Origin of the sequence: Amphibacillus sediminis NBRC 103570, assembly GCF_001552275.1 — a bacterium.
In the GTDB taxonomy this organism is placed as follows: domain Bacteria; phylum Bacillota; class Bacilli; order Bacillales; family Amphibacillaceae; genus Amphibacillus_B; species Amphibacillus_B sediminis.
The window spans coordinates 173,015-230,685 of the sequence record NZ_BCQW01000002.1; the positions used below are offsets into that span (position 1 = coordinate 173,015).

The window sequence follows — 57,671 nt, forward strand, 5'->3', positions numbered from 1 at the left end:
AGCAGCTTGATTACTTTGAGGAATATTGGAAATAAACATAACTTGAAAAGCATCAGGATCATGATTTCCTTCAGCCCTCTCTGCATTGCAACCACTAATGGCTAAAATAGAAAAAAATAGCCATAACCCTAAAATACGTCTCATCTGTTCCCACCTTACCATTACAGAAACGTTTTCAAAATGTCACCAAATCTGAAGCAAGCAGATTCAAACGACAACGTTTCTATCCACTCATTATTCAAATGCACCTAAGCGTATGTGTGCCCAGATTTCATCGAGCGAAGCTCGGTAACCTTCCCCTGAAAAGCTGGCATCCGCCTGAGACTTTAACTTGATTCATTCGGGGGTTGAACCCGACAAAATGGTAGACAACTATACATTCATCTCACTACTTATAGAGGAGGGAAATTTTTGCTGAATGAAGTTAGACCTTTAAACGAGTATATGCATAATATACTACTTTTAAAGCGATTACATATTTAAGAAACTAAAGTATTTCTTTGAAATTCTAAATAAGATTTAATGTAATAAAGTATATTACGATTTTCAGCCATATACTAGTAAATCTGGGCTAATTCTATACTTTTTGCACTAAAACCTATAATTCGTACCCTTTAATTTAAGCGCTTTCTTTTGTACGATTAAAAGAAGAAAACAAGACTAGAGTGGAGGGATTATTATTATCATTAAATCTGATATGTATAAGGAAAGGCAACGTAAGCAAAATTGGAAATATTGCATCGGTACAGGACGCTTAGGACTGGCGTTACAGGAAGAGTATGTCAAGCATTTAAGACAGCTTCAGGAAGAGATTGGCTTTCGTTATATTCGTGGACATGGACTTTTTCATGATGATATTGGAATTTATCAGGAGTTGGAAATGGATGGTGTCGTTAAACCTTTTTACAATTTTACCTATATTGACCGTATTTTTGATACCTTTCTTGACTTAGATTTAAAGCCTTTTGTCGAGTTTGGCTTTATGCCAAGGAAATTAGCATCTGGTCAGCAAACGATCTTTTATTGGCAAGGAAATGTGACACCACCTGCTGACTATCAAAAATGGGCTGAGCTTATTCAAAAAACGGTCGAACATTTTATTGAGCGTTATGGACTGGATGAAGTATTGACTTGGCCATTCGAAGTATGGAATGAGCCAAATCTAACAAATTTTTGGGAAAATGCTGATCAACAAGCCTATTTTAAGTTATACGAAGTGACAGCTAAAACAGTTAAAGCCATACATCCTGATCTCCAAGTAGGCGGTCCAGCTATTTGTGGCGGTACTGATTACTGGGTCAAAGATTTTCTTGATTTTTGCCGTGACCGTCACGTGCCGGTTGATTTTTTTAGCCGTCACGCCTATACATCACAGAAACCAGAGGTCACACCAGATTACTATTATCAAGAGCTTGAACCACCAGAAAATATGTTAGAGCAATTTTTATCGGTAAAGGAAATGATAAAGGCATCTGACTTTGCGGATCTACCCTTTCATATTACTGAATTCAATACATCATACAGTCCAATAAATCCGATTCATGATACGTTAATTAATGCAACCTATTTAGCCAAGATTTTAGCGGTAGCTGGTGATATTGTCGATTCTTTCTCCTATTGGACCTTCAGTGATGTGTTTGAGGAGTCTGGCATTCCAAAAAGTCAATTTCATGGTGGCTTTGGTTTAATCGCACTAAACCAAATTCCTAAACCAACCTACCACTTATTCTCCTTTTTTAATCAACTAGGTGAAACAGAGCTTTATCGAGATGATCAGCTTTTACTAACAAAAAAAGCTGACGGAACAATTATTGCACTCGCCTGGAATCTAGTCATGGAAAAAGGAACTGGATTTGAAAAAACGATTCGTTTTACCCTACCGATTGAAAGTGATCAGATATGGTTTAAACAGCGTAAACGCTTAACTGAAAGACATGGCAATCCATGGGGAGTCTGGAAGCAGCTTGGCCGACCACGTTTTCCAACTCAGACCCAGATTAAACTGCTTCAAGCCTCCTCACAGCCATTAATTGAAACAGAACAGCTTGAATCGGGGCAGGTTATTGAGCAGATTCAATTAGAAAAAAACGAACTTACATTATTAACCTATTTACCTATTAAAGATGAAACACCAACCTATCCCGGTCTAGACGATGGAAAATTAGTCTCATATTAACTGAATAAGGGAGGTCACTCATGAAACAAGGTGCTTATTTTACTGGTCATTACCGCAATTTGTTTACAGAAAAAATAGGAATTGACCCAAATACGGTAGAAGAAAAAGTTCAAGAGACGTGGAAACGCTTATTTACTAATGAAGACCCAGAATCACAAATTTATTTTGAAACAGACGATGGTATGGGCTACATAGTCGATACGGGAAATAATGATGTCCGAACAGAGGGGCAATCCTATGGGATGATGATGGCGGTTCAAATGGATCAACAGGAAGTTTTTGATCGTATTTGGCAATGGTCAAAAACCTATATGTATATGAGTGAAGGTGTGCATAAAGGCTATTTTGCTTGGTCATGCCAATTAGATGGAACCAAAAATGCACAAGGCCCTGCACCTGATGGCGAAGAGTATTTTGCTTTGGCTTTATACTTTGCAGGAAATCGCTGGGGCGATCGTGAAGCCCCATTTAACTACACTGAACAAGCTACAACACTTTTGAAGCACTGTATTCATAAAGGGGAGATCGATGATGGTTATCCAATGTGGAATCACGACCATAAATTAATCAAATTTGTACCAGAAGTAGATTTTACTGATCCATCGTATCATCTGCCACACTTTTATCAGTTATTTGCTGAATGGGCTGATCAAGATGACCGGGAATTTTGGCAACAAGCAACCAAAGCAAGTCGGGCATACATACGACTGGCCGCCCATGATCAAACAGGTCTTTCACCAGAATATGCCTTTTATGATGGTCGCCCTAACCATGTTAGGGGCTATGGACATTTTTTTAGTGATTCGTATCGTGTCGTTTGCAATATTGGTCTTGATTACGAGTGGTTCCGTAATCCTGAGACTCCATTCGAAGTTAATCAAAAGGTTCAGGACTTCTTTAAGGATATCCCAGTTGAAGACTACCGACGCTATAAAACAGATGGAAAAGCTTTTAAAGAGAAAGCACTTCACCCTACTGGTCTATTAGCTTCACTTGCAATGGCCTCGTTGGCCACAACTGGCACACTAAGCGATCACTATATCTTAACATTTTGGCAAACACCGTTACGCACAGGGAAACGACGTTACTACGACAATTGTTTATACTTTTTTGCATTACTTTCCCTTGCTGGGAAATTTAAAATTTGGAAATAAGACATGGAGGTTATCCAGATGAAAATTCAAAATCCTATTTTAACAGGTTTCAATCCAGATCCAAGCATTTGCCGTGCAGGTGAGGATTATTATATTGCAACATCCACCTTTGAATGGTTTCCAGGTGTAAGTATTTACCACTCTAAAGATATGAAAAATTGGCGGCTAGTTTCCCGTCCCTTAAATCGGATTTCAATGCTTGATATGAAAGGGAACCCAAACTCTGGTGGCGTTTGGGCGCCACAGTTATCCTATTACGAAGGGAAATTCTGGCTCATTTACTCTGACATTAAAGTAACAGATGGACGCTGGAAAGATAGTCACAATTATTTAACAACTTGCGACACCATAGACGGAGACTGGTCAGAGCCAATTTATATGAATAGTTCTGGTTTCGACCCATCTTTATTTCACAATCCTAATGACGGGAAGAAGTATTTTGTCAATATGATGTGGGATCACCGTGAAGGACATCATAACTTTTATGGTATTGTACTGCAGGAATATGATCACAATCAACAAAAGTTAGTTGGTGACAAAAAGGTTATTTTTAAGGGAACAGATGTCAAATTAACGGAAGCACCACACCTGTACTATATTGATGGTTATTATTATTTATTAACAGCAGAAGGTGGAACTAAATTTGACCATCAGTCAACGATAGCTCGATCCAAATCAATTGAAGGACCATACGAGGTTCATCCTGAAAACCCATTAATTTCATCTTGGGCCCATCCAAGAATTTATTTACAAAAGGCCGGGCATGGTTCAATTGTTCAAACACATACTGGTGAATGGTTCTTTGTCCATTTGACAGGACGTGTGTTGCCAAAGTTAGCTGATCCGCTGCTTGATCCACGTGGTTATTGTCCATTAGGTCGTGAGACTGCGATTCAGCGCTTAGAATGGCGAGATCATTGGCCTTATATCGTTGGCGGGAACTACCCACAGGATGAAATTGAAGGCCCTAATATCACAGAACATCCATTTGATCCAATACCTATAAAAGAGGATTTCCATGCTAAGCAATTACCGCTCGATTTCCAAACCTTACGTATTCCGTTAGGAGAAGATATTGTTTCACTTAAAGCACGCCCTGGACATCTACGAATTTCTGGACGAGAATCTTTGACATCACTATTTACTCAAGCACTAGTAGCACGTCGTTGGCAACATTTTAAATTCAAAGCTGAAACAAAAGTAGAATTCGAGCCGAATAATTTTCAGCAGGCGGCTGGGATGGTTAACTATTACAATACCGAAAACTGGACCTATCTAAATGTTACACACCACGAGGAAAAAGGGCGTATTCTAGATCTTATGGTTCATGACAATACCGTATTCTCTCAGCCTATCAAAGGAAAAGAAGTCATTTTACCACAGGACAACAGCCCGGTTTATTTGCGTGTCGAGGTTGATTATAATGACTACCAGTATGCTTATAGTCTGGATGGTACTAACTGGGATAAAATTGGACCAGTCTTCTCATCCTATAAACTATCTGATGATTATATTCGAGGAGGTGGCTTCTTTACCGGTGCATTTGTAGGGATGGCTGTACAAGATACATCAGGAGAACGATTACATGCAGACTTTGACTATTTTATTTACGATCCAAGCTAAATCAGCATCTGACCTTAGATTTTCTGTACATTTATCACGATAATAGTTAGAAATTAAAGATATAATTTTCCGATCTTAATATGAAAGGTGTTGCTGAACAGCAACACCTTTTTTAACTTTATTCAGCAACAGTCTCCCCTACTATTAGTGGTGAGATAAATGCCCATTTGTCTTTCATTCAGTGGGGTTCAAGCCCCAGCTGAATCAATTTAAAGCCTCCGACGGATGCTCAGTGGAATCTATCGAGCTTCACTTGATAAGATGAAACTTCGTTCAGTGGGGTTTTCGATACATAGGATGTGCTAATGCAGACGTTGTCACATGACGTGTTCCCTTATTTCTTAAAGTGGAAGTCTTACAAAAGCCCTTCGATGGGGCGAGTAATCACAGCCCCAGCCAGTTACACTGCGATAAAATCTGGGCGCAAATACGCCAAGGCGTATTTGATTTTGCTTCGAGTGAACACTGATATCAATCGAAATGCTACAGCTTTTTCATCTTACATTTTACTGCTTAATCATTGATAGCCTTGACTCGCTACCCTTTATCCGATCATATTTTTAACATGAGGGCAATCCGTACCCATTACTTTACTAATTGATTATTCGTTGGCGATATTTAGAGGGTGTACTCCCTTCCATCTTTTCAAATTGAGTAACAAAATAATCAGAGCTCCCAAAACCAACCTCTTCAGCAACCTCATAAATACGCAGATCTGTTTGGCGGAGAATTTGTTTAGCCTTTTCAATTCTTACCTGTAATAAATAATCTTTAAAGTAAACACCATATGTTTTTTTAAACAGCTGTCCCAAATAAACCGGATTCATATAAAATTGATTAGCAATTTTTTTTAATGTGAGATTCTCACTGTAGTGTTGATGAATGTAGCGTTTAACTTTATAGATATCACCATTGTATCTCTCTTTATTAAGTTTACAAAGTAAGCTCCCACCTGCTAAGGCATAGGACTGTAAATCCTGGCGAAATTCATTAAGTGTTTTTTTACAATTAAATGCTGCCATTAATGAACCTAGTTCATCTTTTAGTTCATTATGTCCAGCAATGCGACGCATGGTAGATTCTAATTCTTTTTCTAATTGGAAAACAAACATTTTAATTTCATCAAATGGCGCAGCAATGGCTTGAACTTCTTCAACCCATTGATTGATTAGTTTTCTGATCTCTTTGGGATTGTTTTCTTCTATTTTTTCGAGAAAACGTGTAATAAATGTATGATTTAGTGGCGTGTTTGTAGCATGTAATTGCGCGAGTCTTTCCTGATACATTAGCGGTTGATCATGCTCTTGAATATATCGACGCTCACTAGCAATCATTGCCGCTTGATATGACTGTCTTAATCCCGCCAATCCATTTTTAATCTGACCAGCAAATAAAAAGATCTTTTTATCTATTTCTTTTTCCAGGTGACTTTTTAAACGTGACAAAAACCATGGCACTTCATTTAAATTTTGCGGAAGATGCTTTTCTTGTAAAATCACGCCAAAACCTTCTTGTTCATGGGGATGAATAAATACATTTGGGTCACCAATAAACTCAGAGATCGCTCGATTAATTTGTTCACCTACAATTGCCGTCCTTACCTGATCACGAATATCTATCATCAGATAGCATAATTTTTTATTAATATCTCCTGCAAGCTGTGCCAACTCTTGTGGTCTCGCTGAATCATGATTGACAATAACACGCTGAAAAAGTCCAAAGTTAATAAACCGTTGGTTAGCCTGTTCTTCTAAACGTTCCTTTTCAATAATAGGTGTTAGTTCAGTAAAAGTCTGCTCAAGTTCTCTTCTATCTATTGGCTTTAAAATAAAATCTGTTACGCCAAGCCGGACAGCGCGTTGTGCATATTCAAAATCGCTATAGCCAGTAATAATAATGAATTTGGGGACTTTTGAAGCTTCTTCTTTAACACGTTGAATTAATTTCAACCCGTCATAGACAGGCATCCTTATATCTGTTAACACAACATCTGGCTCTTGTTCAAGAATGGTTTGTAAGGCATCTTCTGCATTACTCGCTTCACCTACAACTTGGTACCTTATTGCTTGCCAATCCATTAATGCGATAATTCCTTTTCTGACAAATTGTTCATCATCAACCAAAACGACTCGATTCATGATATAGCCTCCCATTAAAGTGTAAGCGCTAACATCCAAGGTATAAATAAAACTCCAGTTTGCGTTTGTGAGCATGAACAAGAGTTTGTTATTTATTCGTATTTGTCTACACTTAATTTAACCATTAAACAAAGACTGTGTCAAGTAGCTTTTAACAATTGTAACCAATTGCTGATAGGATAGTTCACTCAATTAGCTATCACAGCTACTCGTCGTTTACTCAAAATTGATTCCCCTATAATTTTGTTTGAAAGATACCGAATCAAATCAAGCAGATCGAGGGGCGATGGGATGAGCAACAGAACGTATGCCTTTAGATACCTGAGTAGCACAGAACCGAGCCAACAATGAGATGGGATATATATTGAAATTTAGACAACACATGACAAAGAACTCATACTTTACAATCTAGCATTTTAATTTTATAATGAAAATATATTCATTCATTAAAAAAGGAGAACAATGTATGCAATTAAAAAATGATAAATTTACAATAGTCAAAGCTAATAAAACAGAACTAAATGTTAGAAAACAAATGGCTGAAATTTTCGCGGACGGCTTCACACAATGGCTTGGCTATTTTTCTAAAGATAAAAACACTATTGCTAAGGCTTTTGCTCATATGTTCATTTTAGATCAATTTTATGTAGCTATCGCAAACGGTGAAATTGCTGGAGTGGTGGCTTGTACAGATCGAAAAAGCCATTCGGTAAGACTAAATATAAAAGAGTTGAGAAAGCACTTAGGTTTCTTCAAGGGAAGCATGGCAGGAGTCTTTTTAAAAAAGGAGTTTGAAGCTCCTTATGAAAGTTCCCCTTCAAATACTGGGTCAATTGAGTTTGTTGGAACAGCTCAAAAATTCCGAGGACAAGGTGTCGCTTCTCAAACTATCCAACATATCATTGAAAACACACCGTACGATGATTATGTCATTGACGAGGTGGCGGATACGAATATACCTGCCATACGATTGTATGAGAAATTGGGTTTTGAAGAATACAAAAGAAAACCTATACCGGAAAGGATAGCCAAGAAAAATGGAATTAATAATCTTTTATCCTTGAAATATATGAAAAAATAAGGACATTTCTTTGCTATATATCGGAAAGGGTAAAAGGAGAGAGAAATATTGCCTAGAACAGAAGAACAATATGAAGCAATGAGAATTGCAACTAGAAATAAAATTCATTCAGCTGCCATTAAGCTATTTGCAAAGAAAGGATTTGTTGCAACAAGTGTGAAGGATATTGCCGAAGGGGCGGGAATCAGTATTGGGCTAATGTATCGTCACTACAAAACGAAAGAAGATTTATTTAATGAGTTAGTTGCCTATGCTGCAGAGGGGTTAGAAAGGATTGTGAAATTGTTTCAAAGTGATGATTCTCCTGTGGAGTTAATTAATCAATTTACACTGGAAATATTAAATGACCTTGATAAGGATGATGAATATGCACATTTTTACATGCTTATGAATCAATCCTTAACGATAGAAGACCCTTCTCCTCAAATAAAAAATCTTAATAAGCAGAGTGAAGCAATAATACATCAAACTGCCCGATTAATCGAAAAGGGTCAGAAACTTGGTCAATTTAAACAGGGGAATGTTATGGAGATGACACTTTTCTATTTTGCTACCATACAAGGATTAACGATGTTAAAAACTACTAAGAATCAAGAGTTCAAAACTCCAAGTCTGGAAATCGTAACCTCTTTTTTGATTGAATAATGTATTTCTCAATAATTTTTTTGGATTCGACATATCCCATTCCCTATTGAAACTAAGTTGGTTTCTAGTTCGGTAGAGGATGGAGATCAGTAGGGATTTTATATATTGCGAAATATTACACTTAAACTTTAGGGGGGCGTAAGTTGATGAACAAACAACACTATTGTTATAGTAATGAGGGCATTTGTGTGCAAAAAAGGATAGATGAATAAAGGTATTTTAATCCTGTTCATCTATCCTATCTTTTGGCTTATAAAATGTGTGACATTTTATTTAGTTACTTAATTATCAATGATTTTAAATATTTTCTTGACTATTTATTAACCTCACCTAATCCTTTAATACCCTCTACAATTTGCTTAATCCGACCGCACCACTAAACCAAGCAACCTTGAAAAAGCTCGGGCCTGCTCTTCATTAACAATACACCCCTTCAAATCATCAATGCCTATGGTAATATTGTCAAAAGATGAGCGACTTATATCAATGCCTGCTAATTTTGTTTGTGCTAGATTAGCACCGGTAAGATCACATTGATTAAGAACAACATTTTTCCATTGATTCAGATAAAAATCAGCCTGTCGAAGTAAACACTCTTGATAATGGACATTTTTCTGCTGACTATATCCCATCCCGACTAATTGCATATTGCAATTCGAAAACCAAACATGATTTAATCGACTATCTGGCATAAGGACACCTGTAAGCTGACAATTAATAAACTCAACCCGATCCATTGTAATCTCTTCTAGCTGGGCATTAGTCAGGAAGCATTTTTCAAAACGGACATTTCTTAAATAAAGTTTTTCACAAGAGAACCCGTCGAGGTTGACTCGACGTAAAATTGCATCTCTGATTTCCAGACCTTTTTCAACTTCCTTGCCTATCGAGCAATCTTCGATAATAACATCTTCTATAATTGGGTTCTCAACACAATAAACAGACTCAAAATCTGATATGCGTTCAATCGTTGATAGGTTCGGTTTAAGAATTTTCGACAAGTTATTCACCTCAAATGTAATCTAAAATGTAAGAAAGTGTTCAAAAATTATTGTAATAGGATGCTCTACTTGCTGTAAATAGCTTCTATTATCAAGCCCATTAACCTATCCGCTCTATAGTAATCAATTATATAATAAAGCGTAGCAATAAGGGGAGTTCATCTCATCTTTATCACCATTTTTCCCAACTACCTCTCCTGCTAGTTTTCGGGCAAAGGCATAAGCCCAAATCGATAAGCAGTCACGCCAGCAATCGTGGTAATCATCTCCATGGTCCATATCTTAACAATTAGCGCTTCAGGTTAGGGAGTAAATAGTCAGCTTCTTTAATTATCAAAGAAAATGCTAAAGAATAAAGCTGTTTCTAGATTCAACGTTTATAGTATGATAGCAACAGAAAAGGAGGGGACGCCGTGAAAATTTATACAAAAGATATTATTCATTCTCTTATCCAGCCTATCGAACCTATCGAAAGGACTGTTGATACTCTGAAATTCGGTAGCATGGAACAGTCTATTACTGGTGTAACAGTTACCTTTATGCCCACCATTGAAGCAATTGAAAAAACAATCAAGCTTGGTGCTAATATGATGATCACACATGAAGGTATCTTCTACTCACATTGGGATCGGACTAATTTTGCCGATACTTGGCTTTATCAAAAAAAGAAATCACTCATTGAACGCAATCAACTGCAAATTTTCCGACTACATGACTATATTCATCAATACCAGCCTGATCTGATAACTGTTGGGCTTGTGCATGCCTTAAACTGGCAGAACTATGTCCTTAAACACGAAACAGTAGCAGTGATTATCGAGTTACCAGCTCAAACACTTGACCAGATCATTAATGAAGTAAAGGCAAAGCTTGAACTAAAGCAGATTAAATATGCAGGAGATAAGACAATGACTTGTAAGAGAATTGGTCTGTTTGTTGGCTATCGTGGAGGCAGTGAAAGAACGATTCCATTAATTAATAAGTACAAGCTTGACCTTGTCATCTATGGGGAAGGACCAGAATGGGAGACACCTGAATATTTACGTGATGCTCATTATCTTAATCAAAAAACGGGTTTAATTGTTTTAGGTCATCAGGAAAGCGAGTCACCGGGGATGCAAATGTTGGCCGACCAATTACAACAAAAGTTCCCCAAGCTCAAAATCGATTACCTATCCAATCCATCATGGCTAAAATATAGCTAAGTAGTTTTTCAAAAAAATCTAAATAATACAACCAGCTTACCGTTGCTTACGTCGCTAAGCCCAGACCCTACTTTAACTTTAGGCTTGGCTAAAGCGTATCCTTGAATAGATGAAGAACCCTATCACGGCAAAGGCAAAGAGGCTTGCTCTAAATTATTAATTCAATGAGGCAAGCCGCTCAGCTTTAGAAACTAACCTTCCTCCTAGTGATGCTCGACTAATGCTTTCGGAGTTTCACCTATTAACAAACATAATTATTGTCGGGAGATGAGCGGCAGGAGAAAGAGTCTTTGAGTGTTTGAAGCTAACATCATTTGTTTATGTCTTTATGAGTATATTGAAGTGCGTGCTCTTTCTGTGCTTAAGTCTGAAAGTTCATAGAAGGCATTAGAGTTAGCACCGATTGCCTGCAATATTGCACCAAGTGTGGATAAGCGTTGGCCAGTTCGCTCATCCCCTTTTAGAATTAGCGTACCCCCTATCCCCCTTAGCTTAGCACCCAGTGCTTGGGCTGCGTTACCAAATGTAATCCGTTCATCTCCCGCTTCCCATGACGTAATTGTACACATCGTATCCCCAGTTGCCTGAAGTGTATCACCAAGTATATTAAGTCTTAGTGCTTCTTCTTCTGTTAACTGATCAAGCATTGCCAAGTAACTAGCGGCTGATGCTGCTCCTGCACCGACACCCGTAATCCAGTTACCAGCAAAACATAGTTCTTCGTCAGAGGTAATGATGCCACCTAAAAATCCACTTAGTGCCTGCAACGCATCACCGATTATCGACAACAGGACGTTTTGACCATCAATGCCCATTAAACTTCTAACCTCACCAATTGCTGCAATAATCGTCCCAACCGCATTGGAATATGAAGCTATTTCAATAATCTGCTCTTCATTCACCTACGTCCCTCCAATATCGATATTTATATTATTTTATTGCATGATTTAAAATTGGTTAGAGGCAAATGTCAAGCAACCAGGCATTATACGAAGTTTCACTTAAATAAATGACTAGGACATGCCTGACAATTTTTGATTACTTGTTTCTGCTCGTTGGCTTCGATTAAAGATTAAATATAATAACCCTGTAAACGTTCCTAGGCATGTTATTAATCCAACCATGACAAACATAGAGGAAACACTATATCGAGTAACCCAATAGGTTGCAAACATAACGCCAAATGGATTAGCGATGTGGGTCATAAGAAAGCGGACGATAAATACTTGTCCTCTGATCCGACTCGGAACAAGACGTTGATATAGTAGATTACTATAAATATTCCAAACTGGCATTATCAATCCTGCTGACATTTCGATGACTAGCGCCCAAACCAGTTTAGTGGTTAGTCCTAATCCAATATGGGTTAAACCACCACAGAATAGAACTGTCAGCATCAGACGATAGATAATAGATGGTCTAGGTTCCTTTAGCTTTCCCAGCACAAATGAGCCTATGACATAACCAAAGGGAAAGGCTGCAGCGAACAAACCATATCCCGAAGCATCACTCCCTAATACCCTACGGACATAAGGAATATACATTGATTGTGTAGCAATGACACCAAAACTAACTAATGCAACAAAAAAACTTAGAAAGATTAGTATTTTTTTCTGTTGATAAATAATCAAACCAGCTTTAAACTGTTTTAACCAACTATTACTCTTCTGAACCTGGTCTATTGGCCTTTCTTTTATCGCTAAAACAAGCAAAATAGAGAAAAGCCATATCATGTTAACCATAAGTAAAGCTGCTGGTGCAGAAATCGTTTCAACAATAATCCCCGCGATCGGTAATGTCACCATTCGAATAAATTGAGCTGTCCCTGTCAATCGAGCATTGGCTTTTACTAATTGCTCTTTCGTTATGATAGCGGGTAGCAAAGCATTTGCTGCCGGCTCAAACACAACTACTGATGCAAAGAATGAAGCAAGATAGAGATAACTTACTTCCAGTCTTCCCATGGTGATCACAACCAATAAAGAACCATAAGCGATGAAGCGGACTAGTTCTGAGATAGCCATCACAATTCTTCGTTGAAAACGATCGATATAAGGACTGAGCAAAAGCTGGACAATCAGCTTTGTCATTATAGAAATGAACCATAATCCCCCCATCGCAAGCTCCGAACCGGTAAGATCATATACAAGCCACGAAATTAGAAAGGTTCCAAATGTTTGACCAATCGTTGACAAAGATGAACTACTAAAAAGTAACATGTAATTTCGCCCTAAAGCTTTGCTCATTCCCCTACTCCTTTGTTATTTTCTAAATAATAAAGGAGTTGCTCAGATTCTATCCCTATTAAATCTTTATTAATCACATAACGACGATCGACTAAACGGATAATACGTGCTGACCTTAATAAAGCTAAGTGATGATGAATGGTAGTCTTTCCAAGATTCACTAAATCGGTTAATTCCTTTAATGTTCGACTATTTTCATAAATAAGTTTAACGAGCCTTAATCGATTTTCGTCTGCTAGCGCTTTATACCGTTGAACCATACTGAATGCAGGCTGATAACGATCGTAATGATCTAATAAATGTTGATCTGAAACGGGATAATAGAATATTTGCATACCTTCTTGCTCTGTCTGAATCACCCAAGGTCGATAAATAACTTGTGGGATAAAACATACTTTAGTAACTGAGGAATCAGGACTATAATTCGAACCAGCTAAAATCCATTTGATGAATTGTTGATCCGTCAGCTGCACTAACATTTGTTCCTTCTCAGCACGATCTTGCTGTAAAATCTGCTCAAGGTTCGTTGCATTCACTTTAATAACTTCATCAAACCAAGAGCGTAAAAGCCGGTCAATATGATTTAACAGATTAGCCTGACTTTGTTCACAAGTAAAGGCCATTAATTTTGGAAAAAAAGGGTGATTGCCACACTGTTCGGTCAATTCAGCTATGGCCTGCTTATCACCTTGTACTGCCTTTTGTTTGATAGCCTCTAGCCTTGGACCTAGGTAGGGGAGTGCATAATATTTCAGTTCCTCCTCTGTTAAATCAGTTAAATAACTAAGAAATTGATCTAAACTCTTAAAATCATCTCGATGTAATAAATCAAGAATCAACTTCCACGTATTATGTTGCTCAGCAAAGTCCAGCTCTACTTGTAAGCCTTTAGAGAAAGGACGAGCTTGCTCCCAATAAAGATGCTCCTTGTCAAGTGTTTGATGTATATCTGGGTAAGTAACAGCCGCGATCCCTAAAGCGGCCTCATGAAGTAATGAGACTTGAAAGCCAATCTCATATCCCTGATTTTTTAAAGTTGTATCAAAAAATTTCATACGATCATTCCCCCTTGATAGTATCTTATAATAATAGAACGATATGTTCAATAAAAATAGAATTATTTTTCAAAAAAAATGACCCTATTGGTAAAAGGTCATATGTTTCTTATCCGTTTTATAATAGTTCATCCGATCTGCTCTTGTACCGGTATGAAGCTCAAGCTTATGTCCGTCTGGATCAGTAAAATAAATCGATTGTTTATCACGTTTATCTCTTTTACGTCCTGGTAATATGTTTACATTGTGCTGTTTAAAGTGTTCCAAAAAGGATTCAAAATCTTGTTGATCAATAGAAAAAGCAATATGGGTATAGGACTGGTTAATCTCTTGTCGCGGAATATGTTTTTCTTCATTTAAGGCAAGCCAGATGCCATTCAAATCAAAATAAGCTGTCGTATTCCCTTCAACAAGTAACTTAGCACCTAAAACGGTTTGATAAAAATGAATCGAAGCTTTTAAATCTGAAACAGAGAACAATAAATGATTAATCCCTTGTATTTTCACATATTCCTCTCCTCGCTAAAATAGTTGATAATAAGTCAAATTAGTTGAGCCGCTGCGGACATAAGCTAACAAGTGGACACGTCGGACAAATTGGTTTAGATTTACAATGTTGCTTAGCATGTTGAACAATTAAAGCGTGATACTCATTATAAAGCAAAACATCACTAGGTAGCTTCTCTTCAAAAAATTGTTGAATAAGTTGATAAGACTTAGGCAAATCAACACCTAAACGATAGTAAATCCGTTTTATATAGGCATCAACAACAAACACCGGTCGCTGACAGGCATAAAGTAGAATGGAGTCTGCTGTTTCTGGGCCAATTCCTTTAATATTTAGCATCTGGTTACGTAACGATTCCGTCCCTATTTCAGCTAATTGCTCAAGTTGATAATTATATTTCTTGTACCAAGCCAAAAAGGCCCGAATTCGCTGTGTCTTGATTCGAAAAAAGCCACTCGGTTTAATTAATAATTGAAGTTGTTGATCTGATAAAGTCTCTAGTTGAGTCGCGGTAAGATAAGGCTGTAATTTAGACATAGCTTTTTCAACATTAGTCCAAGCTGTGTTTTGGACTAAAATTGCTCCAATCATCATCTCAAAGCTCGTTCGAGCCGGCCACCAATTCTGAGGTCCATAATATTGATATAAACGTTGAAAAACATTAGTTATAAGCTTATCCATCGACATCATCCTTATCTATTTGAACACTTGAAATTAGTTCAGCTTGAAAAATAAAGGCTATCTAATTCTACGTTAATCATCGTTAGATGCTAAGGTGTTATACCATAGCTTCAACACTTCCTTTGTTTTCAAAATCTTGAACAACCTCGTCGTCAATTCTAATGTCTTGAATCATTTGTTTAGATAGCTTTTATAGAACGACCAAGTGTTAGATCAATCCGTCTACCATTGTATCAAGCCCAGCTTTTCCAGAAGTAAAGTATGATCTCGTTGCCTCACCTCGCAATGGCCTGACTTATTATATAAGTATAATAGATCTCTGTTCGATCAGCAAAAACAACAGCAAATAAGCGCAAATGTACAGCTGGGCTTATTTGCGCCTAGATTTTTCAAGCTTCGCTCGAAAATCCCCCTCTGGAAATTTGGCGGCATCCACCAAAGGCTTTAACTTTATTCAGTACGGGGTTGGACCCGAATATGGTTTGAATATATCAATAAATAATCAAGTAAGCTTTTTGCCAGATAACATTTCTATTGCTAAGTACAACAATTAAGCGTAAACTAATTCTATTAAAAATAGAAAAGTGGGATGCACATGAATGAAAGTCAAGTTAAACTTGGTAGTTTATCTGCTGCCATTGCTTATTTAATTTGGGGTATATTACCAGTCTATTGGAAGGCAGTCGGAAGTATAACAGCTGGTGCACTACTTGCCCACCGAATCGTTTGGTCCTTCGTCTTTATGTTTTTTTTACTTATCATATCAAATCATTTCACAGCATTTTTAAAAGAATGCAAGGTGATCTTTCGAAACCGAAAGAAAGTCTTCGGTCTTATTCTTGCTTCAACGATCATTAGCTGTAATTGGCTTATTTTTATTTGGGCTGTTAATAGTAACTACGTGATTCAAGCAAGCCTTGGCTATTATATCAATCCATTAATTAGTATATTACTTGGTGTCATTATCTTAAAAGAAGCTTTGTCTCAAGCCGAATTTTTCTCTGTTATTCTAGCTGGTTTAGGAGTAACTTTTTTGACATTTTCTTATGGTGTTTTTCCATGGGTATCTTTTCTGCTAGCTATTACCTTTGCGCTCTATGCACTTATTAAAAAGACCTTGGATATCTCACCAATGAGTGGACTTACTCTCGAAACCTTAATGGTATTCCCCTTTGCTTTAACCTATTTATTTATAGAACAAACATCATTACAAGCAATGGGTACCTCGCTATCGCTAGCTGGATTACTAGTTGGAGCGGGTATTGTAACAGCTATTCCTTTATTATTGTTTGCAGTAGGTGCAAAGAAAATCCCGCTATCAATGATAGGCTTTCTTCAATACATTTCACCTACTTTAATGCTATTAATTGGTGTTTTCATCTATAACGAAACATTTACTTTTGCTCATTTGATCGCTTTTCTAGCAATTTGGATTGCACTAGGCATTTATACAAGCTCTCGTTTCTTAAAGCTATATCAATCCAAGCAAGCCATGAAAAAGGTCAGTTAGTTATTGATCAGCTCGATCATATTAAGGCTCCAGTCTGTACATCGGATAAAGTGAAACTTTGTTCAGTGGGGGGCGACGCATAGGATGTGCTCGTGCAGATGTAGCGAACTTAGTCAGCTTCCTCTCTCCCCCACTGAACGTTAGTTGAACCAGATAAATGGCTTTCTCTTAGATACTTTAATAGCTAACCCATGATAATGAAAAGGGGACAGCCGATTTACCGGATATCCCCTTTTCATTAATAATCACTCGTTCCTTGTTCACCTTTGATAATCGCAATACCTGCGCTTGCACCAATACGGGTCGCACCTGCGTCAACAACTGCTTGTGCAGTTGCGTGATCACGTACTCCACCTGATGCTTTAACGCCAATATTTGGACCCACTGTTTGACGCATTAAACGAATATCCTCTACCGTAGCACCGCCAGTGGAGAAGCCTGTTGATGTCTTAACATAATCTGCCCCTGCCGCTACGGCAAGCTCGCATGCTTTAACCTTCTCCTGCTCTGTCAATAGGCTTGTTTCAATAATTACCTTCACTAAAGCTTTTCCCTTAGCTGCACCGACCACTGCTTCAATATCCGCTTGGACGAGCTGATATTCCTGGCCCTTCAGTGCACCAATATTAATAACCATATCGACTTCAGTTGCACCTTTTTCAATTGCGTCCTTTGTCTCAAATGCCTTAGTAGCAGAGGTTGAAGCACCTAAAGGAAAACCGATAACGGTACAAACTTTTACATCTGAACCTTCGAGCTCCCTTGCCGCCAATTCAACCCAAGCAGGGTTAATGCATACCGAATAAAAACCATGCGCTTTCGCTTCGGCACATACCTTTTCCACTTGTTCCTTGCTAGTTTCAGCCTTTAACACGGTATGATCAATCATTTTCGCCAATTCTTTCCCCATTCTTTAATCCTCCTCTTTTTAGCGTTCTTCTTTCAAATCATTTGATAGAAATGCGCCAGGTAGTAATGCTGAAACTGTTGTTTCAAGTTGGTCGCCATTTAAATTTGTTAGTATAACTGGCATATCGGGCTCACACAATTCACTAATGACTTGACGGCAAGCTCCGCATGGCGACACGGGGCGATCCGTATCAGCAACTACAACTAGTAAATCAAACGCTGTATCACCTTTAGCATAGGCACTAAAGAGTGCGGTTCTCTCTGCACAATTACACATTGAATAGGCAGCGTTTTCGATATTACAGCCATGATAAATCTGTCCTGACTTTGTACGTAAAGCTGCCCCTACTTTAAACTTAGAATACGGAGTATAGGCTTTAGAGCGTGCCGTAAGTGCCTCATTAATCATCTCTTGTATTGACATTCAAATACCTCCCATTTGTTCAAAAATGCTGAATCAGAAGCAAGCAGGTCTAGAGATCAAATACCCATTGGCGTATTTACACCCAGATTTTATCAAGCGAAGCTCGATAAATTCCCGCTGAAAATCTGTGGCATCCGCCAGAGGTTTTACCTTGATTCAGCCGGGTTTTTCATCCACACTGAATGGAAAAAACGATGCATTCATCACACCACTTATGTAAGTGGGAGACCTCTGATAATGTGAAACTTCGTTCAGTGGGGGTTTCGACGCATAAGATGTGCTCGTGCAGATTGCGACACGACGTTGCGAACTTAGTCAGCTTCCTCTGTCCCCACTGAACGGAACGCTAGTTGAACCAATCGGGCTGTTACTGGCTGTTGGATCTCCCACTTAGAAATGATATGTTCCCTTATTTCTTGAACTGGGAGTCTTACAAAAGCCCTTCGATGGGGCGAGTAATCACAGCCCCATCCAGTTACACTGCGATAAATCAAGTTAAGCTAACTTAGCTAAAATCGCCTTAACAAAATCTAAAAAAGCCCCTCTTACTTTTTCAGTTGTCTCGATTACTTCCTCGTGATTGAGCGGCTGATCAAGTATCCCAGCTGCCATATTTGATATACATGAAATACCAAGCACCTCGATTCCGACATGCCGAGCTACAATAACTTCAGGAACAGTTGACATTCCGACCGCATCTCCTCCAATAGCTTGTAACATTCTAATTTCAGCAGGTGTCTCATAAGTAGGTCCTGTATTCCAAACATATACGCCCTCTTTAAGATCAAGCTGTATCGATTGAGCGACATCACGAGCAAGCTGCTGTAATTTGCGATCATAAGCAGTTGACATATCAGGAAAACGAACACCTTGTTCAGGATCATTCGGGCCAATTAAGGGATTTTGCCCCGTATTATTCAAGTGATCCGTAATCAACATTAAGTCTCCTGGCTTAAACGCGTGATTCACGCCACCAGCAGCATTGGTTACAATCAGCTTCTCAACACCAAGCGCCTTCATTACACGTACTGGAAAGGTAACCGCATCAAGTCCGTAGCCTTCATAATAATGAAAGCGTCCCTGCATGGCTATCACTGCTGATCCATTTAGTTTTCCACAAACCAATTGTCCAGCATGACCTTCAACAGTTGAAATCGGAAACCCTGGTATTTCCTGGTATTTTATTTTGACTGGTTGCTCAATCTCGTCTGCAAGCATACCTAATCCCGATCCTAAAATTAAACCTATTTTAGGCCTTTCTTGAAGCTTTTCGGCAATAAAAGTGGTTGCTTCCTGAAGCTGTTTCAATTTCATTTGCTCTCCCCCTAATTAGTTAATCAATGTTAAAAAGCTCTCCCCATGCTTTGGTAGCTGAACTGCAAAGTTCTCAGCTACAGTTGCTCCAATATCAGCAAAGGTTTGGCGGACCGGTAATTCTTGTCCCGCTATAATACCTTTATGATAAACGATTAAGGGGACATATTCGCGAGTATGATCAGTGCCATGATGAATAGGATCATTACCGTGATCCGCAGTTATCATTAATAGATCGTCCTCGTTCAATTTTTCTAATACTTCAGGTAATCGTCTGTCAAAGGCTTCTAGTGCTTCCCCATATCCTTGAGGATCTCGTCGGTGACCATATTTGGCATCAAAATCAACTAAGTTAAGAAAGTTCAAGCCCTTAAAATCATCATCCATCGATTGAATAAGCTTTTCCATCCCATCATCATTATCGCGTGTCCTAATTGCTTTCGTAATGCCTTCACCATCATAAATATCAGAAATTTTCCCAAGTGCAATAACATCTAACCCCTGATCTTTCAGCTCATTCATAACCGTTCGTCCAAATGGCTTTAAAGCATAATCATGACGATTAGCAGTTCGTTCAAACGCTCCAGGCTCTCCAATAAATGGTCGCGCAATGATCCGACCAACCATGTATTGGTCATTCATTGTTAAGCTACGAGCTATTTCACAAATTCGATAAAGTTCTTCAAGGGGAACAACCTCTTCATGTGCAGCAATTTGTAAAACTGAATCAGCTGACGTATATACAATAAGTGCCCCTGTCTTAATATGCTCTTCTCCTAGCTCATCCAAAATCTCAGTACCTGATGCTGGCTTATTGCCTATTATATCACGACCGGTTTCACTTCTGATCTGTTCTAGCAAATCATTAGGAAAACCATCGGGAAAGGTTTGAAATGGTTGATCAATGCGCAAACCCATTATCTCCCAATGACCTGTCATCGTATCCTTTCCGTTTGAAGCCTCTTGCATTTTAGTATAGTGCGCAAGTGGTTGTTGAGCTTTTTCAATTCCTTTAATCTCTCGAATATTACTTAAACCGAGTCGTCCCATTGCCGGCATAGAGAGCCCCCCCATATGCTCAGCAATATGTCCTAATGTATCAGCCCCTACATCATTAAAATCGGCTGCATCTGGTGCTTCTCCAATACCTACCGAATCCATTACGACTAAAAAGATGCGTTTAAATCGATCCATCATCAGTTTCATCCTCCTATACACGAATTATCATTAAGCCCATATTGGCTAGAATGCCATGAGCATTTGAAATGATTCTCCCCTCAAAGCATTCCTTAATTAGTTAGCTGAATAAAGCCTTAATGTAATCAGCAATAATCCCACCAAAGTAAACACCAAATACCCCGACTATTGCTGAAAACACCGGCGGTGCCGGTAGTGGTAACTTCAAAAACCTAAACAATATCCCCACAATGATTCCTGCAAGTAAAGCTAATAAGATCTCTTTCATATCTGTCTCTCCTAATATGGTTAACGTTATTTAGTTTAACTAATCACATCATAAACTAACGGATGTAACTCTGGTTTGTCCTTCTCGATACTGTATGCTGCTTGAATTTTTGCTTCGACCTCATTAATACCCGTATGATTACTATGGATAATGGCCAAGATATCGCCCGCTTGAACACGATCCCCAATCTTTTTCTGTAGTATAACCCCAACAGCCAGGTCAATTTCTGACTCCTTGGTCATCCGCCCAGCGCCCAGCATACTAGCCGCAACTCCCACTTCTTCTGCAGCAATATCGGTTACATAACCATCTTGATCGGCCTTCACTTCAAAAGTGTATCGTGATGTTGGAAGTTTGTTAGGTTGGTCAACAACAGAAGCATCGCCACCTTGGGCAGCAATAAAAGTTTTAAATTTTTCAATAGCTTGACCATTATCGATAACTTGCTTTAATTTTTCACGCGCCTCCTCAATAGAATGAGCTTTTTTCGCTAAATAAACCATATGGCTTCCTAGCGTTAAGCATAATTCAGTTAAATCAGCAGGCCCGTGACCTTTTAATGTATCAATGGCTTCTTTTACTTCTAGGGCATTACCTATTGCAAATCCTAGTGGTTGGCTCATATCTGAAATAACAGCGATCGTATCACGTCCTGCTCCATTACCTATACTAACCATAGCTTGTGCCAATTCTCTTGCTGCTGCTAAGTCCTTCATAAATGCACCTGAGCCTGTTTTGACATCAAGCACAATCGCATCAGCACCTGACGCAATTTTTTTACTCATAATTGAGCTGGCAATTAGTGGAACCGAGTTAACTGTTGCGGTTACATCACGCAAAGCATATAGCTTTTTATCAGCTGGGGTTAGATTGCCACTTTGCCCGACTACTGCCACTTTGTTTTTGTTGACGAGCTGATTAAAGGCTTGACTATCGAGCTCGACTTGAAAGCCGGAGATAGATTCTAATTTATCAATGGTTCCCCCAGTATGACCTAAGCCCCGTCCAGACATCTTGGCAACTGGAACGTCTAATGCTGCCACTAATGGAGCCAAAATTAGTGTTGTGGTATCGCCTACTCCTCCCGTGCTATGCTTATCTACCTTTATTCCTTCTATTCCAGATAAATCAATTTGATCACCTGATTCGACCATGGCCATCGTTAAGTTGACACGTTCATCCGTTGTCATGTCTTGAAAATACAGGGCCATTGCTAATGCAGACATTTGGTAATCAGGAATTTCACCCTCGGTATAACCTTTGATAATAAAATCTATTTCTTCTTTTGATAACGTTTTGCCATCACGCTTCTTGGCAATAAGGTCGACCATCCTCATCTGATATCATCCTTTCATCCATTTTTATTCGACAACTTGTTTACTAACTTTATATCCTTAATAAATTACCTTAGTCTAATCATTTAATGCGCCTTGGTCTATTGGCACCAAATTTAAAAAAGCGAGCTCGATAAAATCCCATTGAAAGTCTGTAGCATCCGCTAAAGGTCTTAACTTTATCAGCTGGGGTTTGAACCCCCTGAAGAGATACTATAGGCATTGACCTCGTCACTTATAAAAGTGGGAAACTTTTGCTGAATGAAATTAAAATTCATCTTCAAGATAGGACGTCCAACAACTAAATGGTTTAAAGTCCTATACATGGGAACAACTCCAGTATAATGATAAGACATCCTACAAGTCAATCATTACTAGAAAAAAAATACAGTTTATTTACCCCAATTTCATTATATCAACACTTTTTTAAAGGAACGTTCAAAAATGCCGAATGAGCAACAAACAGATCGAGACGGCGATACGTTGAGCAACGGAACGTATGCTTTACGTGGTAGCACAAACGCGAGCCAACAATGAGATGTGACGTGTATCATTGGGTCGTTTTTGAACAATCCTTTAAAAGACCCGTTTACGAAAAACATTAAAACTAACCTGATCAGAACGGAAAAAATTAAGCGAATATAAAACCGGTTTATCATTTAGATCATAATGAGTCTGCTTTAGTATCAGTAAAGGCGTATCCCGATCACATCTTAAAATCTGTGAGATTTCATCGTGATAACCGATTGTTTTAATATCAGCTTGGGCATAGCTTATTGTAATCCCTGCGTCCTGCTGAAGGGACATAAGCATCGATTCGCTTTTCAATTGATAGTGATCACCAACTAAATCGGCTGGGATTTTATCGATACAATACACAAGCGGAATGCCGTCAGCTTTGCGCACGCGCTTTACTAAAAAGACACGATCTTGCTGATTAAGATTAAGCTCAGCCCGATCATCACTATGAGCGGCAGCATAGCCGGTAAATAACCATTCAGTTGCCGGTTCCTTACCTTCTCGTTTAATCATATCTGTTATACTAAATAGTTCTTCAAGCCCACCTGAGAAGACCGGCTTCTTATTGACAAACGTACCAACACCATGTCTTCTTAAAATGATGTTCTCTTCCTCTAAAATGCGGAGAGCTTCTCTCAATGTATTTCTGGACACCCGCAGTTGCTTAGCCAAATCCATTTCAGATGGAAGCCGTTCACCGGGCTCAAGTTCGCCCGTTTTTATTTTTTCTTTGATTTGTTCAATAACAAGAAGATAGCGTGGTGTTTGAAAATTATATTCCATCTTATAGCCCCCTTCAGTTAGGTCGCTTGTGTCCGCTTCCAATTTCCAATATTATTCAACACCTCACATTATAGCATGAAAAATAATCTAATAACATATGTCTAATCAATTTTGTATTCTACCTTCAAAAATTGTTCAAAAACAGCCAAATTATAAGTGGTGCATCTCTTGTTGGCTTATGTCTACAGTACTTGCGGATCAAGAAGCACGTCCTCTTGTTGCTCAAGCTGTCTCAGCCTCGATTTGTCTGCTTCTTATTTGGCATTTTGAACAGCCCCTTTTAATTTCCGTCCCACTGGTAGTAGACAAAATAGACTTGTTCACCGTTCATCTCGAAAAAGCACTGATCAGCACTTAGATAGGTAAAATGATTTTTTTCCATTACTTTCTGTGAAGCGATATTGTTCGATGTTGTTTTCGCTTTAATACAGTTAATGCCCAATTGTTTAGCCTCTTTTATTAACAATGAAACCGCCTGACTAGCGATACCTTTCCCTACATGATCTTGTCCGATCCGATAACCTAAGTGTCCGATACGTTCTTCTTGGTTTATATCCACTAAATTTATACGGCCAACAATGGAATCTGTTAGATCCCTTATCAAAAAGAAATAGGATAATCCATTTTCCTGTTCATTTAATAGGCTCTGGTGGATCTTTTTAAAATGCTGATAGTTATAATACTCTCCATCTCTTGGTGGAACCATTAATTCAAAAAATGTTTGGTTGGTTTTCTCGAATTCAAATAATGCATGTGCATCAGTATATTTTATTTTATTGATTATTATCTTTTCCATCATTTCCCCTGCCTTAAAGCTTCCTATAGTATCTTGCAGTCTGATACGACTCATTCACGTTATTACCGTACCCACTTTGCAGATGACTAAATACGAAGCCTTTTGCTTCATAAAAAGGAATACCTTTTTGATTATCCTTTTGAACGGAAACCCATTGCGTTGTAGCACCGTTTGTCTTTTGTTGATCAGTAATCGCCCTTATTAATAACGTGCCAATCCCTTGATTACGACGAGCTGGATCGACGTAGAGAACGAAAATTTCACCTGTTTGCTTAGCTATCATTCCTCCTCCACCTGCTCCAACAACCTGATTGTTGTCTAATGCAACGAAGTAACCTCCCCATTCCCAATTGGTCTTGGTTACTTCCTGTAAAACGCGTTCATAATTATAAAATTCGGCAATGATTCTTCTTATATAATCATGGTCATGTGTCTCACTATTGTATCCCAATAACCGGCTTGACACACATTGATAATCCCTTCAACATGATCAGGGATGGCTGGAATAACGGTAATCATCCAATAATCCTCCTTAACGCTCTAGAAATCGTTTCAATGAAAATAGCGATAAATCAGTAGCGCTTTTTCCATCGGCCATGAGTTCTGCTAGACCCTGACCAACTCCGCTCGCAAATTTAAAACCATGGCCAGAGAAACCGGCTGCTAACCAAACTTGTTTATATTGAGGATGTTGATCGACAATGAAATCTTCATCATCCGTCATGGTATACAAGCAAGTCTTACCTTTGATTAGCGCACCAGCGGCATTTGGCATCCACTTCTCAAGGAACTGACGCAAGACAGCTTCATCCTGAGGATAACGAGAGAAATCTCTCTCAAAATCATTTGGATTAACCGGCTCTCCATAGTCATGACGGCCAACCTTAACTCCACTGCCGTCGATGCTAGGGAATCCATAAAATAATCCATCTTCTGTTTCAGCAGTAAAGCCTGGGAATACACTTAAATCGAATAAAGCAGGGTCTGCCTCAAACCAACCGATCACCTGTCTTTTTACTGTTAATGGCGTATCAAGCTGAAGTTTTTTAAACCATTCCACTTGCCAGGCACCTGCAGCTATTAACACTTGATCGCAAATAAAAGTTTGAGCTGCTGTCGTGACCTTAGCTTGTTGGTTACGAAGTTCAAGATCGATAACAGCAGTATTAACAATTAGCTCCGTCCCTTCTTTTAGTGCGAGTTCTCGATATGTTGTTAGACACTGATCAACATATAAAACCCCTGATTCCGGCTCTAAACAGCCCTCTAGCTTCGGTTTATCCATTAAAGTTAAACCAGGGTAACGTAAAGTAATGGCATCATGGTCAAGGTTCTCAACTGTTAACCGATATAATTCAGCGCTCTTTTTTATTTCTTCCATAAAATCTGACTTTTCTGGCCCAATGTTTAAAACACCTGTCTGTTTAAAGATTTCTCGATGTGTTTGTATCTGAAGCTGGTTCCAAAGCATTTGGGATTTTAATGCTAATGGTGTATAGGATCGTCCTTCCCCATAGGCATGACGGATAAGCCTTGTATCACCACCATGACTGCCCTTGTCATGTGGCGGATCATTAGCATCGATCATAAGGACATTAACTCCCATTTTAGCTAAATAATAGCCTGTAGCCATGCCGATCGACCCTGCACCAACAATTACAATGTCGTACGACTTCATCCCATTTCCCCCTATCTATTTCTTCATTTAAGTATAATGCTTTAGGATAAACAAAAACAAGCAGCTGATTTGAGTAGTCTGACAGATTGATTGAATGGACGAAACAGATTAAAATAATACTATGAGAGATTGTTGAAAACAGTCAAATGATAAGCGCATTTGTTGTTGGCTCGTATTATTGCTCTTATGTAGCATAGTAGGAGATTTTTAACTGATCGTGCTTGTTATTTATCATTCGCTTTTTGGACAGTCACGATAAGCAAAATTTTATTGAAGGTGGTACAACATGGAAAAAATAATATGGATCGTAGCAGCTAGTCTCTTATTATTGTTAGGATGTCAAGAAACTGATCCACAAACAGCATCTGATCATGGGCAAAATGACTCCACAGGGCTTGAGGGAAAGCCGGAGATAGATTCTGACGAGAAGTTGATTGATACCCCTGAACAAGATCAATCAGAGAATAATGAGGGCGATAACACCGAACAGGACGAGATTGAAGGTCAGGATAATGATTCTGCTTCTGAGCAAAATGGGGTATACAGCTCTGACCAAGCCATTGTATTTGTGCAGGAATATTTAGGGACAAATGTGGGTCCAGAAATGAATTTCAACTATGATGGTGATGACGAAAATGGTCACTACCGTATTCAAGTATTTGAAGTTATTGATCATGGTGGTGAAGCCAGCCATACCGCTACATACGGTTGGTACCTTGTTGACCCTAAGACTGGAGAAGTTACCGATATGTTAGAATAGGGTGTAGCACTGCTACACCCCCTTTTCATCTAATCTTGGATAATTATTACCTCTGTAAAAGCATCCGATGTGCTCGTTAGAAGATAGTTCGTCCCTTATTCCTGACTCCGTCTGTCAGTGAAATACTGCTCTGAAAAATCAACAGCCTCTGACAACAGGAATAGACGTGACTTAGCTTGACCAATTTTCCCTTTCTTAACTTGATGACTTGCTTCAAAGCGTTGCCCTATCTCATTAAAGATATCTACCTCAAAGACAATTTCCTGATATTCCTTCCAAACACGTTTGCCTGCTTCAATAATAGGAGCTCCCTTTTTTTCAATCTTATAATGAGGAGCACGGTATTCTCCAAGATGAAAACAGGTATTCGTTTGATAGTCCGTACCAATAAAAAGCACGGAAGCATTTCTTTCATACAACCTAGCCAAAGGTGACTGCTCACCTAGACCAAAGTCTAATTGGTGATTCGATAAAATGGCTGCCTTATTCTTTCCCCAAGCAGCGAAAGATACAGCAGGATGATCACTCCTAATTACACCGGGGTATGTCCGAAAAACTTCAACAATCTTCCCCATTCCACTAGTTGGAGTTGTTTGCGGGTGATAAACTGGCATCGTATCTCGAATTGAAGACCACCAGCCTTCCGGTACGGCCGGGGATTCCCACTCAGACGGATCGCTCCAATCTGAGCTTTGAGCTGGCATAACAATGGTTCCTTCCGCTGTTACAACATCCATTAAAGCTTCGGCCACTGCTACACCTCCACCATTAACCCAACCCATAGAAGAAAGTGAGGAATGAACCAACAACGTCATTCCTGGGCCTACGCCTAAATTAAGTAAATCCTTTTTTAACGTATCGATTGTATTTAAATTATCAGTCTGTTCAACAATTTTTTTCATGATTAGAACACCTTTCCAAGTATACTTAGCCTAATCCTATACGATCTTTTGCTCATTGTCAGCATTCTTACACTGCTCTATCTAACCTTTTTAACTTATCTCCTTACATGAACGTCTATTTGAGCAGCTGTTTAATTAATTGACGATTCCTACTCTGAAATAAATCGTTATGGGAAGAGACCATACCTCCTGCTGCTGCCTCCGGAGATAGATATAGCTTAGCTTGATTAACGGCGTTAGCTGCATCCTGAAAAGCCCCAGCAATGAGATTGAGCTTTCCTTCGTATTTAAGAATATCACCAGCTGCAAAGAGCCCGGGTACTGAGGTTTGACTTAAGGCATTACCAGAGATGAAGTAATGATCAATTAATTCGACATTAATCTCACTATTATCCAGTAACTCTGTCTCCCTTTCAAAGCCATGGCTAATCATGACCTCATCCACATTAAGATAATGAATATCTCCATTAGCATGGTTGGTTAACTCAACTTGGGTGATTACATCTTGTGCTTCATTTGCTAAAAGCTTAGTAATTGTTGTGTTAAAATGACATATGGTTGAACTCTGTAAGACTTGAGTCGTCTGAGCTTCATGGCTATTTAATGCTTCTTTACGATAAATTAAATGGACCTGCTTGGCGATTGGCTCTAGCTCATTCGCCCAATCGACCGCTGAATTCCCACCTCCTGAAATCAAAACCGTTTTCCCTTTGAATTTTTCAAGTGACTTAATCGTATAATTTAAATTAGTGAGTTCAAATCGCTCTGCACCATTTATTTCTATTTTTTGTGGTTTTAAAATCCCACCGCCAACCGCGACAATTACAGTTTTGGAATAATGAACATTTCCAGAGCTGGTCCGAAGGATAAAGGTACCATCCTGTTCACGGCTAATTGAGCTTATTTTCTCATTAAGAACAACCTCCGGATCAAATGTTAATCCTTGTTGAACAAGCTGATTAATTAATTGTTCACCCAAAACTGGTGTTAATCCACCAACATCCCAAATCATTTTCTCTGGATAAAAATGAATCTTGCCGCCTAACACGGGCTGATATTCAATGATCTTTGTCCTCATTTCGCGCAAACCACTATAAAATGCTGAAAAAAGTCCAGCTGGTCCCCCGCCTATAATGGTCACTTCAAATACTTCTTTATTCATTTATGTCACTCCTTGTATCAAATTGTTCGTTGAAATTGATAATCAATATCAATTATAGTAAAGATACGTATAACAGTAAACTAATTTTTAAATTTTCAAAAAATAACTAGCGATGATTGGGTCACAAAACTATTAGACAACCATTTATATTTCCAATCTGATCCATTAGAAAGACTTGGCTTATCGTCAAGTTGTAACTGCTAAACTAAAGTACAGATTCTGCTCGATAGAATTGGACACTTTCTGCCAAAATAACTCTCAGTCAGTTAATATTTAATTAGATAAAAAACTGGTTGTGGGGATATAGAAGGTGATTAAATTAGAACGGATTGTGCAAGTACATTAATTAAAAAAAGATTTCAAAGCGGCGTAAATTGTAAGGAAATGTAATTTATCTAGAACTACTGTACTTTATTATTTGAAAAAAGACTTATATAGGTGTGTGGATGAATTGAGGACAAGAAAGAAAAAACCGGATCCTTATAAAGGCCAAATTTTAGCATAGTTAAAGGAACATCCGAATTTATCAGCTTCACAAGTTTCAGATTGGTTAGAAGAACGTTGATCTTATACAGAGTTGGTGATCGTACGGTCCGGAGTTATGTACACGAGTTAAGAGAGCTAGTACCACATACCAAAGACACTCACCTTTAGAAGCTATGAAGCAATAGAAGATCTTCCGAAAGGGAAACAAGTGCAAGTGGACTTAGGAGTAAAAACAATCGAAAATAAACAAAAAAAAAGCATGCTAAAAATTTGAAGATTGTAGAAAAATAATTAACTAACTAGATTTTTTTCAATTAAAAAGTAGTGAGGCTAACTATATAAAGTGAATAGTTAGCCTCTTAGATCGCTTAATCTGTCATTGCCTTTAACCTTTCTAACTTTATTAACTGATTGATCGCACTATTAATTAGAGGATGATTAGGTTCTAATTCCGCAACTAATTGAAAGGCCTTTGCCATCCCATTCTCGGTTATCGACCATTGTAATTCTTTCGCTTCTTGATCCTGTTCGTAATCATAGCTTAATGCCGCAGCAATAGCCTTAGCAAGAAACACAGGTTCTTGACCAATCTTTTCAAAATATAATAATGCTGGACGAACCAAACGATCTTGCTTACCTAACTTACGCAAAGGACCTCTAGCCACACGTGTCACTTGATCAGAAATATGTGGGTTCTGAAAACGAGAAATAATTTTATCAATATAACTTTGGTGGGCTTCAGCGTCAAATTGATATTGTTTAATTAATACACTACCTGTCTCTGATAAAGCCCCTTTAACTAAAGGTAAGACATGCTCTGAATCCATGACGTCTTTGATCGTATCAAAGCCTAAATAGTAACCTAAATAAGCCGCAACAGCATGCCCTGTATTCACTGTGAATAGTTTTCGTTCAATAAACGGAGTCAGATCACTTACATAAGTGATGCCTTCAATAACAGGTCGATCTCCCTTTAACCCTTGTTCATCTACGACCCATTCATAATAAGGCTCAACAGATACTGTCAGCAATTGATCATGCGTTTGATTTGGCACAATCCGATCAACTGCAGCATTAGGAAAACCATATTGTTGTTTTGCCTTTTCTTGGTCTTCAGCTTTAATGAATTCAAATACCTTTTCTTTAAGCAAATCGCTTCCACCAATCATATTTTCACAAGCTATAATATTGAGCGGTTGACTATTTATCGTTAGTCTTTTGGTTAACCCTTGGGCAATTAATTCCGCAATAAGGGGCAGTATGTTGGCACCTACAGCGGTTGTCACGATATCTGCTTCAGTAATGGCATCGATTACAGCTTGAGGGTTCTCAAGGCTATTAATACCCGAAATTTGACTTATTTGCTCTGACCGTTGTTGATCGTCTGCTAAAATCACCTGATAGCTTTGCTCTTTATTAATCGCTTCAATAACCTGATTATTGACATCAACAAAGGTCGTATGATATCCAGCTCGATAAAGCAGCATTCCAATAAAGCCCCTGCCAATATTACCTGCACCAAAATGGACAGCTTTCATTTTAGTTCACCCCACTAAATAAATCGATAATCTCTTGTTCTGAAGACGCTTCAATTAATGTCTTGATATTGGCTTCTTCAGAGCAAACAATCGCAATTTTTGATAAAATATCTAAATGCTCGTTTCCCTTTCCAGCAATTCCAATAAGAATATTCACCGTATTACCATTAAAGTCTACACCCTCTTTTGTAATAACAACTGATAACCCCGTCTCTTTAACTGCTTCCTTGGCATCCTCAGTTCCGTGAGGAATCGCAACATGATTGCCAATATAAGTCGTCGCTACGTGTTCTCTCTCGACCATTTTATCGACATAAGATGCATCTACATATCCGTTATCCACTAAAATTTTCCCTGTATAGCGAATAGCTTCCTCTTTATTATTTAACTTAGTACCTATAATAATATTCTCTTTAGGTAGAATTTCCTTCGCCATGTTCAAACACTCCATTCATATGTTTTCATTAATAAATGTATTTAATTGCTGGGATAGGTATTGTTTTATTTGGCTTTGATTCCCTGATTCAAACAATTCAATCGTTCGTTCACTTTGAATAATCAAACCACTAATAAAGCTAAATATTTCTAACTGTTCACTTGTTGATTCTTCTGGTGAAAACATAAAAAGTAACGTATCACTTTCCATTTCCCTACCATCCATCCCCTTCAAATTAAGATGATAGGCAAGACGGTATATCACGAATACTGGTTTTTTAATTTGCCTATGTCTTGTATGGAAGAGCGTCAGCTTTGTATTTGGAATACCTAAACCACCTAATTGTTCGCGCCGAAGAAGCGCATGATAAATCGGTGTATGCTGAGGCATATGCTGTTGCTTAGTTAATTGTTCACAAGCCTGTTTTAATAGCTCGTTTTTTGATAGCGTATCTTGAATATGATAAACATTGAAGCTTGTTAATATCTCTAGAGTCGCCTGAGCAAATGATTGCATACGTTCAAGTCGAGTAAGAATCACCTGTTGATCAATTTCATCATTGACTTGTGACTGCTTTTCCTCTTGAACATCTCTAAGTAGTAAAGACCTTTGCTTAATAATGGACTTTAACTTTGCTATTTCATGCGTTGTTAATATCGGCGACACTAATACATAATCTTCTATTTGATTTTTTAAGGGGATGGTTGAGATCACAATATGATAATTCTCCAACCTAATATTACCCAATTCAAACAAAGAACAGTTATCAATCTTATCGATTTCAGCAATTTCCTGTTTAATTCTTGAAGCAAGCATCTTTGATGTGCCTATTCCACTTGAACAAATGACAAGTGCCGAAAGTTTATTTGTTTTTTGATCATGTTGTATGGTTGCTGCCGCAAAATGAAGAACTAAATAAGCAATCTCAGCATCTGGAAACGCAATACCCTTAAATACTTCTCGACAGGCCTTTTTAATAATGATAAATAGTTCTTGATAGTCACGGTATATTTCATCTTGTAAAGGATTATTAATATTCATATCCTTTTGCAGGCGATATACCGTTGGCTTTAGATGTGCAACCAAGTCCTTAAATAAGCTTTTATGATCAGACAAGTTTGTCGCAAGTTCTTTTTCAACATAATCAATTAAAGCTTTAGTATAATAGACAATGTTTATCGTGGAATCCTCAAGTAAATACTCATGGTCTGATCTAAGTTTTGCACCGAGCAGATGCATTGTGATATAGCCAATTTCATCACTTGGTATCGTCATATTGAAAGCCGTTTGTAAATCCTTGATGATATGTTCTGCGATCGCATACTCATTTGTACCTTTAAGCTCACTTAAATAGCCTGAATCAAAATAAATCCGATCACCTTGCTGCAGTCGTTCAATTGCTAGGGCAAGATGAACCACTAAGCCAATGTAAGAGCTATCTGCGAGTTGATAAGGCAATTCGTTTCTAATATGCTCGATACTTTTTTCAATGGCTACAATCTTCTGTTGATCGACAAGTCCTAGCAGTCTTTCAGAAATCGAATCAAGCTGCTTACGATTTTTCTTCTCAATGTTTTCTTTAATAAAGAGCATAAAATCGAGCTCATCAACGTATTTGGCTATTAAGTGGCTGAGCGCCGATCGCTTACTTGATTCTGCTCCTTCAACTTTAACTCCATAACCACGTCGTCTAATTAAGTTTAATTTGTATTCCTTAAGGATGTCTTCAATTTTATCCAAATCATGACTTACCGTAGCAACGGTCACATTCAATTCATTAGCAAGGGTGAATAGTTTAATCGGCTCATGCGTTTCCAACAATGTGGATAAAATAATCGCATGTCTCTCCTCAGGTGTGTAATCTGTATATTTAACTTGAGTTAATGATAAGGCTAATTTCGTCTTATTCTTCTTACTCCCTTCAAGACTAACTCCTACACCTGATTTTTTATTAAGAGATAATTGATACGTTTCCAATATAAGTTCGACTTCCTTTAAATCTCGGTGAATCGTTCTACCACTTACATCTAAAGCCTGAGCAAGTTTTTCAATCGTTACACCTTTATCATGTGTTAGTAACTCCTCAATAATTTTCCGTTCACGACCTGAGATATACATATTCACCACCCTTTACTGTCATTAAAAACTCGAACTTGTTGACAAATTCATTTTGATGTAGCTTTCACTTTCATACTATACCCAAGAACGCTATCTTTCAAATCAATCATCAACTAATTTCGTCTACACGATTGATGACATTTTTTAATAAGTTCAAACCCTTGTAGAAAAACTAAGATCCACACGTTCTTCGGATATGTCAAGAATCGAGTGCTAGCTAGGACAGAAGCTCTATGGAACCCCCAGTATAGCCAGAGGTTTTCAAAGACCATAAAAAACCTTATCTCTAACTTTTAGAGATAAGGTTTGCTTAACATTATTCACTTAATTGTGTGACGAGTTCATCATATTTTGGGCTATTTAAGAAATTCTCTACAGATATATGGTGTGCATCTGCTTTTTTAGCTTTGGCACGGTCTGTTAAATCCTTATGGGTAATGATAATATCGGCATCATTTGGAATATCATTGATCGCCTTATTAATCACTTCGATCTCAATGTTAGCCTTTTTAAATTTATCACGCAATAATGAAGCTCCCATTGCACTTGAGCCCATTCCTGCATCACAAGCAAAAACAACTTTGTTGACTGCTGTCAAGTTTTGAGATGAGGCTTCGTCTTGAGTAAAAGAACTAGCCACTGCGCTTTTCTTACCTTTCAATTCTTCCATCTTTCCTGCTGCTGTAGCAATATCTTCATCTTCTTCTGATTGCTTACTTGACCTTAAAATGACAGATGCAACAATGAAGGAGACTACTGCTGCAACTACAACACCTGCGATAACACCGACATAGTTACCTCTTGGTGTCATCGTTAAGAGCGCAATAATACTACCTGGGGATGGTGATGCAGACAGACCTGCGTTAAATAAAGAGAAGGTTAAGACACCACTCGCTCCACCAGCAATCGCTGCTAAAATAAGCATAGGTTTCATCAGTACGTATGGGAAATAGATCTCATGAATCCCACCGAAAAAATGAATAATGGCTGCACCTGATGCTGAGCTTTTTGATGCACCTTTGCCAAACAGCATAAAAGCCAATAAAATACCTAGCCCTGGACCAGGGTTTGTTTCAATTAAGAATAAAATGGACTTACCAGCTTCTAATGCTTGTTCTGTACCTAATGGAGTAAAGACACCATGATTAATCACATTATTTAAGAATAAAATTTTGGCTGGCTCTACCAACAAACTAGTCAATGGTAAAACTCCAGCGTTGACAATCGCTTCAACTCCTGATCCTAAAGCACGGTTCAAGCCACTAACAATCGGCCCCATTGCTAGGACACCGAAGCTCGAAATAATCAAACCTAAAATCCCGGCAGAGAAGTTATTATAAAGCATTTCAAAGCCTGAACGAATTTTAGGTAGGATTGGCTTATCAATTAATTTCATTAAGAATGCAGCTAAAGGTCCCATAATCATAGCACCTAAGAACATTGGTGTTCCAGCTGCCCCGACAATGACACCCATTGTAGCAATCGCACCGACTACTCCACCTCGAGCATCATAGACCATTTTTCCACCTGTATAACCGATCAGTAATGGCAATAGATAATTAATCATTGGACCAACTAATTGTTCTAATGTTTCATTTGGTACCCAGCCATCAGGAATAAATAAAGCAGTGATAAGACCCCAAGCTATAAACGCTGCAATGTTTGGCATAACCATTCCACTAAGGTAACTACCAAACTGCTGAACCTTAGCTCGAACCCCTTGTTTCGACATAAACATTCCCCTTTCAATATTTAAAATGAATAATAATTCCTACACCTTTATAATAAAGCGGTTACAGATCAATGTTCAATGTTTTCTAAAATTAGATTTGTCATAAAGCATGTTGACACAATTAAATTATGCGCATTCTAAACGACTTATTATTCTAGTATAATCAAAGGTCAAAAACTGATTTCACAAGGAAAAGTAGTCACACTCCAAAAACGTATCGTTATCCTTTAAAGTCTACTTCTCCAACGAACTTTTTGTTGAATAAAGAGCCGTTTCGTTTATACTAGAAGCTAAATGGAATACTGATCTTTAAAAAGTGAGGGCATACGATGATTGCAAAGACCGAAGAGGATTTTAATGGATTAAAAGAAATAGGTAAAATTTGCGGTGCAATTCGAGATAAATTAGTCGATTGTACCAAACCTGGAGTGACTACAAAAGAACTCGATCAAATGGCAGGAGAGATGTTTGAAAAAGCAGGAGCTCAATCTGCACCAAAAGGCGTATACGACTTCCCTGGATACACGTGTATCAGCATTAACGAAGAAGTAGCGCACGGGATTCCGGGGGATCGAGCTATTCAAGAAGGGGACCTCGTAAATATTGATGTTTCAGGTTCGAAAAACGGTTATTTTGCAGATACCGGAATTTCCTTTGTCGTTGGAAAAGGAGAAATTATTTTACAGAAAGTATGTGACATTGCTAAAGAAGCATTCTACGCTGGACTTGAGAAGGCAAAACCAGGTTCGAAAAAAAGTGCGCTCGGAAAAGCTGCACACCATGTAGCAAAACAGCATGGCCTAACAGTGATTAAAAATCTTACTGGACACGGTATTGGGCGCTCAATTCATGAAGCACCCGATCATATTTTCAGTTATTTCTCTCGCTGGGATGACGAAATTTTAAAAGATGGTATGGTCATTGCCTTTGAGCCTTTTATCTCTACATTTGAAGAGGAAGTTTTCCAATCCGAAGATGGATGGACCTTCCTAATCGATGAAAGCATTGTGGCTCAATACGAACATACGATTATTCTAACAAAGGAAGGGCCGATTATTACTACATTGTAGCAGCACTAATACTATTATGGTAGGGTACGACTGTTGAGCAATACGAGTTGAAAAGAATTAAATTTTCAAGACGCATAGAAAAAAGCGACCATATTAAAAGCCCATTAAACTCGTTTTATTTCAAACAAAGCCACCGAGAATTTGTTCATTGGTGGCTTTGTTATATTACCTAAAAATTCAATCAATAGGTTCTATTAAGATATTAACATTTTTCATTGCTTTGATAACGTAGTAGAACATTTCCTGATGAAAAACGTTTGGTCTCGATTAAGCTAAGTGATAAGGATTGAGCCATGGTCGGAAAGGTGGAACGCCCTTCACCTAATATAATTGGTGTAACCATTAACTGATATTCATCGATTAAACGATGCTTAGTTAGTTCTTGAATAAGCATGCCGCTACCTAATATCACGAGATGGCCGTCCATTTGCTCTTTTAAATGGTTAACCACCTCCACAGCATCTCTTCTTTCAATCAATGTGTTGGGCCATTTTGAATCAGTTAATGTTCTTGAAAAGACCATTTTCTTTAAGGCATTAATGGGTTTAGCTATGGCTGCTGATTCCTGATAAGCCTGGGCACTTGGCCAATAGGCTTCCATTAATTGATAAGTGACACGACCAAACAGAATCATCTCTGCTTTTTGTAATAAGCTAGCAGCATAGTTATTGTAATCATTATCAATATGATGCCAACTAATCGTACTATTCGCCCCCTCAAAATAGCCATCAACTGAAATGACAGTTTGAGCAATTAATTTAGCCATGTTGATCGCCCCTTTGATAGCATAACCAAACAATCCCTCCAGCAAAGGACCTCTGATTAACTAACTTTAACTGCTTTGGTTCATTCATTGAAGAAAAAAGACGTTTACCTGAACCCAATATAATTGGATGAATATAAAGATGATATTGATCAATTAGGTCAAGTTCCATAAATGACTTAGCAAGCCCAGCTCCGCCAAGTAGTAGGTCTCCGCCAGGCTTATTTTTTAACTGATTAATCGTCTCTTTAATTTGATCACGAACCAAAATACTATTCCATTCAACCTGAGTTAAGGTACTTGAAAAAACCAGTTTATTAATCTCCTTCCACTTACGTGAAAAGGCTATTTCAAAATCTGAGGCATCTGACGCTTGCTCTCGATCCGGCCAATAGGATTCCATATTTTGATAAGTCACTCGTCCATAAAGGTGTGTATCCACAAGTTGCTCACGTTCATTAATAAATGAGAATAACTGATCACTAGGAACACTCCACTCCAGTTCACCATTCGGCCCTTCAATAAATCCATCTAATGAGGTCATCTGGGAATAAATTACCTTTCGCACTGTCTCATCCTCCATGTTTTCATGCTAACTCTAGCATAACATGCTAGAATTAGGAGTAATTCTTTTATCTTGCTCCATAAATGATAACTACCATGGAACGATAATAAAACGATGGTTATCTATCAAAAGGTTATGACTAAAATATCACTAAACTAAGAATAGTGTGGATCCGATCTTCCTCTTGGCCCATATCGTTCAGTTAAACATAAGCTATAAGTTCTGTTGCTCAAGCCATCGCTACCCGATCGACTTGCTATTAACTTGTCACCTTTAGAACATGCGTGATAAACAAGGTATCAATAACATTCGACAACGGGTATAATAGAACCTGTATTTAAGCGAAGGTGAGGGGATGGCGTGGAAAAGATAATTAAAGAAATCCAAGCAATGAGTGCTAATGAAAAAAAGACATTAGAGCAAATGGTTTTAAAGCTATCTGAAGAGGTTGGCGAGACATCACAGGCCGTTCTATCCTATTTAAATGCTAGTGGCAATGCATACAAACAACTTGGTTTAGAAGATGTTAAAGAAGAATGCGTTGATGTGATGTTGATTGCCTTGGCCTTGTTCTTCAGGCTAGCGGAATCAGAAAATGAGCTTGAACCACTGATGAGAAAAAAACTAGCAAAATGGAAAGAAAAAGTTAACTAAGTGACTGGTAGAATCAAACCACCAGTGTGAACTTGTGGTGTGCTCTGCGACTGAAAGCTATTGTAACCGGTCTCAGATAAAGTGTAACTTCGTTCAGTCGGGGTTTCGACGGATAGGATGTACTCGTGCAGACGTTGCGACACAACGTCGCGAACTTAGTCAGCTACCTCCCTCCCCACTGAACGTTAGTTGAACCAATCGGGCCGTTACTGGCTGTTGGATTCCCCACTTAGACATGACATGTTCTCTTATTTCTTGAAGTGGGAATCTTACAAAAGCCCTTCGATGGGGCGAGTAATCGCAGCCCCAGCTAGTTACACTGCGATGAAAGATTATAGAAAGTGAAGAAGAAAGCCTACGACAACATGCTAAAATTTCGAACTGAACAACGGTTTTGATTTTCTTTAAGAAGATCAAAACCGTTGTGTTGTTATCATTATTTTACCACCTATAGAAGGGGAAGACTTTTACTAATGTAGTTAAACAATTAAATATGCCGTTTTATTTTTTTATCCAAGAGATAAAAACAGACTTAGCTTTTACATTAGTACATTTTTGCCATACCCACTGAACGTGGTGAGGTATAATTAAAGCCAAATTTTTTATAAAGTTGGTCAGCCGGTGTATCGGCCATTAGGCTTACATATGAACCAGTATAGGTATGATGATCAAGATAATTCATAAGCTCTGCCATAACTCTTTTTGCTAATCCTTGCCCTTGATAGCTTGGTTTAACAACAATATCTACAATTTGAAAAAAAGTTGCCCCATCACCAATAATCCGTCCCATTCCTACCAATGTATCTCCATCATATAAGCAAACGCAAAACAAAGAGTGCTTTAAACCAATAGTTGCTGCCTCTATCGCTTTACCACTCATACCACCTTCACGTCTTAACTGAATATATGCCTCTGGGTCAGGTGGTTGCTTTACCATGTTAATTCGATCCATAACCTCATCTCCTAATGTAATCTTTAATAGCTATTTTACCCTACTTCTTAATAGGCAGTAAATATTTCAACATGCCAACAAACGTATAAGAAAATGACAGTTTATTCATCCTAAATAGTATAAATGACGTTTCAAACGATTATAACTATTTGAATAAAGCGGGGTTGTGAAAGAGGGTAACTATGAAGAAAATCAAATGGGGTTTAGTCTTAGTAAGCTTATGTTTCGCGTTAACAGGCGGTCAACGATTTGATCAAGAGAGTCAACAAAACATCACTTCAAGCAGGACTCATCATCCTAAAGAAGAGTTGGAGGTAACCGAGGAAATAACACTAGCAGAAGAGCATTTTAATACGATTGAGACGATAAATGGTCAAAATGTAATCTTAAATCCAGACAATATTATGGTCTTCGTCAATCCCGACTATTCATTACCTGACGCTTATCAGCCAGATGATCTTGTCATACCAAATGTTCGTTTTTCGTTTGATGAGGATGTAGATAAACGTTATTTACGCAAAGAAGCAGCCATAGCACTCGAACAACTTTTTATCGAAGCTGAGAACAATGGCTATAAACTATATGCTGTTTCAGGCTACCGTTCTTTTCAACGTCAAATAGAGCTTTATCAAAATGCCATTAACAACTATGGACCTGACCAATCCGTATCAGCAAGCCCTGGACAAAGCGAACACCAGACAGGCTTAGCAATGGATATTTCTAGTGCTAATAATGGCTTTGCATTAAATGAAGACTTTGGCTTAACTGAGGAAGGAAAATGGGTGGCAGAAAACGCTCACCGATTTGGCTTTATTATTCGTTATCCAGAAGGGAAAGAGACCATAACAGGATTTTCATATGAGCCTTGGCATTTACGTTATGTAGGTAGTGAAGTCGCCGAAATCTTATACAAGAATCATTGGACCTTAGAAGAATATTTTGATCAAGTCAGACCTGTCTAAAGTGAAACATCGTTCAGTGGGGGTTCCATCCCCACTGAACGTTAGTTGAACCAATCGGGCCGTTACTGGCTGCTGGATCTCCCACTTAGAAATGACATGTCCCCTTAGGATCAGTCTCACTAATGTGCTCCGCTATTTCTATACCAACTTCGATCATTCGCATTGGCTAATAATTGGTCCAGTAACACGGTCTTGATATTAGTCATTTGCAATCTATCCTTAAATTTAATCAAACTATAATCAAAATTTTAAGCTGGTTCAGCTTTACGTTTTGCCCTTGAGCCAACAATTTTTCTTGTTATATATTTTTCGATTTCAATCACTATAAACCCTAGCAATCCAATCAAAAATGGATAAAGCCAGTATCTTGCTTCAATTGGATAGAGACCGATTACACTGCTTAAAAATGGATTATACGTAATAAAGATTTGCAAAACGATTAATAATCCAGCCAAAAAGAACGCCATTTTGTTGGAAAAGAAATCTTCATTAAAGGCAAATTCTCGCTCATTACGAACATTAAAGACGTGGAATAACTGTGCTATAACAAGAGCGTGCAAGGCGATTGTATTAACATGCTCTGGTGTGTAATGGTCTGTATCGCCAAGCAAAGTTATATTCATCACTACAATCGTTCCACCAATAAGCAATGACATTAACAAAATTCGAAAAATATAGTATCCACTTAACAGCTTTGTCTCAGGACTACGTGGTTGTCGTTCCATCGCACCAGCTTCTAATTTTTCAAAGGCTAATGCAAATGAAATGGTTACAGCGGTCACCATGTTTACATATAAAACTTGAATGGGGGTTAAGGGCATCTCTATCCCCAACAACAATGCTGAAAAAATTAAAAAAGCTTCAGCACCATTAGTTGGCAGGATAAATAAAATGGTTTTCTTTAAATTATCATAAACACGTCGTCCTTCTTTAACTGCGTTAACAATGGTTTTAAAGTTATCATCTACTAGCACCATTTCTGACGCTTCCTTGGCTACCTCAGTTCCTTGAATCCCCATTGCTACACCAATATCAGCACGCTTTAATGCCGGAGCGTCATTTACACCATCACCAGTCATAGCGCACACTTCGCCGTTTTCTTGCAAGGCCTTAACAAGCTGTAGTTTATTGTCTGGACTTGTACGTGCAAATACATCTGCCCCTTGAGCAGCCTCTTTTAGCTCAGTATCTGACATCTGATCAAGCCTGCGACCCTCGATCACCCGATCACGCTCGGTAAGACCCATTTGTTTTGCAATAGCCAACGCGGTTTCTTTATGGTCACCGGTAATCATTTTTACTTGGATACCCGCCCGTCGGCAAATACGAATCGCTTCAATAGCTTCCTCACGAGGTGGATCCATAATACCAGCTAAACCAATCATAGTCAGCCCTTCATTCAGATCATGATGATCTATTTCCGTCATGGATTGATCAACATACTTTATTGCAGCACCTATGACACGTTCACCTCGGCGTGAACGCTCAAGTAATTTTTCTTCCCAAAATTCGCGATCTTCTGAGCCCTCCTTTAGACCAGCCATTTCAAACAAGCGATCTGGCGCTCCTTTAACATAGATAACCTTCCGATCATGTTCTACTACTAGTCCAGCCATATATTTATAACTTGAGTCAAACGGAATTTTAGAGATAATCGTTAAGGGTTCTATAGGACTGTTCGCCTTTCTAGCTAGGGTAATTAAACATCCTTCGGTAGGCTCACCACTAATCGTCCACTGATTATTTTCATCTTGTCTTAATGCTGCATCATTGATTGACAGAACATTGGTTAGGAAACGTCTTAAGTCTTCATCCTCGTTAACATCGACTTGATTACCGTTTTGTTGTATCTCACCTTCAGGAGCATAGCCCGACCCTGTCACCTCTAGTGTCCGTCCTTTTAATACGACAGATTGAACAGTCATTTCATTCTTGGTCAATGTTCCCGTTTTATCTGAACAAATGACAGTGACAGCACCTAAGGTTTCAACGGACGGTAACGTTCGCATGATCGCGTGATTACGCGCCATGACTTGAACACCCATGGCTAAAATAATCGATAAAATAGCCGGTAATCCTTCAGGAATTGCAGCAACTGCCAGGCTGATAACGTACAGTAACAGATCGCCCCATTCATAATCACGGAAGATGATGCCAAAAACAAACAGCAATGCTGCGATTGCTAGAATTACAATCGCAATCATACGGCCAAATTCAGCTGTTTGCTTAAGTAACGGTGTTTCAATCTCATCGACTTCAGCAATAGACTGGTTAATCTTCCCTATTTCTGTATGAACACCTGTTTCAACAACAATTCCTCGTCCTGATCCCGTAACAACTGCTGTACCTGAAAAAGCCATATTTAAACGATCACCAAGTGCTATGTCCTCAGGTAAAGTGTCAGGGTTCTTTTCAACCGACGTTGATTCACCTGTTAAGGGGGATTCTTCAATCGCTAGTCGGTCTGTCTGAATTAGCCGTAGATCAGCAGGAACCTTGTCACCAGAGGCTAATAAAACAATGTCACCGGGTACTAACGCATTTGAAGCAATGTCTGTTCGCACTCCATCTCTTATAACCGTAGCTTGAAGCGAAAGCATATTTTTAATTCCTTCTAAAGCTTTTTCGGCTTTACTCTCTTGGATATATCCTATTAATGCATTGATGACAACCACTAACAGGATAACAACGGTATCGGCATAATGATTTAATATGACCGTTAACAAAGCAGCTATCAATAGAATATAAATGAGCACATCATTAAAATGGTGGAGAAATTTCAACAATGCAGGAGTTTTCTTAGGCTCAGGTAATTCATTATTGCCCCATTTTTCCCTAGCCTTTTCTACTTGCTGCGTGGTTAATCCATTATTTAAATCTGTTTTCAGTTGTTTTTCAACATCAGTTAAATCAATACTATGCCAATTTTCTTGATTCATAAGCTCACCCTTTCTACTTAACCATTGTCAGTTCCAGCCCTCTTATTATGGATAAAAGTAAGCAAGTATAATCATTTTTGCTTCAACTGATTTTTTCAGGCATAAACTAACTGAAAAACACCAAATCATTTACAGTGAAAAGGAGCCAGTTTTGCTTAGTTTTTCCTAGTTTCAATAAAGTGAAAATTCGTTCAGTGGGGGGTTCGATGCATAGGATGTGCTAATGCAGACGTTACGATGCGACGTCGCGCTTAGACATAACGTGTTCCCTTATTTCTTGTAGCGGGAGTCTTATAAAAGCCATTCGATGGGGCGAGTAATCGCAGCCCCAGCCAGTTACACTGCGATAAATAAAAGCCATTCCACTCTTGTTATTTTTTCAAAAAAAAATCCCCTGATAGGGGAAAAATGTTGTATTTTTTCTCTGAGAGATCAATCCATAAGACAAATCCTATTCCTTTTCTGATCATTAAGCTTGGTATGGATTTCCTTGACCTAACTCACAATATTGTTTTAAACTCAATAAAAACATCGCCCAGTTATGATTACAATAGCGGTAACAGCTTGTAACACTCTTCCAACCTAAATGGCTAAATTCAACGATTGTCTGATTTGCTTGTTGACGCAAATGGAAGGTCACAGTTGTACCAATCCACTCTGGCTCTGCTTCAGATTTAAGACACTCCCAGCTTATCTTCTGATTTGGCGTTAATTCCGTTACTTTCATCACGACGTGATCCTGACCTCCAAAGTAAAAAGAATTTATCGCCCCCGCTTCCTCTGACACCGATAGTGAGGTTGTCCAAATGTTGCCCAACCCTTCTTCGGTAACCAAAGCAGCATAAACTTGCTCAATCGGAGTGTTAATTTTCTGGAGCTGCTCAATACTAACCATTTCACCACCTCCTCTAATTAACATGATAACGTTTTACTAAACATTAAATTTGTTCTGAATTGCGCCAATACAAACGATATCAATATTTAAAAAGATTTCTTAGAAAAACTTGGCACATGCCACTCCTATGGCGAAAGCCTTCGTTTTTTCTTATCCTTAATCCGATAGATGAGTTATACTTTTTAAAAGAAACGTTGACATGACAAATAGTCACTCAACGTTTCGCCTAATCCTCATCTCACTTCATCACAAATAATACAGCTTAAAATAAGCGGGCTTTCATTAGCTTTAATCCAGTCGTATACACCAGTAGGAGGTGTTAATCTTCTTCCTCAAGCCAAACATCTTCAAGGTGCTTCCTCGCCTGGTCCTTCTTGATCTTCCGATAATCCTTACTTTTAAAGATAATGTCAAAGTCATAATCGTCAGGATAAAGCTCCGATGCAGGAATTAAAAGTTTTAGCCGCTTATGATTAAAGCTCTTCTTTATCCCTTTAATTTGAACCAGATAATTACCAAATTGATCTGGTCCTTTATAGACGATACCTGTTTCATTGGTTGCAGTAATGGTGACATTATCACCTTGTGAAAAGATTGCCTTTACTTCATTTTTGCCTTTCTTAACTGTATTTCGATAATGGTTGACGGTGATCTGACGTTTGAGCTCTTCTTGACACAGTTCTTCTTCTGAATAACGCGCTTTGTAGTTGCCTTGCTCGCCATAGGTGAGACTGTAAGCATCATCGACCAGATCCGGATGTAGACCAAGTTTAAGCGCAATTTCAAAAGCCTGACTCTGCCCTGTTGCTCCTAATAAAAGGCGATAGGTAGGCTTTAAAGTCTCAAGCTCAAATTCCATTGCCGCATTCAAAAACCCTGGTGTTTGTTCAGCGAAGCCTTTCACCTCACTATAATGTGTGGTCGCAAGTATGGTTGCCCCTTTCTTAAATAGCTGTTTTAAGATAGTAATCGCCAACCCCATCCCTTCACTTGGATCTGTTCCAGAGCCTAACTCATCAAGTAAAACAAGAGAATATTGATTCGCTTCCTGTAAAATTTTGATAATCGACCGTAACCTAGAGCTAAAAGTACTTAAGTTGTCCGCTATGCTTTGTCCGTCGCCAATATCGACAAAAACATGTTGAAAAATAGCTATATGACTGGCTTGATCTGCTGGGATTAACAAACCAGCCTGAGCCATAACCGTTAGCAAGCCTACCGTCTTTATTGCCACAGTCTTTCCACCTGTATTTGGCCCTGTAATGACTAATGCCCGGTTAGACCGATCGAGTTCCAGGGTAAGTGGTACAGCATCTCCTGCAAGAGCAGGATGATGTGCATTGATAAGCTTAATTGTTTTATTTGTAGTGATCACAGGCTTATTTGCTGCTATATCACGGCAATATTTAGCTTTTGAGAAAATTACATCATAGTGATGCATGACATCGATTGCCGTCATTAGTGCAGGTTCATGCTCAAGAATGGCTTCTGTCAATTCAAAAAGAATCCGTTCAACTTCAGCAGCCTCTGATAACTGATATAGATTTATTTCTTCCTGAATACTTTCAAGTTCAGCCGGTTCAATAAAGAGCGTTGATCCAGAGGCAGATGTATCCAATATCGTCCCTTTAACTTTAGTCCGATATGCCCTTTTCACGGCCAATACATAGCGACCGTTACGTTCTGTAACCGTGTGCTCTTGTAAATAAGTCGCATATTTACTTCCTTTCGCTAATTGATTAATTCGACTCTTTAATCGATCCGTTAAAACCCCTATTTGTCGACGTAAATAACTTAAATCTTTTGATGCATAGTCATCGACTTGACCATTTCGAATGGAGTGATTGATTTGTTGCTCCAAATTGGCCATATCCTCTATTGAATAGGCGAACGAGCTTATTACAGGGGCCATCCATTCTTTGTCAAACATAAAACGTTTCAACTTGTGACAATGGTCAAGAAAGGAAATGACCCGCGCCATTTGATCAGCTCTGATAAATATTCCTTTCTTAGCTTGCTTTAACAGATAAGCCACATCATCCAAAGTATGAATCGGAACACTTGAGCTTACCGCCAAAACTTTTATTGCTTCTTCCACTTCAATCATGGATTGTTCGATCCATTTTTCATTCATACTGGGCTTTAAGGCTAAAATGGTTTGTTTTGCTTGATCCGTATGTGCATATCCAGCTATTTGTTCTTTTACGTCATTAAAACCAAGTGCTTTTAAATGATCTGTTTGCATCGCTTTTATCCTCCTTAATCATCGGCTAAAGAGAGTTGCGCTGCACGATTGTTGATAGCTATTACCATCGATGGTGGTCTTCGCTGGATATCACCAATATAAGTGTCCATCCATCTCCCGAACATACCAAAAGACCGCTATGAACAATCGTTCACAGCGGTCTTAATATAGCCACAAAATACCTAACTGTTTAAATAAATGTTAGGTACCTCCTAATAAGACATTATCTACCACAAACGTGTTCTTAACTACTTGGAATGCATCACCAAATAAACGTCCAAGGACGTTCAGTTAAAAAATGCATTCAAGCTATCCAATTTGATGGATTAGTTAAGAACCACCAGATACATAAATATTCTCCTCGCACATGACAAATACTTACATAACTTAATATAGGTGATCATTTTGTAAATGTCAACAGCATTATGTACTTCACGATAAAATTACGATTTGCATAATCTAATTATATGACTCATTAAGTAATGTTTCCTATGGTGAATTTATCACAGTGTAACTGGGGCTGCGATTATTCGCCCCATTGAAGGGTTTTTGTAAAACTCCCACTTCAAGAAATAAGTGAACACGCCATGTCTAAGCGCGACGTCGTGTCGCAACGTCTGCATTAGCATATCCTATGCGCCGAAACCCCCACTGACGAAGTTTCACTTTATCATACCGTTCAACAGAGGCCATTATGTTGGACGGCTAACTCGATAAGCTAACTCAAGTTAGCCGTTGATGAAGCGTGGATGACAGTGACATGAGGAGAGATAACTTCTCGATAACGACATCTATACTAATTAGAATGTATTAAGTAACTCTACCTGTGTGATCATAGCATGCTCTTCATTAACATCTTCTAGTCTCAAATCATTTTAATAGCGATGGTGTCAGTTAGCCGTTAAACTTTTCGATCCGCTGAACAATTGATTTAATTCGTTCCTGAACAGTTGGCTCAGACTGTTCCTCTTCAATGAGTGGATCAACCTGCTGATTCAACACCTGATGACCATCCTTCGGCTTCACAGGCGGTTTTTTATGATCTGGTCGAAAATGAGTTTGTTGCTTTTGAGTCAGTTTAAAGAATATGACGACCTCAGCCTTCTCAGTAATCTTATGGAAGCGGCCATATTTATCTTCTTCTTTAAACAAGTCAAGATCATTGACAACACTAAATAATAATTCGCACTTAATGGGTTGATTGTAAAATTCAAAGGTTGCCCCGCCTGATTCATGATGGTTAGCACCATGACCTTTTTTATCGATAAAGATTCTTTCATTAGTTAAGGTTGATTTTTGGCTGAAATATTCATCTGGTTTTTCAAAAACGCGAAACTTTTCATTACAGCTAAATGGAACATCGACAGCAAAGTCGTGCACATAACCTTTGTAATCATCGACATATTGAATATTTTTATGGATCACTCCAGAGATAAATACTTTTACCTCAGGTTTTCCACTAATAATAGAAGGAATGGCCTTGCATTGTGTTACCGTTACATTCCTTTTGATACTTTTGATCTCTCTTGCAGCTGTTGGCAATTTAATTTCTGACTCTACTAAAGCTTGCAATTCGGCATCGGCTAATACGATTGGTACAAAAGCTTTTCCGCCAAAATAAGACGTACCTTCACAATCGACACGAATGGTTTTAGCGTGCTCCTTACCCTTTTTCGATTGTTGCTCGATAGAATTTGTTACATTTTTATCATCCACTATATCCCTCTCCTTTTAATTTATGGTATTAATAAAGTTCTCACTAATGGTATATGTTCGAAATAAAGATCGGTATAGACAGATAATGGAAGGTATTTAACCATTTTTAATCATTCGAAACACGGACAAGCTATACTACTGATTTTATCTTGGATTAGCCTTGGAAACCGTTTCGCAGGATAGCCTTATTACCACTAATTAGCACAAGAACAAAATACAACTAGGAGAGTAGATAACCTTCAATCAAAACACATAAAAGCACCCTTAAAAGTTAGCCTTAAAGAACTAACTTTCAAAGCGTGCTTCAAAATTTTTGACAAAAGCAGAAAGGCTTTTGGTAAGCTGATATCCTTACTCAAACTTCAATCATCAGACCAGCTTCTGCTAAACGAATGTTTTTATTACCTTCTTGTTTGGCAGTAACTAATAACTCGTTCAACTCACCGTAGTGGGGAAGGTGACTCAAAATAACTTTTTTTGCCTGAGAGCGATGGGCTAAGATACCTGCTTCTTTTGCGTTCATATGTCCAGCCTGGGCGCCATTCATCCCATCATACAGGCTACATTCCGTAACGAGCAGATCAACACCTTGACAAAAATCGATCAACTCTTCTGTAAAGCTGGTATCTGACGTGAAAACTAACCGCTTATCCGATGATTCAATCTTTATCGCATACGCTTCAACCGGGTGTTGATTCTTTTTGAAGGTAATCTGAAACGGTCCAATCGTCAATTTACTGTCCTCAGTATAGGCTTTAAAAGCAGAAAAGGACACTTCTTCTACTCGACTTCTAATAAGCTCGTCGTCTGGTCCATATATTTGCAAAACTTGATTCGTTCTTTTTAATTGTGTATTAACTAATCTAGAAAATAACAGCACACCAAGATCACTAAAGTGATCATAATGATAATGGGATAAAAGTACGTGATGAAGTTGATTAAGATCAATATAATTTTGCATTAGTGGGACAACCCCACTGCCACAGTCAAGCAACAATGAAAAATCGTTCTCTTGTATTAAAAAGCCTGTGCAAGCAGCATTCTTTTTAGGAAAGCCACCCCACATTCCGATTATTCTACAATGCATTTTTTATCCTTCTCTCTCTAATAGATAAGAACTGGAAATTAACGTCTTCGTATAATCATGTTTCGGTTGAAACAATACTTGTTCCGTCATCCCCTGTTCCAGTACTTGTCCGTTTTTCATGACCATAACATAATCTGCGACCTCATTTACAGCACTAATGTCATGGGATATAAATAAATAACTCATTTGATGTTTTTGTTGTAATTCCTTTAACAACTGTATAATTTGAGCCTGCACGGAAACATCGAGTGCAGAAACACACTCATCAGCAATAATTAGTTTAGGTTTAAGTATTAAAGCTCTTGCAATGGCAACACGCTGAGCCTGACCACCACTTATTTCTGAAGCGTGCTTGTTTAATATACTTTCATCTAAGTAGACTTGGTCAAGCATATCGTGAATTTCTTGTAATAAGATACGCTCAGGCTGATGTTTTTTAAAGATTCCTAAAGGCTCCATTAAATTCTCTTTAATTGTGTAAAACGGATGCAGTGAATCTTTAGGACTTTGAAAGATAAATTGTATGTTTTGCCGAAAGTGTCTATATTCAGTTGAAGTAAAGCTACTAATATCTTTACCTAAATACTTGATTGAACCGTTAGTTGGTTGCTGCAAACCACCGATCAATTCTGACAAGGTAGACTTTCCTGACCCTGATTCTCCAACCACTCCTACAGTTTGGCCTACTCGCACCTGCAAAGAAACATGATCGACCGCCTGAAAGTAGGCTTGCTTATTAAAAAGCTGTTGTTTCTTTATTTTATATTCTTTAACAAGCTCTTCAGCTTCAATAATCGTCTCCATATTCATCACCTTTAGCCAAATTTGTCCATCGATAAGTTAGTTAGGGTTGGAATTAGACTTAATAACTTTTGGGTATAACTATGCTTCGGGTTTGTAAAGATCTCATGGGTCTCTCCAGACTCGACGATCTCTCCTTGATACATCACATACATACGTTGGCAAAATTGCTTCACGATTTTCAAATCATGTGAAATAAATAAAATTGAGACACCCTCACTTTGGTTAAGCTGATTAAATAACTCCATGACTTGCCTTTGAACAACCGTATCTAACGCTGTCGTCGGCTCATCTGCTACAATAAGCTTCGGATCAGTCATTAAGGCCATCGCAATATTCACTCTTTGCTGCATGCCTCCGCTCAACTGTTTGGGATATGCATTTAAAACACGTTTGGGTTCCTTTATCCCTACCTTCTCTAATAAATCGCTTGCTTTTTTTAAGGCTTGCTTTTTATCATTGTCAATATGGTAGAGATAAGCATCGATCATTTGGTATTTGATTTTGATCATCGGATGCAAAAATACCACCGTATTTTGTGGAACAAAACCGATTCCTGCTCCAATTAGCCTCCTCTTATCCTTTGAAGATAACCCGTTTAATTCCTTACCTAATAACTGTCTTACTCCTGACGTTATCACTAAATGATCTGGTAATAAATCAAGGGCAGACTTAACGGTTAACGTTTTTCCAGAACCTGATTCTCCAACGATACCAATAAATTCACCCTGAAAGATCGTTAGTGAAGCATTCTTAATTAAAGCACGGCCTAATCCGTCATCAATACTAACCTTCTCTAATTGGAGTAGCTTCTCCATCATTCAGCCATCCTCCTTGATACGATAGAATCATTCCAGGCGTCACCAATTAGATTAAAACCAAGTACAGTAATCATTAGTATGATACCTGGTGGAACAGCAAGATAGGCATAGGTAAGCATATACTGCCTCGATTCACTTAACATAAGTCCCCAACTAGCGTTAGGAGGTTGAACTCCTAGACCAAGAAACGATAAGGATGACTCGATCAATATCGCACTTCCAATGCTTGCACTAAATTGCGTAATTAATCTTGGTAAAATCATCGGTAAGATATGTTTGAATATAATACGACACTTACTCGCCCCATAGCTCCTGGCCGCTTTAACATATAATTGATTTTTTTGATCCAGCACAAGGGAATACGTTAATCTAGAAAATACCGGAATCATGAAGATGGCAATAGCAATGACCGCATTCCATAAGCCCTTTCCTAAAACAGCCACTAACATCATAGCAAGTAGAATACCAGGAAATGCCATCAAACCATCGATAAACCGCATTAAAATCGTTTCAAGCCAACCATTGGCGGTTGCAGCTAACGCCCCAATCACGATTCCAACGACTGCACCCAAAAAAACTGAAACTAACCCAATAAATAAGGCATATCTAGATGAAATCATAATTCGACTAAGAATATCTCTACCAAACTGATCAGTTCCTAGTAGAAATTCTTTACTAGGGCTTTGAAATCGATTAATCGTATTCATCACATTTGGGTCTTGAGGCAAATAAAAGAAAGAGACGATACAAAGACTAATGACAACGAGCACTAAGAAAAGACCTAGAGAGAATAATTTATGCTGTCTTAATTTACTCATGATTACCTCCAAAACGTATCATTGGATTGGCAAGGCGGTAGCATATGTCTGTAAGAATATTGACGAGCACAACGGCACTTGTAACAAAAATGACCATCCCTTGCAGAAGAATCAAATCACGTTGCTCAACTGTCATTAATAGTAAGCGGCCAATTCCAGGTAGGGCGAAAATATTCTCCACAAGAATAGCTCCAGCTAACATATTGGCAAGCTGCATGCCAATAATGGTTAGAGGTGCAATGCTTGCACCTCTTAACGCGTATTTAACAATCGCTAGGGTTTTAGGCAGCCCATTGACTTGTGTCATTAGCATGTAATCTTGTTCTAACGAACTTAGCATTGAACTACGAATAATTCGAATAAGTGGGCCGACTTGTCCAATAGCTAATACTATAGCTGGCAATAACACACTATGAATGCTCGCTAATATCCCATCATCAAAGCCGACATATCCCGCAACCGGAAACCATCCTAACTTCGATGCAAAAAAAACTAAAAAAATCAGTGCCAACCAGAATTGAGGAACAGCATCGCCCAACTGCATCAAACTACGCGCAATATAATCAACCCAACGTTCTTTAAATAAAGCAGACATAATACCGATGATAAAAGCAAATGGTATGACGATAACCATCGACACAGCAGCCAAAAGCAAGGTGACAGGAAGCCTTTGAATGATTAAGGTCATCACGTCTTCACCGAAGACATAGGAACTTCCCCAATCACCGGAAAATAGGTCTTGTATCCAATGATAGTATTGCTGATACCAAGGTAAGTTTAGTCCCATCACTTCTTGTAATTCAGCGATCTTTTCTGGTGTACCTTCTGTGCCGAGGCTTAGCGTTGCGGGATCACCAGGCATCCACCTTAAAACAAAGAAGGTTATGATTGAAATGAAGAACAAGACCGTCAAGCCACTAATTAGTCGTTTTATAATAAAACTTAACATAGTATTCCTCTTTTACGGATTAGTAAAATAAACATCTTTCATTTGATAAATATCAATTGGATATGAAGTATACCCAGCTACATCACTTGCTGTAACGGTTAAAGTAATCGGTGACTGAATGTACAGTGCAGGTACGTCCTCAGCTAAGATCTTTTGTAACTCTTGATATAAATCAAGTCTTTTCGCATCGTCCTGCTCTTCTTGCACAAGGGTCAATATTTCATCTACTCGCTGATTAGAATAATTGAAATAATTTTCCCCATTCTCTGAATGATATCTAGCTAAAAGATCATAAGGGTCTAGCCTTCCTGTATGACCAACAACCGTTAAATCATATTGTCGATCTGTGTAGACGTCGCTCAACCATGTCGCCCATTCCACAATTTCTATGTTTACCTTAATTCCAATCGCATCAAGCTCATTGGCAATAATTTGTCCAGCATCAACATAAGCTGGATAAGAGGCAGGTAAATACATATCCAACTCTAGCCCATCACGATAACCCGCTTCCTCAAGTAAGGCTTTTGCTTGGTCAGTGTTATAAGATAGAACACTATTCGTATCAATATATTCTTTTAGCATCGTTGGGTAATGAGAACCAATCTCTTCACCATAACCCCACCAAACGGTATCAATTAACGCTTGCTTATCAACCGCTAAATTAATCGCTTGTCTTACTCTTTGATCTGCTAATGCTTCATGCTCGGTATTAATAGCCATAAGTTGAATCGAATTCGAACGATTTTCTAATATGGTATAGTCAGGATTACCTTCAAATTGCCCAACTAGATCACCATTAACAGCAATAATATCAAGCTCGCCTGCTTGAAGCGCAGACACTTGCGATGTTACGTCTGGCATCATTTTGAAATTAACGGTTTCTAAGCTTGCTGGATCATAGTGTTCTGTATGTTTGGTTAAGACAAGCTGTTGTTGCGGAACCCATTCCTCGAATTTGAATGGTCCCGTCCCAATTGGGTGATTTCGTAAATCCTCAGCAGCTTCTTCAGGAACAATAGCTGCCCATGGATAGGCAAAGTTAGACAATAGCTCAACATTTAATGAATCTGTTACAAATTCAATTGTCTTATGATCAATCACGTTGATCTCAGCAATATTGGCATAGTCGCCAGATCGAGGACTTTCTTCATCTTTTAATCTTTCAAATGAATATTTAACATCATCTGCTGTCATTTCCCGTCCGTTATGAAAGACGACGCCTTCTCTTAATTCAAAAGTAATCGTAAGTCCATCATCAGAAATAGCCCATGACTCTGCTAGGTCTTTGTCAATTTCCCCATCTGGTGTAACTGTCACTAATGTATCAAAGATATTGCTTGTAATCTGGAATGTAGAAGCGGCTGTGGTCCGATGTGGATCTAAACCGTCTGGATCAACTGACAAGGCCATATTTAATTCTGTCTTTTCTATATTCACCGTATTTGACTCTTCTTTTTGTTCTGTAGAATCTAGATTACTATTTTCATTAGCTGAACCTTCTTCGTCTGTGCTACTTCCACAAGCAACTAATATAATTGAAACCAACAACACACTAAAGATAAATTTAAATCTTTTCATGATGTTTACACCCCTTCTAGGTTCAAATTAGTGAATTAACATTTCCAATCGTATTTCTGTTGAAATGTAACAAAGTTTTCTTCAACTTGCTGAATATTTGATTGTACTCGAGTCTCATCTAAATAAGAAATAGCACTAACAATCGCATTTATCACCGAAACAGCCGCCGTATAGGAATCTAGAAAGCTCTTTGATTTACATTTAGCGAGCAAACATAAATTTGTATAAGCCTTAATCGGGGCGACCGTTGAATCCGATAATCCAATGACATATGCACCCCTGTCTTGAGCAACCTTAGCAATCTGTAGCACCTTTTGATCGTATCGGGGAAAAGAACAGACAAATACCACATCCTCTTCCTTAAAATAAGCTGCATATTCTGCCGTTTCCCCTTGAGGAATCAAGCTACTATTTCCTAGCATGTATTTGAGAATAAATTGTAAGTAGGTCGTAACAGACAAAGCCATTCTCCAGCCAGCAATCCAAATATTCGGTGCCCTTAAAAGTGCTTGTGCAGCAATATTTATTTCTGATTCACTAATCCCTTTGCTTGTATGAAGGATATTTTCTGCTTCTTGGACAAAGTGTTGCTCGAGCCATTGATCTCGTTTTAATGTCGTTGTTGATACAAGGTTTCTTACTGAGCGATAATCCTTTTTGATAAACTCGTGAATCGCCTGTTTCATAGTCCGATAGCTATCATAGCCTAGCTCACGTGCTAAGCGATGGACAGTTGCTTCACTCACACCTGCCTGTAAAGCAATTTGATTAGCTGAGACGAGCATCACCTCTTCCATATTCTCTAATAAGTAATGAGCAACTTTCTTTTGCGAGCTGCTTAAATCAGCAAATCTTTCCTTTATCCGTTTGTTAATGTATGCCATCTTGAATCACCTAATTGTTTGTCCATTCCCATTAAAGTAGGAAGCAACTCACTGATGTTAGCAATAATAGGAACTTGTTCACTCAATTCTTCGATCCCAACTCGCTGGTAAGGGTTAATGAGAATACTTGCCATTCCAACTTTTTTACTACCAACTACATCGTCATAATAATTATCACCAACATAGAGACATTCCTCAGCCTTTACCCTTGCTTGCTCAAGAGCATGAAGAAAGATTCGCTCATCTGGCTTTTCAATCTTAACCTCTGAAGAAATGACGATATGATCGAGATAACCTGAAATGTGATTTTGATCTAATACCGTTCTTGCCGTTTGATCCCAGTTAGAAATCAGCCCAACACCTAGTCCCTTTTCTTTAAGGGCTTTTAAAGTAGGAATGGTTTTTTCAAAAGCATGCCATTGTGGTTTGACATCATCATGATGACTTGCCCAATCACTTTTGGTGAGTGACAGATTCAGATTGTTATTTAATCTGTTAAAATATTGATCTGCGAATAAAGAACGATCTTTACCAAGCAAGCCCGGAAACTCACGCATAAAGTATTTGTCCGTTAAATGATAGGCAAGCGCAATCTCGTCAAATGATTTAACAATACCTAGCTTGTGGAGTTTTTGTTGATAGACTTCTTCTCTGTTCAAGTTAACTAATGTATAACCTAAGTCAAACCAAATATAAGAAATCAATGTCGTACCATCCCCTTATTCCCCTTTGTTGATGAATTTTTTCCATCATTTTTTAATTATGAAGGTTTTCCCTCACTTCTGATTATAAAGACGTAATATTGTAGATAAATAAAGTAGAGGTTAATCTTTTGTAAACCGATGAAGGAACAAGTTAAAGTGAGTCTGTTGAATGAGGTTAACCACTTAAGACTAAACTGAGCTCTCTGTTAAATCGTTAAGAGACGAGGGAGGAGAATGCATAGCGACCAACGACAGCATTTCAAATGAGAGAGTCACAAAGGAGAGTGTTGTGTAAGATTCATTCGGAAAATATGAGAAAGCAGCTCGCAAAGACATCTATAAGCTGGTCAATTAATATAGTAATAGGATTCTATGACAGAGTGAAGTGAGGTGGGAAAACTAAAGAGCTATGCTAATACAATTGCGTTGGAGAACGGTTAGAACATGAAAAGTTAAAGCTGAACAAAATAAGTTGCTCAGCACGCGCACCTTTTTGATTTACGATGTATTGATTACAAATACTATTGCTTTATAGCGTGAAACTTCGTTCAATGGGGGCTTCGACGCATAGGATGTGCTCGTGCAGACGTGGCTAGGATAAGACTAAACATTTGACTCTAATATGAATATTCGTGTTTTACTCTTGCTTTAGGTAATCATTTTCTCTCCTGATCATGTAGAATTAACCTTTTGCTGATGAATCCAGCTGAATCCCTTGCTTTTTCAAACTCAGGCTGAATTGATAAAGTGGTGAATAATGAAATACATCGCCACAAAACTATCATCTATAGGGCAACACACTAAAAAAATGGTTCCAGCCATCAAGTATTAACGGTTGGAACCATTATATAGGTTTCCTTACCTTACTGTGCTTAGTCAGGTTCAGCTTTTTATCGATAAGTATCGTGAGTCGGGTTAAACAAATCTTCCACTGCTGCTCTAACCAATGCAAAATGGTCGACATTATAATGACCATGCAGGGTTTGGTTATGGTGCCTAATAATCTGATCTGCACTTAACGTTTCATTGTCTGTGGTTGAATGACCCTCACGAACTAATGTAACGTCAAAGCCACTAATGGTAGCAGTTCTAACCGCACTATCTATACAATGTTCTGTTATACAGCCCATTATTACTAAGTGATCAATCTGTTTAACTTGTAGATACTCCAGCAATCCTGTGCCGTAAAAACTATTCGTCGCAGCTTTATCAAAAAACTCCGCATTGCCAGGAATATGAATACTCGGATGAATTTGAAAACCGTGACCGTGACCCTGTGCCACATCTAAATCTCTAACAAAGACCACAGGTACTTTTAGTAACTCAGCTTTCTGAATGACTGAATTAATAGTAAAAAGCAATTGCTCTTTGCGATAAACAGGCCCTTCTTGCTGATTTCCTTCAATTAACTCCTGCTGGGCATCAATAATTAATAATATATGTTGCAAATGCATGGCTCCTTCCATTTATCAAGCGCTAGATAACTTGTACAAAAATCCTAATCGTTTGCCTACTCATTTACTCTTTGTGTCAGTTACCAACGTATACTTATACTGTATCATAACATCTTTTGCAAAAGCGCTTAATGAAATGATTTAATTTTTAATGGAGCTTATATGATTATTATCAAACTAAACGTCTGTTAGCTTGGCACAGCGGTATGCTCCTAAACATAACCTATTGCTCAAGGTGTAGCAGCTTAATGCCAGTGATTATTAATTAATCATTACCAGCTAGACTATTACAAAATCTGGTCGATAAGCTTTGTTAGGCTCATATCAGTTAACAGATTATGATAATTCTCGAGGTTAATGGCTACTTTTCTTAATTGTTCTTCACTTTCAAAGAAGGAAATTAGCTGACTCTCTGTCTCGCCCCAGTCGTTTAAA

Annotated in this window: 52 protein-coding genes (2 of these 52 running past the window's edge); 11 read left to right on the plus strand and 41 right to left on the minus strand. The window is 38.4% G+C overall.

The window, feature by feature from the left end:
- Positions 1-144: the 5' portion of a hypothetical protein gene (locus tag ASE01S_RS02765; protein ID WP_067837956.1), read on the minus strand. Its footprint begins 411 nt before the window's first position; the window shows 144 of its 555 coding nt (coding positions 1-144); it begins with the start codon at positions 142-144; the stop codon falls past the left edge of the window.
- 553 nt (positions 145-697) lie between these two features.
- Between ASE01S_RS02765 and ASE01S_RS02770 the strand changes: the two genes are divergently transcribed.
- From ASE01S_RS02770 to ASE01S_RS02780, 3 genes are read left to right on the plus strand one after another with little or no spacing between them, the layout of a single operon-like run.
- Positions 698-2,176, plus strand: a complete 1,479-nt coding sequence (locus ASE01S_RS02770) for a GH39 family glycosyl hydrolase (protein ID WP_067837958.1) — start codon at positions 698-700, stop codon at positions 2,174-2,176.
- A 20-nt stretch (positions 2,177-2,196) separates the two neighbouring features.
- Positions 2,197-3,330, plus strand: a complete 1,134-nt coding sequence (locus tag ASE01S_RS02775) for a family 8 glycosyl hydrolase (RefSeq protein ID WP_067837961.1) — start codon at positions 2,197-2,199, stop codon at positions 3,328-3,330.
- A gap of 18 nt (positions 3,331-3,348) precedes the next feature.
- The gene (locus ASE01S_RS02780) at positions 3,349-4,953 is read left to right on the plus strand and encodes a glycoside hydrolase family 43 protein (protein ID WP_067837964.1); all 1,605 of its coding nucleotides are present in this window, start codon (positions 3,349-3,351) and stop codon (positions 4,951-4,953) included.
- Between the two features lie 593 nt (positions 4,954-5,546).
- Here ASE01S_RS02780 and ASE01S_RS02785 read toward each other — a convergent pair.
- On the minus strand, positions 5,547-7,091 hold the full coding sequence (locus tag ASE01S_RS02785) for a response regulator transcription factor (protein WP_067837967.1): 1,545 nt from the start codon (positions 7,089-7,091) through the stop codon (positions 5,547-5,549).
- A gap of 466 nt (positions 7,092-7,557) precedes the next feature.
- Here ASE01S_RS02785 and ASE01S_RS02790 point away from each other — a divergent pair, with 466 nt between their 5' ends.
- Both ASE01S_RS02790 and ASE01S_RS02795 read left to right on the plus strand, forming a co-directional pair.
- Positions 7,558-8,172 carry a GNAT family N-acetyltransferase gene (locus ASE01S_RS02790; RefSeq protein ID WP_067837969.1) on the plus strand — a complete coding sequence of 205 codons (615 nt, stop codon included), beginning with the start codon at positions 7,558-7,560 and terminating at the stop codon, positions 8,170-8,172.
- A gap of 48 nt (positions 8,173-8,220) precedes the next feature.
- Positions 8,221-8,817 carry a TetR/AcrR family transcriptional regulator gene (locus ASE01S_RS02795; RefSeq protein ID WP_067837971.1) on the plus strand — a complete coding sequence of 199 codons (597 nt, stop codon included), beginning with the start codon at positions 8,221-8,223 and terminating at the stop codon, positions 8,815-8,817.
- A gap of 359 nt (positions 8,818-9,176) precedes the next feature.
- Here the strand turns inward: ASE01S_RS02795 and ASE01S_RS02800 are convergent, their stop codons facing one another.
- On the minus strand, positions 9,177-9,818 hold the full coding sequence (locus tag ASE01S_RS02800) for a pentapeptide repeat-containing protein (RefSeq protein ID WP_067837975.1): 642 nt from the start codon (positions 9,816-9,818) through the stop codon (positions 9,177-9,179).
- Between the two features lie 413 nt (positions 9,819-10,231).
- Between ASE01S_RS02800 and ASE01S_RS02805 the strand changes: the two genes are divergently transcribed.
- On the plus strand, positions 10,232-11,023 hold the full coding sequence (locus ASE01S_RS02805) for a Nif3-like dinuclear metal center hexameric protein (protein ID WP_067837978.1): 792 nt from the start codon (positions 10,232-10,234) through the stop codon (positions 11,021-11,023).
- 326 nt (positions 11,024-11,349) lie between these two features.
- On the opposite strand, the gene ASE01S_RS02810 is transcribed toward ASE01S_RS02805, so the two are convergent.
- The 5 genes from ASE01S_RS02810 to ASE01S_RS02830 all read right to left on the minus strand — a co-directional run bounded on the left by ASE01S_RS02810 (position 11,350) and on the right by ASE01S_RS02830 (position 15,513).
- Positions 11,350-11,925 (minus strand): DUF6944 family repetitive protein, encoded by a 576-nt coding sequence (locus tag ASE01S_RS02810; RefSeq protein ID WP_067837980.1) that lies wholly within the window; start codon positions 11,923-11,925, stop codon positions 11,350-11,352.
- A gap of 111 nt (positions 11,926-12,036) precedes the next feature.
- Positions 12,037-13,269, minus strand: a complete 1,233-nt coding sequence (locus ASE01S_RS02815) for an MFS transporter (RefSeq protein ID WP_067837983.1) — start codon at positions 13,267-13,269, stop codon at positions 12,037-12,039.
- Positions 13,266-14,324: an ArsR/SmtB family transcription factor gene (locus ASE01S_RS02820; RefSeq protein ID WP_067837986.1), complete on the minus strand. Its 1,059-nt coding sequence runs from the start codon at positions 14,322-14,324 to the stop codon at positions 13,266-13,268. The genes ASE01S_RS02815 and ASE01S_RS02820 overlap by 4 nt, the downstream gene beginning before the upstream one ends.
- 84 nt (positions 14,325-14,408) lie before the next feature.
- On the minus strand, positions 14,409-14,831 hold the full coding sequence (gene fosB / locus ASE01S_RS02825) for a metallothiol transferase FosB (RefSeq protein ID WP_067837989.1): 423 nt from the start codon (positions 14,829-14,831) through the stop codon (positions 14,409-14,411).
- A 40-nt stretch (positions 14,832-14,871) separates the two neighbouring features.
- Entirely contained in the window at positions 14,872-15,513 is a 642-nt protein-coding gene (locus ASE01S_RS02830; RefSeq protein ID WP_067837993.1) for an endonuclease III domain-containing protein, read from the minus strand.
- A 595-nt stretch (positions 15,514-16,108) separates the two neighbouring features.
- Between ASE01S_RS02830 and rarD the strand changes: the two genes are divergently transcribed.
- Positions 16,109-17,023 carry an EamA family transporter RarD gene (rarD, locus tag ASE01S_RS02835; protein ID WP_067837996.1) on the plus strand — a complete coding sequence of 305 codons (915 nt, stop codon included), beginning with the start codon at positions 16,109-16,111 and terminating at the stop codon, positions 17,021-17,023.
- A 238-nt stretch (positions 17,024-17,261) separates the two neighbouring features.
- On the opposite strand, the gene deoC is transcribed toward rarD, so the two are convergent.
- From deoC to solA, 10 genes are all read right to left on the minus strand, one after another.
- Positions 17,262-17,933 carry a deoxyribose-phosphate aldolase gene (deoC, locus tag ASE01S_RS02840; protein WP_067837999.1) on the minus strand — a complete coding sequence of 224 codons (672 nt, stop codon included), beginning with the start codon at positions 17,931-17,933 and terminating at the stop codon, positions 17,262-17,264.
- Positions 17,934-17,951: 18 nt separating this feature from the next.
- Complete coding sequence (locus ASE01S_RS02845; protein ID WP_067838001.1) at positions 17,952-18,356, minus strand: cytidine deaminase; 405 nt, start codon at positions 18,354-18,356, stop codon at positions 17,952-17,954.
- Positions 18,357-18,851: 495 nt separating this feature from the next.
- On the minus strand, positions 18,852-19,670 hold the full coding sequence (locus tag ASE01S_RS02850) for a purine-nucleoside phosphorylase (protein ID WP_067838003.1): 819 nt from the start codon (positions 19,668-19,670) through the stop codon (positions 18,852-18,854).
- Between the two features lie 15 nt (positions 19,671-19,685).
- Positions 19,686-20,864 carry a phosphopentomutase gene (gene deoB, locus ASE01S_RS02855; protein ID WP_067838205.1) on the minus strand — a complete coding sequence of 393 codons (1,179 nt, stop codon included), beginning with the start codon at positions 20,862-20,864 and terminating at the stop codon, positions 19,686-19,688.
- Positions 20,865-20,967: 103 nt separating this feature from the next.
- On the minus strand, positions 20,968-21,135 hold the full coding sequence (locus tag ASE01S_RS02860) for a XapX domain-containing protein (RefSeq protein ID WP_067838007.1): 168 nt from the start codon (positions 21,133-21,135) through the stop codon (positions 20,968-20,970).
- Between the two features lie 35 nt (positions 21,136-21,170).
- Positions 21,171-22,472: a pyrimidine-nucleoside phosphorylase gene (locus ASE01S_RS02865; protein WP_067838010.1), complete on the minus strand. Its 1,302-nt coding sequence runs from the start codon at positions 22,470-22,472 to the stop codon at positions 21,171-21,173.
- 573 nt (positions 22,473-23,045) lie between these two features.
- The gene (locus tag ASE01S_RS02870) at positions 23,046-23,771 is read right to left on the minus strand and encodes a GntR family transcriptional regulator (RefSeq protein WP_067838012.1); all 726 of its coding nucleotides are present in this window, start codon (positions 23,769-23,771) and stop codon (positions 23,046-23,048) included.
- A 280-nt stretch (positions 23,772-24,051) separates the two neighbouring features.
- Entirely contained in the window at positions 24,052-24,567 is a 516-nt protein-coding gene (locus ASE01S_RS02875) for a GNAT family N-acetyltransferase (protein WP_067838014.1), read from the minus strand.
- 13 nt (positions 24,568-24,580) lie between these two features.
- Positions 24,581-25,033: a GNAT family N-acetyltransferase gene (locus ASE01S_RS02880; RefSeq protein ID WP_245630309.1), complete on the minus strand. Its 453-nt coding sequence runs from the start codon at positions 25,031-25,033 to the stop codon at positions 24,581-24,583.
- 66 nt (positions 25,034-25,099) lie between these two features.
- Positions 25,100-26,245: an N-methyl-L-tryptophan oxidase gene (gene solA, locus ASE01S_RS02885; protein WP_067838017.1), complete on the minus strand. Its 1,146-nt coding sequence runs from the start codon at positions 26,243-26,245 to the stop codon at positions 25,100-25,102.
- 286 nt (positions 26,246-26,531) lie between these two features.
- Here solA and ASE01S_RS02890 point away from each other — a divergent pair, with 286 nt between their 5' ends.
- Positions 26,532-27,005, plus strand: coding sequence for a hypothetical protein (locus tag ASE01S_RS02890; protein ID WP_067838021.1), 474 nt, complete (start codon positions 26,532-26,534; stop codon positions 27,003-27,005).
- 95 nt (positions 27,006-27,100) lie between these two features.
- Here ASE01S_RS02890 and ASE01S_RS02895 read toward each other — a convergent pair whose 3' ends face one another.
- The 6 genes from ASE01S_RS02895 to ASE01S_RS02920 form a co-directional block, all read right to left on the minus strand.
- Entirely contained in the window at positions 27,101-27,907 is an 807-nt protein-coding gene (locus tag ASE01S_RS02895) for an AAC(3) family N-acetyltransferase (RefSeq protein WP_067838023.1), read from the minus strand.
- A 115-nt stretch (positions 27,908-28,022) separates the two neighbouring features.
- Positions 28,023-29,069, minus strand: coding sequence for an NAD(P)/FAD-dependent oxidoreductase (locus tag ASE01S_RS02900; protein ID WP_067838026.1), 1,047 nt, complete (start codon positions 29,067-29,069; stop codon positions 28,023-28,025).
- Positions 29,070-29,923: 854 nt separating this feature from the next.
- Positions 29,924-31,093: a mannitol-1-phosphate 5-dehydrogenase gene (locus tag ASE01S_RS02905; RefSeq protein ID WP_067838028.1), complete on the minus strand. Its 1,170-nt coding sequence runs from the start codon at positions 31,091-31,093 to the stop codon at positions 29,924-29,926.
- A gap of 1 nt (position 31,094) precedes the next feature.
- A complete protein-coding gene (locus tag ASE01S_RS02910; protein WP_067838031.1) occupies positions 31,095-31,529 on the minus strand; it encodes a PTS mannitol transporter subunit IIA in 435 nt (144 codons plus the stop codon).
- Between the two features lie 15 nt (positions 31,530-31,544).
- Positions 31,545-33,647, minus strand: a complete 2,103-nt coding sequence (locus tag ASE01S_RS02915; RefSeq protein ID WP_067838034.1) for a BglG family transcription antiterminator — start codon at positions 33,645-33,647, stop codon at positions 31,545-31,547.
- Between the two features lie 316 nt (positions 33,648-33,963).
- Positions 33,964-35,379 carry a PTS mannitol transporter subunit IIBC gene (locus ASE01S_RS02920; protein WP_067838036.1) on the minus strand — a complete coding sequence of 472 codons (1,416 nt, stop codon included), beginning with the start codon at positions 35,377-35,379 and terminating at the stop codon, positions 33,964-33,966.
- A 329-nt stretch (positions 35,380-35,708) separates the two neighbouring features.
- Between ASE01S_RS02920 and map the strand changes: the two genes are divergently transcribed.
- Positions 35,709-36,449: a type I methionyl aminopeptidase gene (map, locus tag ASE01S_RS02925; RefSeq protein WP_067838039.1), complete on the plus strand. Its 741-nt coding sequence runs from the start codon at positions 35,709-35,711 to the stop codon at positions 36,447-36,449.
- Positions 36,450-36,651: 202 nt separating this feature from the next.
- On the opposite strand, the gene ASE01S_RS02930 is transcribed toward map, so the two are convergent.
- Together ASE01S_RS02930 and ASE01S_RS02935 are read right to left on the minus strand one after the other, a co-directional pair.
- On the minus strand, positions 36,652-37,215 hold the full coding sequence (locus ASE01S_RS02930; protein WP_067838042.1) for a dihydrofolate reductase family protein: 564 nt from the start codon (positions 37,213-37,215) through the stop codon (positions 36,652-36,654).
- On the minus strand, positions 37,208-37,780 hold the full coding sequence (locus tag ASE01S_RS02935) for a dihydrofolate reductase family protein (protein WP_083512000.1): 573 nt from the start codon (positions 37,778-37,780) through the stop codon (positions 37,208-37,210). The genes ASE01S_RS02930 and ASE01S_RS02935 overlap by 8 nt, the downstream gene beginning before the upstream one ends.
- 357 nt (positions 37,781-38,137) lie before the next feature.
- On the opposite strand from ASE01S_RS02935, the gene ASE01S_RS02940 reads away from it, so the two are divergent.
- Positions 38,138-38,431, plus strand: a complete 294-nt coding sequence (locus ASE01S_RS02940) for a MazG-like family protein (protein WP_067838048.1) — start codon at positions 38,138-38,140, stop codon at positions 38,429-38,431.
- Positions 38,432-38,975: 544 nt separating this feature from the next.
- On the opposite strand, the gene ASE01S_RS02945 is transcribed toward ASE01S_RS02940, so the two are convergent.
- Positions 38,976-39,383: a GNAT family N-acetyltransferase gene (locus tag ASE01S_RS02945; protein ID WP_067838051.1), complete on the minus strand. Its 408-nt coding sequence runs from the start codon at positions 39,381-39,383 to the stop codon at positions 38,976-38,978.
- 182 nt (positions 39,384-39,565) lie between these two features.
- Between ASE01S_RS02945 and ASE01S_RS02950 the strand changes: the two genes are divergently transcribed.
- The gene (locus tag ASE01S_RS02950; protein ID WP_067838054.1) at positions 39,566-40,345 is read left to right on the plus strand and encodes a M15 family metallopeptidase; all 780 of its coding nucleotides are present in this window, start codon (positions 39,566-39,568) and stop codon (positions 40,343-40,345) included.
- A 248-nt stretch (positions 40,346-40,593) separates the two neighbouring features.
- Here ASE01S_RS02950 and ASE01S_RS02955 read toward each other — a convergent pair whose 3' ends face one another.
- The 14 genes from ASE01S_RS02955 to ASE01S_RS03020 form a co-directional block, all read right to left on the minus strand.
- Positions 40,594-43,284: an HAD-IC family P-type ATPase gene (locus tag ASE01S_RS02955; protein WP_067838057.1), complete on the minus strand. Its 2,691-nt coding sequence runs from the start codon at positions 43,282-43,284 to the stop codon at positions 40,594-40,596.
- 469 nt (positions 43,285-43,753) lie between these two features.
- Positions 43,754-44,179 carry an SRPBCC family protein gene (locus ASE01S_RS02960; RefSeq protein WP_067838059.1) on the minus strand — a complete coding sequence of 142 codons (426 nt, stop codon included), beginning with the start codon at positions 44,177-44,179 and terminating at the stop codon, positions 43,754-43,756.
- A gap of 319 nt (positions 44,180-44,498) precedes the next feature.
- Entirely contained in the window at positions 44,499-46,424 is a 1,926-nt protein-coding gene (locus ASE01S_RS02965; protein WP_067838061.1) for an endonuclease MutS2, read from the minus strand.
- Between the two features lie 894 nt (positions 46,425-47,318).
- Positions 47,319-48,140 carry a CsxC family protein gene (locus tag ASE01S_RS02970; RefSeq protein ID WP_067838064.1) on the minus strand — a complete coding sequence of 274 codons (822 nt, stop codon included), beginning with the start codon at positions 48,138-48,140 and terminating at the stop codon, positions 47,319-47,321.
- Between the two features lie 355 nt (positions 48,141-48,495).
- Positions 48,496-49,227, minus strand: coding sequence for an MBL fold metallo-hydrolase (locus ASE01S_RS02975; protein ID WP_067838067.1), 732 nt, complete (start codon positions 49,225-49,227; stop codon positions 48,496-48,498).
- A gap of 3 nt (positions 49,228-49,230) precedes the next feature.
- Positions 49,231-50,031, minus strand: a complete 801-nt coding sequence (locus tag ASE01S_RS02980; protein WP_067838070.1) for an ABC transporter ATP-binding protein — start codon at positions 50,029-50,031, stop codon at positions 49,231-49,233.
- Positions 50,032-50,042: 11 nt separating this feature from the next.
- Positions 50,043-50,849 (minus strand): ABC transporter ATP-binding protein, encoded by an 807-nt coding sequence (locus ASE01S_RS02985; protein ID WP_067838073.1) that lies wholly within the window; start codon positions 50,847-50,849, stop codon positions 50,043-50,045.
- Complete coding sequence (locus ASE01S_RS02990) at positions 50,846-51,667, minus strand: ABC transporter permease (protein WP_067838076.1); 822 nt, start codon at positions 51,665-51,667, stop codon at positions 50,846-50,848. Before ASE01S_RS02990 ends, ASE01S_RS02985 begins: the two co-directional genes overlap by 4 nt.
- On the minus strand, positions 51,660-52,616 hold the full coding sequence (locus tag ASE01S_RS02995; protein WP_067838079.1) for an ABC transporter permease: 957 nt from the start codon (positions 52,614-52,616) through the stop codon (positions 51,660-51,662). The genes ASE01S_RS02990 and ASE01S_RS02995 overlap by 8 nt, the downstream gene beginning before the upstream one ends.
- A gap of 12 nt (positions 52,617-52,628) precedes the next feature.
- Positions 52,629-54,194, minus strand: a complete 1,566-nt coding sequence (locus tag ASE01S_RS03000) for an ABC transporter substrate-binding protein (protein WP_217995634.1) — start codon at positions 54,192-54,194, stop codon at positions 52,629-52,631.
- 35 nt (positions 54,195-54,229) lie between these two features.
- The gene (locus ASE01S_RS03005; RefSeq protein ID WP_067838083.1) at positions 54,230-55,078 is read right to left on the minus strand and encodes a MurR/RpiR family transcriptional regulator; all 849 of its coding nucleotides are present in this window, start codon (positions 55,076-55,078) and stop codon (positions 54,230-54,232) included.
- Positions 55,054-55,782 carry an HAD family hydrolase gene (locus ASE01S_RS03010; protein ID WP_067838085.1) on the minus strand — a complete coding sequence of 243 codons (729 nt, stop codon included), beginning with the start codon at positions 55,780-55,782 and terminating at the stop codon, positions 55,054-55,056. Before ASE01S_RS03010 ends, ASE01S_RS03005 begins: the two co-directional genes overlap by 25 nt.
- Before the next feature lie 890 nt (positions 55,783-56,672).
- A complete protein-coding gene (locus ASE01S_RS03015) occupies positions 56,673-57,230 on the minus strand; it encodes a cysteine hydrolase family protein (protein WP_157065131.1) in 558 nt (185 codons plus the stop codon).
- A 293-nt stretch (positions 57,231-57,523) separates the two neighbouring features.
- Positions 57,524-57,671 carry the 3' portion of an MGDG synthase family glycosyltransferase gene (locus ASE01S_RS03020; RefSeq protein WP_067838093.1) on the minus strand. Its footprint extends 959 nt past the window's final position, so the window shows 148 of its 1,107 coding nt (coding positions 960-1,107); the start codon falls outside the window, past its right edge; its stop codon occupies positions 57,524-57,526.

Bases quoted from the DNA above. Each gene is read 5' to 3' on its own strand.
- ASE01S_RS02770 (WP_067837958.1), top strand. From the start codon at position 698: ATGTATAAGGAAAGGCAACGTAAGCAAAATTGGAAATATTGCATCGGT.
- ASE01S_RS02775 (WP_067837961.1), top strand. From the start codon at position 2,197: ATGAAACAAGGTGCTTATTTTACTGGTCATTACCGCAATTTGTTTACA.
- ASE01S_RS02780 (WP_067837964.1), top strand. From the start codon at position 3,349: ATGAAAATTCAAAATCCTATTTTAACAGGTTTCAATCCAGATCCAAGC.
- ASE01S_RS02785 (WP_067837967.1), bottom strand. From the start codon at position 7,091: ATGAATCGAGTCGTTTTGGTTGATGATGAACAATTTGTCAGAAAAGGA.
- ASE01S_RS02790 (WP_067837969.1), top strand. From the start codon at position 7,558: ATGCAATTAAAAAATGATAAATTTACAATAGTCAAAGCTAATAAAACA.
- ASE01S_RS02815 (WP_067837983.1), bottom strand. From the start codon at position 13,269: ATGAGCAAAGCTTTAGGGCGAAATTACATGTTACTTTTTAGTAGTTCA.
- ASE01S_RS02820 (WP_067837986.1), bottom strand. From the start codon at position 14,324: ATGAAATTTTTTGATACAACTTTAAAAAATCAGGGATATGAGATTGGC.
- ASE01S_RS02830 (WP_067837993.1), bottom strand. From the start codon at position 15,513: ATGGATAAGCTTATAACTAATGTTTTTCAACGTTTATATCAATATTAT.
- rarD (WP_067837996.1), top strand. From the start codon at position 16,109: ATGAATGAAAGTCAAGTTAAACTTGGTAGTTTATCTGCTGCCATTGCT.
- deoC (WP_067837999.1), bottom strand. From the start codon at position 17,933: ATGGGGAAAGAATTGGCGAAAATGATTGATCATACCGTGTTAAAGGCT.
- ASE01S_RS02845 (WP_067838001.1), bottom strand. From the start codon at position 18,356: ATGTCAATACAAGAGATGATTAATGAGGCACTTACGGCACGCTCTAAA.
- ASE01S_RS02850 (WP_067838003.1), bottom strand. From the start codon at position 19,670: ATGAAATTGAAACAGCTTCAGGAAGCAACCACTTTTATTGCCGAAAAG.
- deoB (WP_067838205.1), bottom strand. From the start codon at position 20,864: ATGGATCGATTTAAACGCATCTTTTTAGTCGTAATGGATTCGGTAGGT.
- ASE01S_RS02860 (WP_067838007.1), bottom strand. From the start codon at position 21,135: ATGAAAGAGATCTTATTAGCTTTACTTGCAGGAATCATTGTGGGGATA.
- ASE01S_RS02865 (WP_067838010.1), bottom strand. From the start codon at position 22,472: ATGAGGATGGTCGACCTTATTGCCAAGAAGCGTGATGGCAAAACGTTA.
- ASE01S_RS02870 (WP_067838012.1), bottom strand. From the start codon at position 23,771: ATGGAATATAATTTTCAAACACCACGCTATCTTCTTGTTATTGAACAA.
- ASE01S_RS02875 (WP_067838014.1), bottom strand. From the start codon at position 24,567: ATGGAAAAGATAATAATCAATAAAATAAAATATACTGATGCACATGCA.
- solA (WP_067838017.1), bottom strand. From the start codon at position 26,245: ATGAAGTCGTACGACATTGTAATTGTTGGTGCAGGGTCGATCGGCATG.
- ASE01S_RS02890 (WP_067838021.1), top strand. From the start codon at position 26,532: ATGGAAAAAATAATATGGATCGTAGCAGCTAGTCTCTTATTATTGTTA.
- ASE01S_RS02895 (WP_067838023.1), bottom strand. From the start codon at position 27,907: ATGAAAAAAATTGTTGAACAGACTGATAATTTAAATACAATCGATACG.
- ASE01S_RS02900 (WP_067838026.1), bottom strand. From the start codon at position 29,069: ATGAATAAAGAAGTATTTGAAGTGACCATTATAGGCGGGGGACCAGCT.
- ASE01S_RS02905 (WP_067838028.1), bottom strand. From the start codon at position 31,093: ATGAAAGCTGTCCATTTTGGTGCAGGTAATATTGGCAGGGGCTTTATT.
- ASE01S_RS02910 (WP_067838031.1), bottom strand. From the start codon at position 31,529: ATGGCGAAGGAAATTCTACCTAAAGAGAATATTATTATAGGTACTAAG.
- ASE01S_RS02915 (WP_067838034.1), bottom strand. From the start codon at position 33,647: ATGTATATCTCAGGTCGTGAACGGAAAATTATTGAGGAGTTACTAACA.
- ASE01S_RS02920 (WP_067838036.1), bottom strand. From the start codon at position 35,379: ATGTCGAAACAAGGGGTTCGAGCTAAGGTTCAGCAGTTTGGTAGTTAC.
- map (WP_067838039.1), top strand. From the start codon at position 35,709: ATGATTGCAAAGACCGAAGAGGATTTTAATGGATTAAAAGAAATAGGT.
- ASE01S_RS02930 (WP_067838042.1), bottom strand. From the start codon at position 37,215: ATGGCTAAATTAATTGCTCAAACTGTCATTTCAGTTGATGGCTATTTT.
- ASE01S_RS02945 (WP_067838051.1), bottom strand. From the start codon at position 39,383: ATGGATCGAATTAACATGGTAAAGCAACCACCTGACCCAGAGGCATAT.
- ASE01S_RS02950 (WP_067838054.1), top strand. From the start codon at position 39,566: ATGAAGAAAATCAAATGGGGTTTAGTCTTAGTAAGCTTATGTTTCGCG.
- ASE01S_RS02955 (WP_067838057.1), bottom strand. From the start codon at position 43,284: ATGAATCAAGAAAATTGGCATAGTATTGATTTAACTGATGTTGAAAAA.
- ASE01S_RS02960 (WP_067838059.1), bottom strand. From the start codon at position 44,179: ATGGTTAGTATTGAGCAGCTCCAGAAAATTAACACTCCGATTGAGCAA.
- ASE01S_RS02965 (WP_067838061.1), bottom strand. From the start codon at position 46,424: ATGCAAACAGATCATTTAAAAGCACTTGGTTTTAATGACGTAAAAGAA.
- ASE01S_RS02975 (WP_067838067.1), bottom strand. From the start codon at position 49,227: ATGCATTGTAGAATAATCGGAATGTGGGGTGGCTTTCCTAAAAAGAAT.
- ASE01S_RS02980 (WP_067838070.1), bottom strand. From the start codon at position 50,031: ATGGAGACGATTATTGAAGCTGAAGAGCTTGTTAAAGAATATAAAATA.
- ASE01S_RS02985 (WP_067838073.1), bottom strand. From the start codon at position 50,849: ATGATGGAGAAGCTACTCCAATTAGAGAAGGTTAGTATTGATGACGGA.
- ASE01S_RS02990 (WP_067838076.1), bottom strand. From the start codon at position 51,667: ATGAGTAAATTAAGACAGCATAAATTATTCTCTCTAGGTCTTTTCTTA.
- ASE01S_RS02995 (WP_067838079.1), bottom strand. From the start codon at position 52,616: ATGTTAAGTTTTATTATAAAACGACTAATTAGTGGCTTGACGGTCTTG.
- ASE01S_RS03000 (WP_217995634.1), bottom strand. From the start codon at position 54,194: ATGAAAAGATTTAAATTTATCTTTAGTGTGTTGTTGGTTTCAATTATA.
- ASE01S_RS03005 (WP_067838083.1), bottom strand. From the start codon at position 55,078: ATGGCATACATTAACAAACGGATAAAGGAAAGATTTGCTGATTTAAGC.